The organism is Thiohalophilus thiocyanatoxydans, from assembly GCF_004366735.1.
GTDB lineage: Bacteria > Pseudomonadota > Gammaproteobacteria > UBA6429 > Thiohalophilaceae > Thiohalophilus > Thiohalophilus thiocyanatoxydans.
In genome coordinates, this window is record NZ_SOQX01000010.1 from 1 (window position 1) to 57671 (window position 57671).

The following is a 57671-nucleotide window of genomic DNA, read 5'->3' on the forward strand; positions in this document are numbered from 1 at the left end:
ATGGGTGTTCATCCGGGCCTCCTGGCGGTTGGTTTGGGTTTGCACCGCCAATTGTCCGGGTAGGTGCCGGATGAACAACCTACTGAGAGATCACAGCTAGCAACCAGGTGTAGGTCAGGTTGCGCGCAGCGCTACCTGACATTCTTCGTATCGGCAGGGATGTCACGCAGGCTAACACCAGCGAGACCTGCAGAATTCGTTATTTAGATTCCGACGAGAAAGGATTTGTTCAGAGCTTCCCGGGTTTCCGGAACGGGCAAATCAGGGCTTTCTGGGGGAAGAAGTCTCGAGGTCAGCGCGAGCGGACCTGCTCCAGTTGCCGGCACAGGGTCTCGGCCCCCTGCAGGATACGCACGGTGTGGCGTTGCAGATGATCGGGGTTGATCATAAAAAGATGATCGTGACGTACCGCCGGCATCTGTTGCCAGCGCCGCCAGCGCTCGAGCCATTCGGCATGTTGCTCGCCCATGCCACCGATAACAATGGCCTGTGGGGCTCTTGCGATCACCGCTTCTTCTGAAATTTGCGGCGTCAGGCTGGTCGTCTTGCCGAATACGTTACGCCCGCCGCACAGACGGATCACATCCCCGATCAAATGTTCGTTGTTGACCGTCATCAACGGCCGATCCCAGATCTGATAAAAAACATCGACCGGCTGTCGTTCGCTGAACCGCTCCAGCCGTTTCAGCTTTTCCTTGAAATCGGCGATCACCGTCTCGGCTTGCTGCTCCGTACCGGTCAACACCGCCAGACGACGCAAGGTCTCGGGAATATCCATCAGCCGGCGGGGCTCATTGATGAACAGCGGCAGATCGAAGCGCCGCAGTTTTTCCAGATCGGCCGGGTTGTTGCCGCTTTCCCAGCCGACCACCAGATCGGGCTTGAGGGTTACAATCCGCTCCAGATCCAGCGCGTTATATCCCCCGACCCGCGGAATCGATTCGGCCGCCTCGGGATAATCACTGTAATTGACCGCCCCCACCAGCCGCTCGCCGGCACCGATGCTGAACAGCAGTTCGGTCACATGCGGGGCCAGGCTGACGATGCGCTGCGCCGGCTGTTCCAGCCGGACCTGCTGGCCGGTGTAGTCGGTGACACTGCGTGTCCCGGCGCTCACGAACCCGACGAGCAAACAGAGCCCTATGATGGCGATCAGACGAGATTTCATGCATGTACCACCTGGTTGGGTTTCGATTGAGGCAGCTGCGCCAGCGCGCTTTCCAGTCGCTGCCATTCGCTCTCCGCACCCGGCAATCCCAGGCGCAGCCCGGGGCCGCCGGCGGCCGGGTCAAAATAGCGGCTCCAGATACCCTGATGGGCCAGCTGTTCATGCAACGTGTAAGCGTCCGACGTCGGCAACCAGACAAACAGCGGCGAACGATCGCCGACCGGCAGGCCGTATTCGGTGAGTAATTGCGCCAGCCGTTCGCTGGCCCGGGGCAATTGCTCACGCATCCGCTGTTGCCAGTTTCTGTCCTGCAGTGCCGTCTGCATGATAAAGCGCGCCGGGCCGGCGACGGCCCAGGGGCCCAGTCGCTCGTCCAGCGCCGCCAGCAGCCCGACCTCGGCCAGTACAAAACCGCCGCGCAGCCCCGGCAGGCCGAAGAACTTGCCGATGGAGCGCAGGACGATTAACCCGGGTAAATGACTATAAGCGGCCAGGCTCTGCTCGGGGGTACAGTCGATAAAGGCCTCGTCCACCACCAGCCAGCCGCCCCGGGCCTGCAGACGCCGGTGCCACTCAAGCAGTTGCGCCGGAGCAAAACGGTGGCCGGTCGGATTGTTGGGATTGACCACCACCAGCACATCCAGTGTGTCGATCTGGGTGTCGAGCCGGGACTCGATCGTATCGGGATGCAGAGCCACCCGTGTATGGCCGGCCTGTTCCCAGCGATAGCCGTGTTCATTGTAGCTCGGCGCGAGCACGCCGACGCGACCGGGCGCACGCAGGCCCGGCAACAGCTGTATGGCCTGCTGCGAGCCGGCCACCGGTAGGGCAACGGGCGCGCCGTAATACTCGAGCGCGGCGTCGATCAGCCCGTCGCTCTGCTGGGGCAACTGCTGCCAGACCCGGGGCGGCAGCGCCGGCACGGGATACGCCCCGGGGTTGATCCCGGTGGACAGATCCAGCCACTGCTCCGGCGCCCGCCCGTAACGGCGCGCCGCCTCCAGCAAATTACCCCCATGTTGTGGCAAACAGCCCTCCTCCGATCGCGATGATCACCAGCCATAAAATCAGCGTGTATTGTACGAGACGCACCGCCCGGGCGATATCACCCACCCGGGCAGAAGGGCCGGCGCCCAGCGGCGGCCGCTCGCGCAGCGCGCCATGATACTGCACCGCCCCGCCCAGGGTCCGGTTCAGTGCCCCGGCACCGCTGGCCATCACCACCCCGGGATTGATGCCCCCCCAGTGCCGCGCCTGTGCCCGCCAGCAGCGCAGGGCCTGGCGGGTGTGGCCCAGCAGGGCGTAACCGAGCGCGGTCAGCCGGGCCGGGATCCAGTTCAGGAGATCGTCCAGGCGCGCCGCCAGCGTGCCGAAGTCCCGGTAGCGGTCGTTGCGATAGCCCCACATCGCATCCAGGGTATTGGCCAGCCGAAACAGCACCACCCCCGGCGCGCCGAGCAGCAGGAACCAGAACAGGGTGGCGAACACGGCGTCGTTGCCGTTCTCCAGCACCGACTCCAGCGTGGCGGTGCTGATCTGGGAAGGCGTCAGGGAGTCGGTATCGCGACTGACCATCATCGCCACGGCGTGGCGCGCACCGTCCAGATCATTTTGTTCCAGCTTGCCAGCCACTCGAAGCGCGTGGTGTGCCAGCGAACGGGCCCCCAGGGCCAGATAGAGCAACAGCACCTCGATCGCCGCCGCGCCCCACGGCGGCAGGATCGCCACCAGCCAGGCCGTCAGCGCCACCGGCGGGGCCACCAGCAGCAGCCAGCCGAGCGCGCCGCGCCAGCGCCGTCGCCCGTCACGCAACGAGGGCGGCCCGTAAAGCCGGGGCTCCAGCCACAGGACCAGTCGGCCAAAACCGGCCAGCGGATGATAACGGCGGGGATCGCCCAGTAACTGGTCCAGCACCACCGCCGCCAGCATGATCGCCACGCTCAACATGCGCGGATTGGGGCCACGGCGCGGGGGCGTTCTGTATTAAAATGGCCAGTTCGTTTCACGGGATAATGGATGCTGTTTTGAAAACCTGTCGCGCCCTGATGATCCAGGGCACTACCTCCGATGCCGGCAAAAGCATCATGGTCACCGGCCTGTGCCGGCTGTTTGCCAATCGCGGGCAACGTGTCGCCCCCTTCAAGCCGCAGAACATGGCGCTCAACAGCGCGGTGTCGGCGGACGGCGGCGAGATCGGCCGGGCCCAGGCGGTCCAGGCCCGGGCCGCGCGGCTGGCCCCGCACACGGATATGAATCCGGTGCTGATCAAGCCCGCCAGCGACACCGGCGCGCAGATCATCATCCAGGGCCGAGCGTTGCAAAATATGGACGCGGTAGAATACCACCAATACAAACAGACCGCGAAAACCGCGGTGCTGAACTCCTGGCAACGGCTGACGGATCAATATGAACTGCTGCTGGTCGAAGGTGCCGGCAGCCCCGCCGAAATCAACCTGCGCGAACATGACATCGCCAACATGGGCTTCGCCGAGGCGGTGGACTGCCCGGTGCTCCTGGTGGCTGACATCGATCGCGGCGGCGTCTTCGCCCAGCTGGTCGGCACCGTGCAACTGCTCAGCCCCTCGGAACGCGAGCGGATCAAGGGCTTTATCATCAACCGCTTCCGCGGTGACGTCAGCCTGCTGCAACCAGGCCTCGACTGGCTGGAACGGGAAACCGGCATCCCGGTGCTGGGCGTGATTCCTTATCTGCCCCATCTGCAGATCGACGCCGAGGACAGCCTGAACCGGGAACAGCAGTGCGACACAGACCGTCCGTTTGATGTCATCGTCCCGTTGCTGCCGCGGATCAGCAACCACACCGACTTCAATCCCCTGCGCGTGGACCCGCGTATCAACTTTCGCTATATCGGCACCAGTGATCCGATTCCGCCGGCGGATCTGATCCTGCTGCCGGGCAGTAAAAACGTGCGCGCCGATCGCCAGTGGCTGAGCGATCACGGCTGGGACGCGGCCATCGCCCGCCATCTGCGTTACGGCGGCAAGCTGATCGGCATCTGCGGCGGTTTCCAGATGCTGGGCGAACAGCTGCACGATCCGCAGGGGCTGGAAGGCCCGCCCGGCTCCACGGCCGGCCTCGGCTATCTGCCAATGGAAACCACCCTGGAGCCGGCCAAACAACTGCACAACGTGAACGGCCGATTAACGATCGCCGATGCGCCGGTCAGCGGCTACGAGATCCATATGGGCCACACCCACGGCCCCGCCTGTGACTCCCCCGCCGTCATCCTCGACGATCGCCACGACGGGGCTATCTCAAACGATAACAACGTCATGGGCACCTATTTACACGGCCTGTTCGACGACCCGCAGGCCTGCCAGGCGCTGCTGGAATGGGCGGGACTTGCCCGGCAATCGGAACAGCCGGACTATCAACAACTTCAGGAAGTCGACATCGACCGGCTGGCCGCCACGCTGGAACAGCATCTGGACATGCCGAAGCTTTTGACCATCATCGAAAGGGGATGAGTGCTGAGTTCTGAGTTCTAAGTCCTAAGTCTTAAGTCCTGAATCCTGAGTATCAGTCCTGTAGGTCAGGTTGCGCGGCGCGCTACCTGACATCTCCGTTAGAGAGGCGTCACGCAGGCTATCGCCAGCGTGACCTACATGGCTTTTACTGCCAACTGCCAACTCATCTCAGAACTAAGAACTAAGAACTAAGAACTAAGTACTAAGTACTATCAGGCATAGCAACACCGCTTCGGTGATTTCGATCAGGGCGCCGGCGGTGTCGCCGGTGGTGCCGCCGAGACGTTGTTGCATGATCGCACGCAGTACGACAAATACCAGTCCCATCGCCACAATCAACATCCAGCCTGATTCGATCAGCGTGATAACGGCAACGGCGATCAACAGCAACCACGCCCAGGCCGTCTTGCGTGGCAGGTGTTCGGTGGCCGACGCGCCCATGCCGCCGGGGCGCACATAGGCGGTGGTCAGAAACAGCAACACCACCTGCAAGCGCGCCAGCACCGGAATTACCAGCAAGGCGGGCCAGAGCGTCCAGCTCAGCTCACTCAGCGCGGCGAACTTGAGCAGCAGGATCACCATGATTGCGGTCACGCCGGCCGGCCCGGCGTAAGAGTCTTTCATGATCGCCAGGGTGCGTTCCCGATCGCCGAAGCCGCCCAGCCAGGCATCGGCGCTGTCGGCCAGGCCGTCGAGATGCAGGGCACCGGTGACGATCACCCAGCCGGTGAGCAATAACCCGGCGTGCAAAAGCGACGCCTCGCTTTGCCACACCGGTTGCAACAGGCCGAGCAATAACACCAGCAAGGCACCGATCAGCACGCCCACCACGGGATAGAAGAGCACCGCATAACCGGCCACCTTCGCCTGGCGATCCGGATCATGGCCGGGGATCGACAGCGGAATACGGGTCAGCAACTGCAGTGCCGTGACAAAAGCCTGCAGAAGCATCATGCCGGTTGACCGCCGTGAAAGATGAGTCGCGGCAGTTGCTGGCCTTCATACACTTCGACTTCGATGCGGGTAAAGCCGGCCAGCTCCACTCGCAGGCGAAACATGTTCTCCAGCGGCATGGCCAGCACGTGGCGAACGATCATGCGGATCATCCCCGCATGGCCCACCACCAGCAGATGTTCACCGGCGTGTTGCTGTAACAGATCGTCCCAGGCAGCGATCACCCGCTGCTCGAACTCGTGCAGGGTTTCCGCACCCGGCGGCGTGTTGTTGAGCGGATCGGACCAGAAACGAAACAACCGTTGCTGATCCTCGGCCATCAGCTCTTCAGCGGTGCGTCCTTCCCACTCGCCAAAACCGATCTCCATCAATCGCGGTTCCGCCGCAACCGGCAGGCCGTGACGCTCGGCCAGTTCACGGGCGAAATCCTGGCAGCGACACAAACTGGACGTCACGATCCGATCCCAGGGACAGTGATCCGCCACCGCCTCGCGCATCTGCCGCCAGCCCAGCTCGCTCAACGGATCATCGATCTGGCCGCGGTACTTCTTGCCGCCCACCGGTTCACCGTGGCGCAGCAGGTCAATGGTTGTGGTTACATTCTGTTGAGCCATGGGTTTGTTCATCACTGTGACACGGATTCTACATCCTGACTATGAACGCGGAGTTCGCGGAGTCGCAGAGTCGCGGAGAAAAATAAACAACCATATTCTATAAATCCCGTGTCTCCGCGCCTTTGCGTCCTTCGCGTTGGTTTCCAGCAGACCAGACAAAAACGCAGGTTACGCTGGCGGCAGCCTGCGTGACACCCGGCTAATCGAAGGGTGTCAGGTAGCGCGCTGCGCAACCTGACCTACCGTACTGTCGAGTCATGGGCTTGTTCATTACCGTGACACATATTCTTCATTCCGATTATAAACGCAGAGGACGCCGAGGCGTTTATGCCCGTTGTTTGGGTGCAGAGACGCGGAGAAAACAACAATCTTATTTTAAAATCTCTGCGCCTCCGCGCCTTTGCGTCCTCCGCGTTAATTCCCAGAAGATTAAAGATGAGGCACGATAGTCACTCATCCCCCGCTCCTTTGTTTGAAACCGCCGCCTCTTCGAAGGTCGCCATGCCGTTATGCAGGGCGCAGGCATGACGTAACAGGGATAAGGCCACGGCCGCGCCACTGCCCTCGCCCAGACGCATGCCAAGATCGAGTAGCGGCTTCGCCTCCAGGGCCTCCAGGATCGCCCGATGACCCGGCTCGGCGGAGCGGTGACTGTAGATAAACCATTGTTTGCTGCCCGGCAGCAACCGCTCGGCGATCAGCGCGGCGACGCTGCAGATAAAGCCGTCCACCAGTACCGGCAGGCCGCACTGGGCGGCGTGGATAAACGCGCCGCTCAGGGCCGCGATCTCAAAGCCGCCGAAATGGCGCAATACCTCCAGCGGCTGATCGGCCGACACCGCATGGCGGGCGATGGCCGCGTCGATCACCGCCGCCTTGTGCCGGACGCCGCTATCATCCAGCCCGGTGCCCGGTCCGACCAGTTGCCGGGCCGGTTGCTGCAACAACACACAGCCCAGTGCGGCGGCCGAGGTGGTGTTGGCGATACCCATCTCGCCACCGATATATAACTGACTTCCCGCATCCTGTGCCCGTTGTACCGAATCGCGGCCCGCCGCCAGCGCCTGCTCGGCCTGTTCGGGCGTCATGGCCGGTTGCTGGCTGAAGTCGGCCGTGCCTTCACCGATGCGTTGCTCGACCACCCCCGGCAGTTCGCCGGGATCGTGCGCGGTGCCAACATTGACCACTTCCAGCCGGGCGTGCTGTTCTGCCGCCAGCACGCTGATGGCGGCACCGCCGCGGGCAAAGTTGCGCACCATCTCGGTGGTGACAATTTGCGGAAAGGCGGACACGCCCTGATGGGCAATGCCGTGATCCGCGGCGAACACTGCGATCCAGCATTGTTCGATAACGGGCGAAACATTCGCCTGCAGACCCGCCAGTTGAATAGCCAGCGATTCCAGCTGGCCCAGCGAACCGGGCGGCTTGGTCAATTGGCCCTGGCGCTGTTGCGCGGCCTGTTGCGCGTCGGCATCGATCGCTTTGACAGGCTGTTGCAGCCAGTACGGCGTCATGATTTATCCTTTGAGTGTTTGCGGCAGTCCCGCGGTGATCATCGTGACCCGATCACACGCCCGGGCGAGACGCTGATGCAGGCGGCCGGTTTCATCGGCGAAGCGGCGGGAAAGCGGATCGGCGGGAATGATGCCCTGCCCCACTTCGTTGCTGACCAACAACAGATCGGCCTGCAATAACGGCAGGCAGGCCAGCAGGTTGTCCTGTTCCTGTTCTAATCTATGCGAATCTTCCTCGAGCAACAGATTGGTCAGCCACAGGGTCAGACAATCGACCAGCACGATCGCCCCGGGATCATCACTCTGCTGCAGGGCTGCGCTCAGCGCCAGCGGCTCTTCAATCACCTGCCAGTGGGCGGGGCGCTCCTGTTGATGGCGACGAATGCGCTCAAGCATCTCTTCATCGCCGGCCGTGGCGGTGGCGATCAGGGTGACGGGCTTGTCGCTCTCCTGCGCCAGTTGCTGGGCATGGCGGCTTTTACCGGAGCGGACTCCGCCGAGGATCAATTGCTGCATGGTGGTTAAAGACGGGTATCAGAAAGTCAGGCCCATGAGAGTCAACAGGGCAAGCAGCACCACCCAGACCACCAGCGCCCGCTTGACCAGCGCCAGGGCGTTTTGAGCCGGGGCCGTATTGATCTCAGTTTCCTCGTCCGACTCGGTGTATTCCCCCTGAATCGCCCCGTTACCGCTGGCGATCAAAAAAGCGTCGCTCTCCTCTTCCCAGAGATCCCTGGGGCTCTGCCAGCGGCTGAGGGTATTGACGAAATTGCCGGCCAGGGCGTAGCACAACACGGTAAGCCGGGCGGGAATCCAGGCAAGAATACGATACAGATCGCGGGTGGCATTGCGATACTCGTCGGTCACCGACGCTTGCTGGCGTACCTGACAGCTCAATCGAAACAGGACCGCGCCGATCGGGCCCAGAATCAGGAACCAGAACAGCACGCCGAATATTCGCGTGTTCGCCTCGACCAGAATCCGATCGCGCACCTGTTGCACCAGCTCCGCTTTTGATTCGGCGGTGATTTCCGTCTCGTCACCCAGCTGGCGGGCATTGAGTAAGGCGGCTTCGGTGTCACCCCGTTCCAGGGCATCCAGCACCTGTTGCGCATCGTCATCCAGATGACGCGGACCAAGGGTAAATATCAGTACCGCCAGCCCGAACAAGAAGGCCAGCAGCCCGGTCAGGGCGCCCAGCGCCGCCAGCACGATCCAGACCGCGAGCGCGACCAGTCCGACCAGCAGAATGACCCCCACCGGTCCGTCGCGCAACGGCTGGCCATCCAGCTTGTGGTAGAGGGTTTCGTGGTAACGATCGAACCAGTCGAAACGGCGCAGGTCAGACACCGGCTTGTAGAAGAGCTCTACCGCCAGTGCCAGCAATATACTTATCAGATTCATGATGCCAAGTGTCTATATAAAAGGTGTAAATATCAAGTCTTGTCCCCACTTTCGGGCATGCTCAGAGCCCGGCCAGCAGCCGGTCCCACTCAAAAGCGGGACCCGGATCGCTCTTGCGCCCCGGCGCGATGTGACAATGGCCCGCAATCCGTTCACGGGTAATGGCCGGATAGGCCTGTTGTAACAGGCGGGTGACCTCTTGCAGACGTTGATACTGAATCGACGCATAAGGCAGATGGTCACTGCCTTCGAGCTCGATACCGATGGAAAAATCATTACAGTTGGCCCGTCCGCCGAATTCCGATTCACCGGCGTGCCAGGCCCGCTCGCCAAACGGCACATACTGTACTACCTCGCCGTCGCGGCGAATCAGCAAATGGGCCGAGACCTGCAAATCACAAATTTCCCGAAAATAGGGATGCCGCTCGGGATCCAGGCAATTGGTGAAAAAACGGTCGATATCATCCCCGCCGAACTGATCCGGCGGCAGACTGATATTGTGAATCACCAGCAGGGAAATATCCGCCGGATCAGGGCGCGCGTTGTAATTGGGCGAGGGACACTGACGGGCGCCCTGCAATAGCCCGGTCTGAAGCTCGATCTCCATCGGTTATTCCCTCACCCTGCCACCATCCTGCGATACGCCCGGTTGTCCGGTTGTGACAACCCTGAATTTTGTGTACGTCAGATTACACCATCCGCCACAGGCTGTTAATATCACTCACGGCTCCCCCGCCCTGTCCTGAACACAAAAACAACCATCACGGGAGAACAGCATGGACAACCTGTTGGCCGCATTGACCGAATGGACCGGCACGGTCTCGGATTATGCCTGGGGCATTCCCTCGATCGTTCTGCTGGTCGGCACCGGACTCTATCTGACCTTTCGCCTGCGGTTTGTACAGTTGCGCGGCTTCAAACACGCCTGGCAGATTATTCGCGGTAACTATGACAAGCCGCACGATCCCGGCGAGGTGAGTCACTTTCAGGCACTGTCCACGGCCCTGTCGGCGACGGTCGGGACCGGCAACATCGCCGGGGTGGCCACGGCCATCGCCTTCGGCGGGCCCGGCGCGGTGTTCTGGATGTGGATCACCGCGCTGGTCGGCATGGCGACCAAGTTCGCTTCCTGTTCGCTGGCGGTCAAGTTCCGCCGCTTTCACCCCGACGGCTCGGTCTCCGGCGGGCCGATGTACACCCTGCTGTACGGACTCAATTTCAAGACCCTGGCTATCCTGTTCGCCGCCTTCACCCTGATCGCCTCGTTCGGCATCGGTAACATGGTACAGGCCAACTCGGTGGTGGACGGACTGTCGTATGTCTTTCCCGGCGCCGAAACCTACCGGCTGGGGATCGGCGTCATCATCGCGATTCTGGTCGGCCTGGTGATCATCGGCGGCATCAAGCGCATCGCCAGGGTGACCTCCCGCATTGTCCCCTTCATGGCGGTCTTCTATTGCGCCGCGGCACTGGTGGTCCTGTTTTTACATATCGAACGGATCCCGGCCGCCTTTGCCACCATCTTCAATCTCGCCCTGAACCCCTGGGCCGCCGGCGGCGGGGCCATCGGCGCCGCCATCCAGTACGGCGTGGCGCGCGGGATCTTCTCCAACGAGGCGGGGCTCGGCTCCGCGCCCATGGCCCACGCCGCCGCGCGCACCGACGAACCGGTACGCGAGGGGCTGGTCGCGATGATGGGCCCGTTCATCGACACCATCGTCATCTGCACCATGACCGCGCTGGTGATCGTCATCATGGGCGCCTGGGGCGAGGCCCGACCCGAGGGCCTGGAAGGCGCCGCCCTCTCGGCCCACGCCTTCGAACAGGGGCTGGGCAGTATCGGCGGCTGGATCGTCGGCATCGGCCTGACCTTTTTCGCCTACTCGACCATGATCGCCTGGTCCTATTACGGCGATCGCAGCGCCGAGTTTCTGTTCGGCGAGCGGGCGGTGATGCCCTATCGGGTGATATTCACCGTCCTGGTGGTGGTCGGCGCCTATGTACCGCTGCAACTGGTGTGGAATTTCGCCGACATCGCCAATATCCTGATGGCCGCCCCCAATCTGATCAGCCTGATCCTGCTGGCCGGACTGGCGAAAACGCTGTCCGACGATTATTTCCGTCGCATGCCGGGCTGACTCGGCTAGAATGTGAGTATGCTGCCGGCACACACCCGGTGTTCTCGACAAGGAGATCGAACATGAACGTATTGCCCTCCCTCAAACAGGGTATCATCGTCACGCTTGCCCTGGGATTGATGGCCTGTGGCGGTGGCGGCCCGACCCGGGTGGAAAGCGACCTGGGTATCCGCGGCGCACCCGAATGGGTCAACGAAGGCACCCAGTATTTGAACGCCGGGGACGGACGACTCTTTCACGGCGTCGGCCATGCCCCGCCGATGGACGACAAGTCGCTGCAAATCTCCACCGCCGATAATCGTGCCCGCGCGGAAGTCGCCCGCATTCTCAGTTCGTACATGGATGTGGTCAGTAACGATTACAGCAGCCACGCTGCCAGTGCCGGCCGTTCTATCAACCAGCAAAGCGTCTCGCGACAGATTAACAATCTGACCAAAGTGAACCTGACCGGCGTCAGAATCATCGGCCACTGGGAAAATGAGCAGACCGGAAATATCTGGTCCATCGCGGAACTGGACATGGCCAATATGGCCGAGACGCTGGACAGGGTCGACAACATGAACGCCGATCTGAAACGGTATATCAGCGATCAGGGCGGCAACATTTTTGATAACCTGGCGCAGGAGAACTGAGCATGCCGTACCTGACTATCCGACGAAATCTTCCCTGGCTGGCCGGTACACTGGCGCTGATTCTGAGTCTTGGCGGCTGCGGCACCCAGGTCGAACGCCTGGAAGCGGATGAAGTCCGGGATCTCAGCGGCGCCTGGAACGACACCGACTCGCGCCTGGTCTCCGAAGAGATGATCGACGACATGCTGTCGCGCCCCTGGGTGGATGACTTCAGGCGCCGCACCGGCAAACAGCCGGCCGTCATCGTCGGCAGCGTGCGCAACCTGAGCCACGAACACATCAACACCAACACCTTCGTCAATGACATCCAGCGCGAGTTGACCAACTCCGGCCGGGTGACCTTTGTTGCCACCAGCCAGGAGCGTGAGGACATCCGTGATGAACGGCTGGATCAGGACATTCATGCGAGTGAGGAAACCCGCAAGGCGATGGGTCAGGAATACGGTGCCGATTTCATGCTCAGCGGACAAATCAACACCATTATCGACATGGAAGGCCGCACCCAGGTCCGCTACTACCAGGTGGATCTCACCCTGATCAGCCTGACGGATAATCGCAAGGCCTGGGTAGGTCAGAAGAAGATCAAAAAAGAGGTCGTCAATAGCAAGCTGCGGTTCTAGAGGGTGCGATTGGCTCTGCAATCGTACTGGAAAACAAGCGACGACCCCGTGCCCCCTCTCCGTCAAGAAGAGGATTAGGACGGGGTAGTCGATGATCACCCGCTAGCAACAGCAGACCGGCCTATGCCTTCCCGTCAAACGCAATTCTCCGCCTGCTATTACCTGGGCTGGCTGTTGGCCGGTATTCTGATTCTGTTGCAAACCGGCTGCGCCAGCTACAGCCGTGATTTTGAACGGGAGATCCAGACTCTCGCCAGCCAGGATCCCGCCGCCGCTCTCGAAGCCCTGGAAGAGCAACGCCATCCCGAGCGCAATCGCCTGCTGTTTCACCTGAACAAGGCCATGCTGCTGCACATGCTCGGCGACTACGCCGCCAGCAATGCCGAGTTTGAACAGGCCAAGAGAATCATCGAACAGTACCAGGCCGCCAGCATCTCCGAAGAGAGCGCCGCGTTTTTCATCAATGACGGCACCCGGACCTACACCGGCTCATCCCTCGAACAACTGATGCTGCATGTGTACGCCGCACTCAACTATTTATTGCAGGACAAGGTGGATGCGGCACGGGTCGAGGCCCTGCAAATCGATATACGCCTGCGTCAATTACAGGAAGCCAACCCCGACTCCATATTGAGCATCGATCCTTTCGTGCGTTATCTCACCGGCCTGATCTACGAACAACAGGGCGAGAACGACAATGCCATGATCGCCTATCGCAAGGCCTACAACGCTTACCGGGAACATCAACAAGCCTACGGTATCCAGGTTCCCCGGCAGCTCAAGCAGGACCTGTTACGCCTCAGCCGGCAACTGGGGCTAACCGAAGAGTACACCGGGTATGCTGCGCGTTTCGATGTCGAAACCCGACAGCTCGACCCGGAGCAGGCTGAACTGGTTGTTCTGTTTCACAAGGATCTGGCCCCGATCAAACGCTCGCAGCGCATCGGCCAGATGGATCCGCGCACCGGGTATCTGGTCCATTTTGCCGTGCCCGTTTATGAACCGCGCAACAGTCATCTCAGTCACGCCCGGGTGGTGGTTGATGAGCGGCGAGTCCGTACCGAACCCATGGAAGACATCAGCGGCATTGCCCTGCGTACCCTGCAAGACAACATGCCCGCGATCACGGCCCGCGCCCTGGCGCGGGCCGTGGTCAAATACAAAATGTCACGTCAGGCCGGTGAAAATGACGCGCTTGCCGGACTGTTGATGAATATCGCCGGGGTGGTTACTGAACAGGCCGACACCCGCAGCTGGCTGACCCTCCCCGGCGAAATCCAGATGGCGCGTGTCACGCTGCCGCCGGGCGACTATAATGTGACTCTGGAACTGATCGGACTGGACGGCCGGGTGACCAGGAGTCGGCAACTGGGCCGGGTTAACCTGACCCGCGGCAGCAAGCGTTATCTGTCCTATTTGTGGTTCCCCGCTTATCCAACACTGAGGCACTAGCATGAACAACCTTGCCGGTTTTTATCCTCCGCTTGTCATAACGATACTGATCACGCTATTAACCGGCTGTGCCGGTCCCGGCGCGGGCGATGACCGCCCCGACTGGATCAGCGGTAACAGCACGGCCTATCCGTCCGAACAGTATCTGATTGGCCGCGGTGAAGCCGAACATGCCGCCGTGGCCCGGGATCGGGCCCGTGCCGATCTGGCCAAGGTGTTTGAGGTCACCATTAACGAACAGAGCGAGGATGTCACCGAATACAGCCGCACAACCGGCAGCGGCGAGCAGGTCCGCTCCAGCCTGGAAACCGCCATCTCGCGCCGGATTGATACCCGCACCGATCAGACTCTCTCACACATCGAAATCGCCGAAATCTGGCAGGACCCCGACAGCGGCCGTGAGTATGCCCTCGCCGTACTGGATCGCCTCAAGGCCGGACAACAACTGCGGGACGCAATCCGGCAACTGGATAATCTGACCAGTACAGTGATCGGGGATGCCAGGCAACAAAGTGAACTGCTGCGCCAGCTCGAGCGGGCCAATCGCGCCGTCGAGCTCCAGCTGCAGCGCCGCGCCCTGCAACGTCAGTTACAGGTGATCGATCCCGCCGGCCAGGGCGAGCCAGGCCGTTACCCGCTCGAAAATCTGCTGCATGACCGTAACAATCTGGCCCAACGAGTCCGCATCCGCCCCCGTATCGAACAGGATGCGAGCGGACAATTACCGACCCTGATCAATGGTGCCCTGGCTGAAGCGGGTTTCCAGCAGGTCAACGAGGGGGCCAATTACCAGCTTGATGCCAGTCTGGATATGTCATCCACCGCTGAACAGAAATGGTACTGGGTCCACGGCAACCTGACTATTGTACTTCGCTCCCTGTCCAGCAACACCGTGCAGGGCAGTCATCGCTGGGAGATCAAGCAGGCCGCCAGCCAGCCCTTGCTCGCACGTCAGCGGGCACTGCAGAGTCTGGATGATCGCCTCAAAGGCGAGTTGCACGATGTCATTCTCGATTTTGCCAAAACCCAATAAGTACGGATCCTATGCTGTTTACTGTTCCCCCCGAGCTCATTCAACAACAGGTCAGCCTCGCGCTGGCCGAAGATGTTGGCAGCGGCGATGTCACCGCCGCCCTGTTACCGGAAACCCGCCAGGCCAACGCCCGGATCATTTGCCGCCAGTCCGCGGTGATCGCCGGCCATGCCTGGTTTGACGAGGTGTTTCGCCAGCTCGATCCGGCCACCCGGATCGACTGGCAGATCAGCGACGGCGATCGTGTTGAAGCCGACCAGTTACTGTGTGAGTTACGGGGCCCGGTTCGCTCACTGTTAACCGGCGAGCGTACCGCGCTCAATTTCCTGCAACTTCTCTCCGGCACCGCCACGTCGGTACGCCACTATGTCGATCAAGTCGCCGATACCGGCGCGCGCATCCTCGATACCCGCAAAACCCTCCCCGGCCTGCGTCTGGCGCAGAAATACGCAGTCAGTTGCGGCGGCGGCACCAATCACCGCATCGGCCTGTATGACATGGTCTTGATCAAGGAGAATCACATCGCCGCCGCCGGCTCGATTCTCAAAGCCGTCGACACGGCGCGAGGCTTGTCACCCCAACTCGAGGTTGAAGTGGAGGTCGAAACCCTGGAACAGCTGGAACAGGCCCTGGAAGCCGGCGTCGAACGGGTTCTGCTCGATAACATGTCGCTCAAAACACTGGGCCAGGCGGTCAGCCTGAACAGCGGCCGCGCGATACTGGAAGCCTCCGGCGGGATTACCCTGGAGAATATCCGCGAGGTGGCACAGACCGGCGTTGATTTCATCTCTGTCGGCGCGCTGACCAAGGATGTCCAGGCCGTGGATCTGTCGCTGCGAATCAAAGAAGATTAGTGCTGAGTGCTGAGTGCTGAGTGCTGAGTGCTGAGTATGAATCGCCCCGGACTTTCCTCATTCTCCCCCTTATTTGTGTGACGGCAATCAAACATTCTGCACCTGTCTCGGTCGGCACCCTGCAGGTTCAATGAATCCGTGCTGTAATTCTCGACAGACCTATTCGCTCATTTTTCCGGTGGATAATAATCAAAAGAGAACACTGCCATGTTTATACGGATTACAGCCAAATTACTGATTTTCGCAACCGCATGCCTTGGCATGGTTGCGCACGCCGGCGAGAAGACCATCAACGAGATCGAGATTAATCACCCGATCGGGACGGCTCAATCGCTCTCCATCCCCGGTGCCGCGCTTGTCCCGGCTGAGCTGGGTAACGGCGGTTCTGATGACCTCGACTACTTCAGCTTCCGGGCAACAGCGGGGGATGTTGTAACGATTGATATCAACAACGGATGGGGCGGGACGCAGAGCGTGGACACCGTGCTGGCCGTGTTTGATAGCGGCCCCGAGTACAAGATGCTGCGTTTCAATGATGACGCAACCTCACCCGATGACGGCAGCATAAGCCAGTACGATTCCCGAATCGACGACTTCGTGGCCCCGACAACCGGGCGCTATATCGTTGGTGTCAGCAACTTTCCCCGCTATTTCATCGATGGTGGCGACGTCCGCTACCCGGACTATGGAAAAGAGGGTGATTACAGTCTGGAAATTACGGGGGTAACGGCCCAGGTAAAACAGGTTGCGATCAGGGTCAAGCCGGGTAAAGGCAAGGTCAAGCCGATCAACCCGAAGAGTCGCGGGAGTATCCCGGTCACGATTCTGGGTGGACCCGACTTTAACCCGCTTAACATTGACACGGACACCCTGACCTTTGGCGCCACCGGCGAGGAGAACAGCCTGGTTAAATGCAACCGGAAAGGCGTGGACCTGAACCAGGACGGCCGCATTGACCGCCTCTGCCACTTCGACAACCGGAAGGCCGGTTTCAGAATGACCGACGCCGAAGGGACAGTTCGCGGCCAAACCAGAGACGGCACAGCGTTTGAGGGCACCGGCTACCTGAATGTCGTGCCGGCTGAAAAAGCCCGGCACTGAATAAAGGCGAAATCGAAATCAGGCAAAACGGGGGTATCCCGGTTTTGCCTGATTTCACCTGACCGCGGTCATCAGCCCGTACCCGCCTGCTCCAGCATTTCGATCTCTTCGTTAACACTCAGCCACTGCGCCTCAACGGCTTGCTGTTGTTGTTGCAGCTCTGCCTGTTGGGCGAGCAATTCCTGCAGCTCGGTCTTGTTCTGTTCCTCATACAGGCGGGTGTCAGCCAGTTGATCGTGCAGTTCGGCCTGCCGACTGGTCAGGGTCTCCATCTGCTGTTCCAGCTTTTTGACTTTATTACGCAACGGCTGTATCTGGCGGCGCTGTTCGGCGGCCTGCTGGCGTTGTTGCTTTTTGTTGAGTCCGGGCGTGGTTTTATTACCACGGGCATCCGCCGCGAAGGCTTTCTCCTGTTGCTGCACCCACTGGCGATAATCGTCCAGATCGCCGTCAAAGCGCGAGACGTTGCCATCGGCGACCAGCAACAGGCTATCGGCCACACTGCGCAGCAGATAGCGATCGTGGGAAACCACCACCATGGCGCCGTCGAATTCCTGCAATGCCAGGGTCAGCGCATGGCGCATTTCCAGATCCAGGTGGTTGGTGGGCTCATCGAGCAGCAACAGGTTCGGCTTTTGATAGACCAGCATGGCCAGCACCAGACGCGACTTTTCCCCGCCGGAGAACGGCGCCACCGGGGAGACGGCCATCTCGTTGCCGAAGCCGAAACCGCCCAGATAGTTACGCAGGGACTGTTCACTTGCTTTGGGATCGATCCGTTGTAAATGCAACAGGGGACTGGCCTGCGGATCCAGTTGCTCAAGTTGATGCTGGGCAAAGTAACCGACTTCCAGGCCTTTGGCCGGGGTGGTTTCACCCATCAGCGGCTTCAACTCACCGGCCAGTGATTTGATCAGGGTCGACTTGCCGGCGCCGTTATAGCCCAGCAGGCCAATGCGATCGCCCGGCGCAATGGTCAGTTTGACCGCGTTCAATACCGGTTCTTTCGCATAGCCGATCGCCACCTCATCCAGTTGCAGCAATGGATTGGGTAACTGGTTCGGCGTGCGAAAACTGAAATGAAAGGGTGAGTCCACATGCGCCTGGCTGATCACCTCCATGCGTTCCAGCGCCTTGATCCGGCTCTGTGCCTGGCGGGCCTTGTTGGCCTGCGCCCGGAAGCGATCGATGTATTTCTGGATATGAGCGATTTCGCGCTGCTGTTTTTCATACGCCGACTGCTGATTGGCCAGTTGCTGCGCGCGCAATACTTCGAAGGCGGAGTAGTTGCCCGTATACAACGTCATGCGACACTGCTCGATATGCGCGATATGGGTAGTCACCCGATCCAGAAAGTCGCGATCATGGGAGATCAGCAACAGGGTGCCGGGATAGGCGCGCAGCCACTCTTCCAGCCAGACCACCGCCTCCAGATCGAGATGGTTGGTCGGCTCATCCAGCAGCAACAGATCGGAACGACACATCAGCGCCTGGGCCAGATTCAGGCGCATGCGCCAGCCGCCGGAAAATTCGCGCACCGGGACCGACTCCTGTTCGGCGGAGAAACCCAGCCCGTGCAACAGCTTGCCGGCCCGGCTGGCGGCACTGTAGCCGTCGATATGTTCCAGTTCACTGTGCAGCCGGGCCAGTTGTTCGCCGCGATTCTGCTGTTCGGCGTCGCGGATCTGCTGTTCAATATCGCGCAGACGGGTATCGCCGTCGATGACATACTCCAGCGCGCTTTTGTCCGCCGCCGGCATTTCCTGAGCGACATGGGCGATCACCGTATTCGGCGGCAGGGAGAACTCGCCGGCGTCCGGTTGCAACTCATTTAATATCAATGCGAACAGGCTGGACTTGCCGACGCCGTTGGCCCCGGTGATACCCACCTTCTGACCTGCCTGCACGGTGCAGGTGACGTCGTGCAACAGCTCGTGCTTGCCGCGGCGCAGGGAAAGATGGGAGAAGTTCAGCATGGGCGCAGTGTAACAGAGCCGCCGGTTCGATTGTTCCAGCCCCTGCATCCCGTTAGTATCGGATGACGCACTCACCCATGAGCGGGGGAACCCCATGTCCGAACATCATCGCCTGATTATCCTCGGCGCCGGCACCGCCGGCCTGGTGGCCTACAAGGAAGCGGCGCGGCATAGCAAAGATATTCTGCTGATCGATCCCGGCCCGCTCGGCACCACCTGCGCCCGGGTCGGCTGCATGCCCTCCAAGGTCCTGTTGCAGGTGGCCAAGGAGTTTCATAGCGGGCGCCGCCTGACAGAGCGCAAGCTGACCCGGGATGCGTCGCCGGCCCCCGATGGCCCGGCCGTGATGCAACACGTGCGCACCCTGCGGGACGGGTTCGCCAGTGGCGCGATCAAGATGGTCGAGAAACTGGGCGACCGGTATCTCAAGGGCCGTCCCCGCTTTGTCAGTCCCGACACCCTGGAGATCGATGGCCGGCAGATCAGCGCCGACGCCATTATCGTCGCCACCGGTACCCGCCCGGTGGTGCCCGAACCCTGGCAGGCGCTGGGGGAACGACTCATCACCAGTGACACGATCTTCGATCTGGAGACCCTGCCCCAGCGCATGGCGGTGGTGGGACTGGGTGCCATCGGCGCCGAACTGGGCCAGGCGCTGGCGTGGCTCGGGGTCGAGGTCCAGGCCTTCGGGCGTAGCGAACGTCTGGCGGGACTGGACGATGATCCCGTCAACGAAGCGGCCCTTGAGGCAATCGGTCAATCGATGACCCTGCATACCGGCCACGATGTTGAAGTTGAAGCGGCGGACAACGGCGTGACCGTAAACTTCGGCGAACAGCGGTTTGAGTTCGACGCCCTGCTGGCTGCCGTCGGGCGCCGGCCCAATATCGAGGATCTGAACCTCGCCGCGCTGGGCCTGCCGCTGCAGGACAACGGCCTGCCGGAGATCGATCCGCAACGGCTGCGCGCCGGCGATACCCCGGTCTATTTCGCCGGCGACCTCAACGGCATCCGCCCGCTGATGCACGAAGCCGCCGACGAAGGCCGCATCGTCGCGCACCACGCCCTGCATCCTGACGCCGACTGCCTGCAACGGCGTACCGCGCTGGGCATCGTCTTCACCGAACCGCAGATCGCACAAGTGGGCATGCCGTTCAGCGAGTTGCCTGACGATGCGCTGATCGGAAAAGCCGATTTCAGCGATCAGGGCCGTGCCGTGATCCTCGATCAGAACCATGGCCTGTTACGCGTCTACTCCGATACAGAGGGTCGGCTGCTCGGCGCGCAAATGGCCATTCCCGGCGCCGAACATATCGCCCATGAACTGGCCTGGCTGATCCAGCAAAACCTGGATGTCGACACCGCCCTGCAACTGCCCTACTACCACCCGGTGCTGGAAGAGGGCCTGCGCTCTGCCCTGCAGGGCATCCGCCGTCAGCTCGAGGCCAGCCGACAACGTCCGGATTTGCCGTTATGCGGGGACGAAGACGATCCGCTCGCCGGCGCGCGCCTGACGGCAGGGCCGGGGGACGAGTAACGAGGGACGAGGAAAGTCGTAGGCCCGATATAGCGAAGCGGTATCGGGCACGCCCGGATTGCCGGACAACGCTTTGCTATGTCCGGCCTACCCCCGATAAAGGGTCGAGGGACGAGGGACGAGGAAAATCGTAGGCCCGATATAGCGAAGCGGTATCGGGCAACCCACCCCGATTGCCGGACACCGCTTCGCTATGTCCGACCTACCCCCGATAAAGGGCCGAGGGACGAGGAAACACATTGCCCCCTCGTCACTCGGCCCTGAGCCCGGGAGGACCTTGTGGTCCTCCGGGGCGAGTGGCAGAATGTCGCCAACATCGCCAATGACAATAACGGACAGCATGGACGACCCGGCCGACATACTCAGGACGATCTTCGGCTACGAACAGTTTCGCCCGCCGCAGGACGAGGTCATCGACACCCTCATTTCGGGGCGCGATGCGCTGGTACTGATGCCCACCGGCGGCGGCAAATCCCTCTGTTATCAGATCCCGGCCATCGCCCGCCCCGGCGTGGGGATTATCGTCTCCCCGCTCATCGCCCTGATGCAGGATCAGGTCGCGGCATTGACCCAGGCCGGCGTGCGCGCCGCGTACGTCAATTCCAGCCTCAGCGCGGAAGAGGCCGCCCGGGTTGAAGGACAGATGCAGCGCGGCGAACTGGATCTGGTGTATGTCGCCCCCGAACGGCTGCTGACCGAACGCTTTCTTAGCAAACTCGACCAGACCCCGCTGGCGCTGTTCGCCATCGATGAGGCGCACTGCGTCTCCCAGTGGGGCCATGACTTTCGCCCCGAATACATCCAGTTATCCTTACTGGCCGAGCGTTATCCGAATATCCCGCGTATCGCCCTGACCGCCACCGCCGACGAGCTGACCCGCGAGGAGATCGTCACCCGATTGCAACTGCAACAGGCGCGGCGTTTTATCAGCAGTTTCGATCGGCCCAACATTCGCTATCGCATCAATCAGCGCGGCAATGCCCGCGAGGAACTGTTGCGCTTTATCCAGGAACAGCACTCCAATGCGTCGGGCATTGTCTATTGCCTGAGTCGCAAGAAGGTCGAGGCCACCGCCGAGTGGCTCAGCAAGCAGGGCCTGACCGCCTTGCCCTATCACGCCGGGCTCAGCAGCGAATTGCGTCAGCATCACCAGCACCGCTTTCAGAACGAGGAGGCGGTGATCATCGTCGCCACCATCGCCTTTGGCATGGGCATCGACAAACCGGACGTGCGCTTTGTCGCCCACCTCAATCTGCCCAAGAGCATCGAAGCCTATTACCAGGAGACCGGCCGCGCCGGACGCGACGGCCTGCCCGCCGATGCCTGGATGGCCTACGGGCTGGAAGATGTGATCACCCTGCGCCAGATGGTCGAGCAATCCGAAGCCAACGAGGCGCGCAAGCGGATCGAGCGGCACAAACTCGAGGCGATGCTCGGCCTGTGCGAAACCACTGCCTGCCGACGCCAGGCGTTGCTGCGCTATTTCGACGAGCCCCGCGACGAGCCCTGCGGCAATTGCGACACCTGCCTCACCCCGCCGCAGACCCACGATGCCACCGAAACCGCGCGCAAGGCGCTCTCCTGTGTCTATCGCACCGGCCAGCGTTTTGGCGTGACCTATCAGGTTGATATCCTGCTGGGCAAAAGCGATCCGCGCATCGAACGCAACGGCCACGATCAGCTCCAGCTGTTCGGCGCCGGCAAGGAACTCAACGCCACCGAATGGCGCGGCATCTTCCGCCAGCTCATCGCCCTGGGTTATCTGCAGGTGGATGTCGGTGGCCACGGCAGCCTGCGCCTGGCCGAAAGCTGCCGGCCGCTGTTGCGCGGCGAGCAGAGCCTGCATCTGCGCGTTGAACAAAAACCGGCGCGCAAACGCCGCGCCGGACGCGCCGATACCGAACTGAATAACGATCCCGACAAACAGCTGTTCGAAGCCCTGCGCAGCCTGCGCCGGCAACTGGCCGAAACCCAGGACGTGCCGCCCTACGTCGTCTTCCACGATGCCACGCTCATGGAACTGGTCGAACGCCGCCCGCAAAGCCGGGAACAGCTGGCCGACATCGCCGGCCTAGGCGAGCGCAAGATCGCCGCCTACGGCCAGGCAGTGCTTGATGTATTGACACAGCATCGCAACGCACCGACCGAACGCTCCGATACCGTGAAAGAGACCCTGCGCCTGCTGCGCGAAGGCCACAACGCCGCCGACATCGCCCGCCAGCGCGGCCTGACCGAAAGCACCATCTACAACCACTTCGCCCGCGCCCTGGAACAGGGCGACGTGCAACTCGACGACGTCGTTAATCTCACCGACGATCAACTGAACACCATCCGCGCCGCCTTCGATCTGGCCGGCGCCAGCGGCCGACTCAAGGATGTCTACACAGCTCTCGACGGGGAATTTGACTATGGCATCTTGCGCTGCGTCGGCACCGAGAGCGGCAGGCTGACACCGTCCCGCGCATAGGCCCGAACCGGTCGCCAGGCCCCTTATCAGCTGGCTCGAATACCCCTCAGCGCCGCGTTTCCGACACCAAACACCCAATCCGATCACAGTTTTTTGCTGGACGTCCGGTTTGCATCCCCTATATTTGTAGTATGCTAATTACATGTATCGGGCCGGATCACGCATGGCTGCTGAGAATTCACACACAACGCGACTGATCGACTGTGACGCCGGCAGACGGCTGGGCTGCCAGTCTTTTTGCTGCCACTTGCTGGTGCGGCTCAAACCCCATGAAATGGAACAAACAGACGACGGGACACCGCCGAAAAGTTTCATCGACAAGGACGCGGAGGGCTACTGTACTCACTTCGATAAACAAACATCACTGTGCGGCATCTGGGCGCAGCGCCCGGAGGTTTGCCGGGAATACGAATGCAACACGGATGTCATGCTGCAGATTGCCCTCAGGGAAGAGTTTCGGAATATCGTCGAACTGGCCAGAAAAGCGGTAACAACCTACATTCCGGCAGAAACCTACACATTCATTCCCGAAATCGACAGCGATGAAAAGGAAAAGTGAAACACCGCTCATAAAGTACGCGGGATTACCCTCAAGGACAATATCGCCACGGCCGATTTAACCAGCGGACAATTCCGGGGACAGTATACCTATTTCTCTGCGTTCACCATCGGCTTTCGGCCAGGCTTTTTCCGAGCCAACGCTTTTCCAGTTAGCGATTCAAGTTCAGCAATAAATTGGTTATTACCCAGCGGTCTGCCTGTCCGTGTGTGTTGTTGAATGTGTTGTTGAATGTATTGGTGAGTGATCTGTGTTTCCTGTACGACTGACAGATAGGCTTCCCAGTCATCAATCCGCTCCAACATCGGTCTCACTGATACCAGGCTATCATCTATGCCCGCAATGTGGGCGGCTGCGCTTGACCAGGGCCAATCGATCGGGTGACGGCATAATCGTGCCGCAACCGGGTTACGCTCAACATAGCGAACGGTTGCCAATAGGTACTGTTCATCCATAACGAATGAATGAAACCGTTCTTGCCATAAATGTCCACGCCAGCCCTCACGGAAATTGATATGGCGCGTATAATGCCGATGCGCTTCCCCCAGCACGGCCCGTAGCCCATCCTCATCACCGGGAACCATAACCAGATGCACATGATTCGGCATTAGGCAATAAGCCCAGATTTCGGCGTCAGAGGTGGCGACGGCTTCGGACAGAAGCTGAATATAATAGCGATAGTCGTCGTCACAAAAAAAGGTCTTTTGGCGGCGATTTCCTCGTTGCGTAACATGATGAGGGTAACCGGGCACAACCACCCGTGGCATCCTGGCCATCTTTGCACCTCCTTGTGCATGAACTCGTTGTCAATAGTCTAACAATGGTAGAGAAATAGGTATACTGTCCCCGGAATTGGGGTAGAGAAATAGGTATACTGTCCCCGGAATTGGGGGGTAGAGAAATAGGTATACTGTCCCCGGAATTGGAAGTTCCGTCCGGGGTTGTCTCCTGATGCAGCCCACAAATGCGGGGCAAAAGGGCGCACCCGACAACAAACCGGCAGGTTCAGCAAAATAAGGCGAAGAAAAGGTGTTCAGGAAATGGTGCCGGCGATAGGAATTGAACCTACGACCCACGCATTACGAATGCGTTGCTCTACCGACTGAGCTACACCGGCGGCAACGGTTACCCGCGGCTGCGGACCCGGATGATGATATCCACCCCGTCGGCTTCGGTCCCCTCGGGCAGGGTCGGCAGCTGATCCAGTTTGAGCGCCTGTGAGTCGATGTCCATCAACTCGCCGGAATCGACGTTGTAAAAGTGGTGGTGGTCGCTGACGTTGGAGTCGTAGAACACCTTGCTCGGATCCACAATCACCTCGCGCACCAGCCCCTTGCGGGCGAAGAGGTTGAGGGTGTTATAGATGGTCGCCTTGGAAACCAGCTGGGTCTCCTGGTTGACGATGGACAGCACCTGATCGGCCGACAGATGCTGCGGCCGCGCGAACAGGATCCGGGCAATATCGACCCGCTGCTGGGTGGGCGTGACATCATGCGCCCGCAGATGGGCGCTGATTTCCGCATCACTCATCCAGGATGTTGGTTCTTTATCCATCATGGGCCGAGTATAGACCACGCTTTTAGACAAAGTCTAGTCGTTTACGCCGTTTTCACCTGAAAACAGTAGATAATTCAGGGATATAGACGACACAGTGACGAGGGCCGAGGAACGAGTAACGAGGCCAAAAGGAACCACGAAGGCGCGAAGACTCGAAGAGTCAACAATGACAACTTCGTGGCTTCGAGTCTTCGTGGTGAAATTTTTCGACGACATTGGCAGGGCGTAGAATCCGCGCATTTCCTCGTCCCTCGTTACTCGTCCCCCGGCCCTCCCGCTACCGCCTGGTAAGGCGCCGGCGGAACGATGGGCTCGCGCCCGAGCAGCAGATCGGCGAGCAGCCGGGCCGAGGCGAGGCCCAGGACCACGCCGTTGCGAAAATGGCCGGTGTTGAGATACAGCCCCGCCACCCCGGGCACCTCGCCTATATAAGGAATACCGTGGGGCGAGCCGGGGCGCAGGCCGGCCCATTGATGCTCGACGGGCCAGTCCCCCAGTGCCGGAACCAGCCACTCGCCCGCCTCGCGCAGGGTCGCCAGGGCCTCTTCGGTGGTCGATTTGTCGAAGCCCACCTCCTCGATAGTACTGCCCACCAGCACCCGTCCGTCGCGGCGCGGGATGACATAGCGGTCCTGGCTGAGCACGATGCGCCGGATCCGCCCCGGCTCGCCGCGATAGAGGATCATCTGTCCGCGCACCGGGCGCACCGCCAGTTCAATCCCCAGCGACTCAAGCAGCCCGGCGCTCCAGGCCCCGCCGGCGATGATCACCTGATCCGCCCGGAACGTCTCGCCCCGGCTTTTCACCCCGTGAACCCGGCCGTCTTCGATCAGCAGCGCGTCCACCGGCTGCTGCTCGTACACCGCGACCTCCAGCGCGTCGAGACTGCCCCGGACGGCGCGGCCCAGGCGCGGATTGCGTAACTGCCCGACCTCCGGCAACCAGAGCGCCTGCTCCGGTACCGGACCCAGCTGCGGCTCGAGTTGGCGGATGTCGGCCGCGCCCACCGCCTGTAGATCCACCTGCCAGCGCCGCGCCCAGGCCAGGGCCGCCTCGCGCTCGTCACTGTCGAGGATCAGCAGGCCGCTGGGTTCATATTCGGGATCGATGCCGCTCTCCTCCCGCAGTTGCCCGGCAAAGGCCGCGTAGCGCGGCTGGGCCCAGCGGGCCAGCGCGTTCACCGCATCGTCAAAGCGCCACGGATAGAGCGGCGAGAGGATCCCGCCGCCGGCCCAGGTCGACTCGCGCCCGGTCAGTCCCCGATCGAACAGCGCCACGCGCCGCCCGGCCCGCGCCAGCTCCCGGGCCGAGAGCATGCCCAGCAAGCCGCCGCCGATAACAATCACCTCGTACATTCCCTCTCCCGTGACGGCGCACAACCCCGTCACCTGCAAATTCGCTATTATGACACTAATCCGGATCCCCTTGCGGGCAAACCCGGGGCGGAACCTGATCACACAATCCGCTCCGCCATGACCGCTTGTCCGGGATTCCATCCCGCCCGTCGGGAGACAGCCGACAAGTCCCCTCTCCATCGGCTATATAGATGCCATGAAAACAAAAAAAACCAAGGGGCTGACACTCGTCGAGCTGATAGTGGCCATGGCCATATTCAGCATCCTGGCGGCCATCGCCGTGCCCAGCATGGACGCGTTTATGCGCAATAACCGTTTGAGCAGCACGACCAACGATCTGGCCACCACGCTGAATCTGGCACGCAGCGAAGCCGTCAAGCGCGGAACCCCCATCAAGACCTGCATCAGCAATGCCGCCCAGGATAATTGTGATACGACCACCACTAACTGGGAAAACGGCTGGATCACCTTCATTGACAGCGACAATGACAACAACATCGATGCGAATGAAACCGTCCTGCGTCTGAACGCCAGCCCCAAAGAGGGCATAACAGTTCGCAATGCGCAAGATAACAACACCATCACTTTCGACAGGGATGGCAGCGCCAGCGATACCGGTTCTTTCGTCATCTGCGGAGACAGTAATAACATGGTCGGCCGGGGTATCAATATCTCCCTGTCCGGCAGTATCTCCGCCGCCCGGGACACTGACGACGACAAAATCAGCAATATCTATACCGATGATGCCGGCAACTGGGGAAACCTGACATGTCCCTGAAAACAGACAAACTGAAAACCGGCAGGAAACCGCAGAGGGGGTTTACCCTGCTGGAAGTCATGGTCGCCCTCGTGATCTTCTCGATCGGCCTGCTGGGGCTGGCCGGACTGCAATCCCAGAGTCTGCGCTACAACCACAGCGCCTACCTGAAGACCCAGGCCTCCTACCTGGCCTACGACATTCTTGACCGAATGCGGGCCAACCGCCAAGCAGCCCTCGACAGCGGCTATAACGCCGAGGACACCACAACGGGGGCGGATAAGGACTGTGACACCAAGGGCGCAACCTGCAGTACCAATGATATGGCCCTGCACGATATCTATGAGTGGAAACAGCTATTATCTGACACCCTTCCCGAGGGAACCGGTTCGGTCGACCAGGCTACTCTGGGCGAGAACAATTTCACCGTCACCATCGTGTGGGAAGACCCCGGCACCCCCGAGGAAGAAAGTGAATATCAACTTCGGTCACAAATATGAAGCACAGGCATCCCCAGTACAAATTCGGTCACGGCTTTACGATCATCGAGCTGATGATCTCGATTGTCATCGCCTCCATACTGATGCTGGGCGTCATGCAGGTCTTTTATGCCAACAAACATGCCAGCGCCGTGGGCAGCGGCCTGGCACGCGTACAGGAGAATATCCGTTTCGCCCTGAAAGACATCAGCTATGCCGGGCGTCTGGCCGGTTATACAGGCTGTTCCGACAACCTCACCAATCATCTCGATCCGGATGATGACGGGTATGATGAGGAGCTGTTCAACTTTGAAAATGCCACCGGCGGCTGGGAATTCTCCGACGGCGGGGCCCCCAGCACCACCAGCCCCGACCAGAGCTATACCCTGACTACCGTCACCCCCGCAGCGGACGGCACCAAATGGGACAATATCAACGATGAAGGGCTGCCCGACTCCCTGGTTGACAAGGTTGTGCCAGGCAGTGATGTACTGGTACTGAAATGGGCCGACGAGAACACCGATATAGAGATCAAGAACATGACCACCAATGGGGCGATAACCGTTGGTGATAATGATATTGAGCAGGGTACCATCCTCATGGTGTCGGACTGTTCCGGGGCCGATGCCTTCCAGAGTTTCCCCTCCAAATCCGGCAAGGCGCTGACCCGGGCCAGTGGCGGTTCGGGCAAGTCCCCCGGGAACAAGAATCCGGGTAAAAACAACTGGTCAAAAGCCTACAGCGATGGCGCGGAAATCCTGTTTTTCGTCAGCCGGGCCTATTTTATCGGCCAGGGGGTCAGTGGCGAGCCCGCGCTCTATCGCATCAGCTATACCCAGGGCAGTACCGACGCGGTCATCGAAGAACTTGCCGAGGGCATCGAGAACATGCAGGTACTGTTTGGTTATGACGTCGACGGCGACGGTTACGCCGACCGCTTCGTGACAGCCCAGGACCTGCCGGATCATGCAGGCGTGGTGGCCCTGAAACTGGCGTTTCTCGCCCGCAGCGCCGAAGAGATCAGGGAAAACCCGGCGAGCAGGGATTACACCTTGCTTGGAACCACGATCACCTCTCCCTCGGACGGCCGCCTGCGCTACGCCTTCAGCACCACGATCAAACTGCGTAACAAGGGAATCAAGTAATGCCGCGATATTCAACTCCCATGCAAAGCCGGCCTGAACAACAACATGGCATGGTGTTGATTCTAGCGCTGGTTATTCTCATGGCCATGACGATTATTTCGGTTTCATCCATGAGCACCAGTACGTTGGAAGAACGCATGGCCGGTAACCTCAAGGATCGGGAGATCGCCTTTCAGGCCGCCGAAGCCGCCCTGCGCCACGGGGAGAGCCTGGTGGACAGCGGCATATCGACAGGTTCTTTCAACTCCGAATGCACCAATGGTTTTTGTGACTACGATCTGCAGGAAGCAAACGACTTCCCGGTTTACTGGAAGGACGAGACGCTCGATGTCTGGAATAACAGCAGCAGACATATCGCTTTCCCCGTCACCGGAAGCGCTGAAGACGCAAAAATCATCATCGAATATATGGGCGTACAGATACAGGATTTATCGGGCGAACCGCAGCCGACCGACCCGCCGATATACCGTGTTACGGCCCTGGGTTACGGACAGACAACCGATGCCCGGGTCATGCTGCAATCCAGTTACATGAAAGAGTGATGAGGCTCCACGCGGATCACACAAAGAGGCAAAAGAGATGAACGCCCTACATAGACTCAATACCGTATTCAATAAAAAGACAGCCATCTTTGTGGTCGCGGCGCTTTGTGCGATACAGCTGGCCGCGGCGGCGACAGTGAACGGGTCCGCCACGGACTTCAACGCCATCCCCATACAAAACACCGGTAACAATCAGAGCGACGAGCCGTTGGCCATGCTGGTCATGTCAAATGACGAGCAACTTTATAACAAGGCCTATGATGACTACTCGGACCTGAATGGCGACGGCAAGATCGAAACCACCTATAATGATGAAATCGATTATTACGGCTATTTTAACAGCAATGGCTGTTATACGCACGACGGGAACCGTTTCAACCCCGCAAGTACCGCCACCGGCGACAATGACCACACCTGCGCGAGCAGTGAATGGAGTGGCAACTTTCTTAACTGGGCCAGCATGACGCGCATGGACATAGTGCGAAAAGTTTTGTATGGCGGCTACCGCAGTACCGATGACACCTGGAGCACCACGGACGGCCACACCATCCTGGAGCGGGTTTATCTGCCCAATGACATCCATGCCTTTGCCAAGGTATTTGAAACCTCAACCACCTCGGAAATGCAGAAATTCACCCCCTATGCACAGAAACGGCTGTCCATGTGCAACCTGACGGGGACAACCAATACCGCCACCGAATCACAATTGATCAACACCGACAACAACCCGCCATTACTGCGGGTGGCCGCCGGCAGCTGGCATCGCTGGGCATCCCAGAATAAGGAACAATGTCTCTACAGCGGTGACACCTCCACCCCGGATGGCGCGGATGAGCTTGATGAACTCATCGTGCAGGTCAGCGTCTGCGAAGACGGCAAACTGGAATCGGGCTGCGCGGAGTATACCGATGGCGGCAACACCTATTACAAGCCCGCCGGGCTGCTGCAAAAATACAGCAAAAGCGCCGGCAGCAAAATGCATTTCGGCCTGATATCGGGGAGCTACGGTCAAAAAGACAAAGGCGGCGTGTTAAGGAAAAACATCTCCGTCATCGACGATGATGACGCCAACAACACCGACGGGGACGAGATCACCGATGACGGGCGCATAAAAGACGACGTTCAGGGTATTATTAACACGATCAACAGCTTTCGGGTTGTCAAGTACGACTCGGACGACAATAAGTATATCGATTGTGCCAGCCCCGGGATTACGGTGGACGAGTTCAAAACCAGCTCGGATACCGCGAAACAATGCACCAACTGGGGCAATCCGATCGGGGAGATGTATCTCGAGGCCCTGCGCTATTTTTCCGGCAACACCTCGCCCTCCGCTGTTTTTGATGCCGACGACTCCGGTCTGATAAACAGCAGCAACAACAGCTCTATTCCGACTACGCTGAATAAAGTCACCTGGGAAGATCCCATCATCCCCGACGGCCAGAGCGGCCAGAATTATTGCGCCAGCTGCAATATTATTCTGCTGTCCAGCGGGCTGAATAATTTCGATGGCGACGATCTGCTTTCAGCCAAGGATATCGAAGGCATCAATAACGAATCAAACAACCTTAGCGGCATAACCGATGAAGTCGGCCAACACGAAGGATACAGCGGTAACTTCTTTATCGGGAATAACGGTTCGACCAGCGATGGCGAGTGTACCGCCAAGGAATACACCACGCTCCACGACATGACCGGCATCTGTCCCGAACAGCCCACGCTGGAAGGCAGCTACCAGATTGCCGGCCTTGCCTTCCATGGTCGTACCACCGATCTGCGGCCGGACAATACCAGCTATCCGGATACCCAGAATGTCAACACCTACTCCATCGCCATGGCCCGGGGCGTGCCGCAATTTCGCATTCCCGCCTATAATGATAGCGGGGTTAAACAGGGCGAATTCAACTTTATGCCGGCCTGCGGCGCCAACAGTGATGGTACCGCCTCGCTCACGGACAGTGGCTGGCGTCAGTGCAGCCTGGTGGATATCCAGCTTGTCAACCCGATTTACAAAACCGTCACCGACAGTGACAGTGGCGAGACAGTCAACGTCCTCACCAATGCAACGGCGCGCATTACCTGGGAGGATTCCACCTGGGGTAACGACTATGACATGGACGGGGTGCAGGATCTGCGCTTCAGTTATGACCCCTCAACCCAAGAACTCACTGTCACGGTCGAGTCCAAACAGGCTGAAGCCGACCACGCGCTTCGCTGGGGATACGCCATAAGCGGCTCGGATAATGACGGCCTCACCTACCCCTTGTTGCGCCCGGGCAAAGATAATTACGATCATATCGGCACCGCGGATGTTCGCACCTGTGCCACTGCCAGCGACTGCCAGGCAACCTACAGCCCCGGCAACACCAGTACCCAACTGCTTGAGGATCCGCTGTGGTACGCGGCGAAATGGGGCGGCTTTAATGATCTCAATGACAACAACCGCCCCGACCTGACCAGTGAATGGGACCAGAAAAACAACCGTACCGGTGAACGCGATCCGGACGGTATCCCCGACAATTATTTCCTTGCCACCAATCCCAACGAGCTTGAGAAACGGCTGGATGGGGTCTTCAACGATCTATTGAAACGGCTGTCGGCCGGTTCCGCGGCCGCGGTAATTGCCGATACCGTCACCATGACCGGCGGCGTGGTCCAGGCACTCTATCAGCCCGAGCAGGCGATCGACGGCAAGATCCTGAGCTGGACGGGGCTGGTCCACAGCGTGTTCATCGACGAAAACGGCAACCTGCGCGAGGATACCAATGGCAATGCCCGCCTCGACGATTACAGCACCGACAAGTGGATTCAGATTCAATATGACGAGTCGGTCGAACGAACCCGCATATTCTATTGTAATCAAGGCGATGACTGCGCCTCCTATGACGATATAAAGGAGATCGAGGATCTTAACCCCATATGGAACGCCCGCGACCGCCTCGCCGAGGTCAGCAGCACTCGAATCACCGAACAACGTGCCTACGATACCTCCTTCGGCGATTCCAGCGCTGGCGGACGTCATATATTCACCTGGCTTGATAACGACACGGACAATGTGGTCGACAGCGGCGAAGTCGTCGACTTCGTCGACGACAACATTACCACCGGCAACTACGGCTATCTCAATGCGGTGGATGCGACCGAGGCGAAAAATATTGTTAATTTCATTCGCGGCGATGACAGTATCAGCGGCTATCGAAATCGCACGGCCGACTATGACGGGGAAGGCGAAAAAGTCTGGCGCCTGGGGGATATTGTCCATTCGACCCCGCTGATTGTGTCAAACCCGTCCGAGGGGTGGGATATTCGCTACGGCGATAATACCTATCGCGAATTCAGGGCTGAATACAGCGACCGCCGCAGCGTGGTCTATGTCGGCGCCAACGACGGGATGCTGCATGCCTTTAATGCCGGTTTCTTCGACGGCAACAACAGTCGATTCTGTCTCGATGCCGGATGCACCGCGCCATCCGACGCACACCCGCTGGGCGCGGAACTCTGGGCCTATGTCCCCAAGAACCTGCTGCCCCACCTGCGCTGGCTGACCGAGCCTGATTACCCGCACGTCTATTATATGGACGGCAAACCCCAGTCGTTCGATGTCAACATTTTCCCCGATGACCCCGATCACCCCGGTGGCTGGGGAACGATTCTTGTCGTCGGAATGCGCCTCGGCGGCGGCAAACTTGGCGTGGATTACGACAATGACGGGGGGGATCCGGATTACACGGCCCAATCCGCTTATGCCATTTTCGATATCACCAATCCTGAAAACCCGCCCGAATTACTGGCCGAGTTTACCGACGCCGATCTCGGGTTTACCACCAGCGCCCCGCAGATTGCCGTACGCCGCCAGGCGGATGAGACGAGTCTTGACTGGTCAGATCCCGTCATCAACGACTGGTATCTGGTTTTTGGTAACGGTCCCACCGATCTGGATTCGGTCACCAGTGCCAATAATGCACAGCTCTATGCGCTGAAACTGGAACTGCTGGCCAATGACAGCCTGAACGTGGACGCCAGTCAGGTCACCAAGATCGACACGGGTATCACCAGCAGTTTTGTCGGCGATCCGGCGGTTGTCGACTGGTCCAATGACTTTCTCTCCGATGCCATTTACTTTGGCACCGTCGGGGGCACCCCGGCCGTTCCGGACGGGCAGTTGATGCGCATCGCGCTGACCAGCGACAGCACCGCCGACTGGGCGAGCAGTTCCAACCGCGGGACCCTGATCGACCCGGGACAGCCTTTTGTCCATCGACCGGAGCTGCACTCGCTTGATGGGTCACCGCAAAATGAATGGTGGGTCTACGCCAGCACGGGACGGCTGTATACCTCCGCCGATAACGGCAGCGTTGAAACCCAGTCCATGTACGGTATCCGGGAGATACACGATCCGAACAATCTGCCGGTGCTTCCCGATGTGGATGTATCTGTCTCCCGTGACTCAACGGCGACCTATCCGCTGCAGGAAGTCACCGGTGTGAGCGTTTACACGGATGGAACGGTCGACGGCAACGGCGTGGTGACCGATCCCGATGGTACCGAGCCTTTCACTTTCAATGAGCTTGAAGGTATCGTCGACGGCAAGCAGGGCTGGTATTTTGACTTTGACTCTGACGGTACCAGCCCCGCCAGTCGAGGAATATCCCGCGCGACCTTCTGGCAGGATCTGGTTCTGTTCAACAGTTACAATCCGCCAACAGCAACCTCCTGTCTGGCGGAAGGGTTCAGCGATATCTGGGCGGTCTATCACTCGACCGGTACCGCCCACCCGCAGGAGATCGGTTTCAATATAACAGACGACAATTCAGTTAATGATGCCGGTTACCCCGAAAAAGTACCCAAGATCGAACTGGGCTACGGTATTGCGTCCGATATCACGCTCTATCGAACCAAGGACGGCACCAGCAAACCGATCGTGCAGCTGACCACGGGTGAAATTGTGGATACCGAAAAGGTAACAGGTGGGGCCGGTAAGTCGGGGCGCCAATCCTGGCGCGAGATTCCCCTGAACTGAACAGAAGGGTTTCCAGGCACCTTGACGTTAGCCGACGCCGCCGCCCCTCCAGGACACGCCGTGAACAGGTCCTTGGAGGCGCGCACGGCTGCCCTTATACCTGTACCGGGACTCTGAAGCATTGATTAGACTTAACGGAAGTGGATAAAACACTATGTATTTCAATCTGAAACAAAACAATCAAGGGTTCACGCTGATCGAGATCATGATCACCCTGATGGTGATCGCGGTACTCGCCTCCATCGCCGTCCCTGCCTATAACTCGATGAAGCAGCAGAGTAATCGCAGCGATGCCGTCAGCGCACTGACCCGGGTCGCGCAATTGCAGGAACGCTGGTATTCGAACAAGGGGACCTACGCCGATAACCTGACGACCATTGGCATGAGCTCTACCACCAGCAAAGAGGGCCACTACGACCTGTCACTGACCTTCGATGACACTGAACCGGATGAATTCGTCGTGACCGCCACCGCCACCGGTCCCCAAAAAGACGATGAAAACTGTCGTACCTTCAGCCTCGATCAGGCCGGACGCAAAACTTCCGAGGACAGTGATGGTAACGCGTCAACCGGTTGCTGGCAGAAATAGAACAGAAAGTTGGCAGTTGGCATAAGAGAAAGCTGGCAGTCATCAGATGGCAGCTTGCAGCGGCGAAATCGGAAGTGTGCCATTGACAAAAATAAACCTTGGTTCAAAATTTTCTGCCAACTGCCAACTGCCAACTGCCAACTTTATTACAAACTTTTTTCCCTGAGTTCAGCAGGCAGGGAGAAGAAGACATTCTCGGACTGGCCTTCACCCCCCTCGATCACGTCCACGCCCCACTGACGCAGTTTCTCGATCACCTGTTCGACCAGCACTTCCGGGGCGGAGGCGCCGGCGGTGAGGCCGATGGCGGAGACCCCTTTCAGCCATTCCGGCTCGATCCGGCTTTCATCGTCAATCAGGTAGGCGGTGGTGCCGCGGCGTTCGGCGACCTCTTTGAGGCGGGTGGAGTTTGAGCTGTTGGGCGAGCCGACCACCAGTAATAGATCCACCTGATCGGCGAGGGATTTGACCGCGTCCTGGCGATTCTGGGTGGCGTAGCAGATATCGTCCTTGCGCGGTCCCTGGATGGCGGGGAAGCGTTCCCGCAGGGCATCGATGATCGCGGCGGTATCATCCATCGACAGGGTGGTCTGGGTGACGAAGGCCAGATGGTCGGGATCCGTAACCTGCAGTCTGGCCACATCAGCGACGTTTTCGACCAGATACATCCTGCCTCCCTCGCAGGTATCGAACTGCCCCATGGTACCTTCCACTTCCGGATGGCCGGCATGACCGATGAGGATGCACTCCTGGCCGTTGCGACTGTAACGCGTCACCTCCAGATGGACCTTGGTCACCAGCGGACAGGTGGCATCGAACACCTCCAGTCCACGCCGCGCCGCTTCCTGACGCACGGCCTGGGAGACCCCGTGGGCACTGAAAATGACCGTCGCACCGTCGGGGACTTCATCCAGCTCCTCGACAAAGACCGCCCCCTTGGCACGCAGATCGTCGACCACGAAACGGTTATGAACCACTTCATGGCGGACATAGATGGGCGCGCCGAACAGCTCCAGTGCCCGCTCGACAATGTCGATGGCACGATCCACGCCGGCACAGAAGCCGCGCGGATTGGCGAGTATGACTTTCATGTTTCACTGTCCTGGGTGAATTCACCCGGTTGAATCGCCAGTATCTCCACATCGAAGATCACCGGCCGCCCGGCAAGGGGATGATTGAAATCAACCACTACTTCCTCGTCGTGGACTTCGTGAATGGTACCTGGTACCTCTTCGCCGGAAGGGGTGCTGAAGCCGAGAATGATCCCCTCCTCCAGCGGCAGTTCCGCGGCAAACTCGCTGCGCGCCAGGGTATGAATGTTCTCCTCCTCGGGAAAACCGAAGGTGTCGCGCGGTCCGATCTCCAGACACTGTTTGTCGCCCACCTTCAGACCGTACAGTACCATTTCCAGCCCCTCGACCAGGGTACCGTCGCCCATGGTAAAGGTCATCGGCTCCCCCTCTTCGGTGCTGTCCGCCACCGTGCCATCGGTGAGACTCAGGGTAAAGTGCATGGTGACCTGTGAACCCGGCCCGATGGTCAATGCTTCGATATCCGCCATAATAATCCGCCCGTATAATCAGTCTTTGTATTTTGCCGCCAGTTTCCGGTCGGCCCGGTGCTGGCGCAGGGTATCGATCAATATCAACACCACCCCGAGGGTAATTGCCGCATCGGCCACATTAAACGCCGGCCAGTGGCATTCGGCCTGGCCGCCTCGATTCCAGGTGTAAAACATAGGCAGGCAGCCTGTGCCGCGATAATAGACATCGAGAAAATCGATTACATAACCGTGCAGCAGGCGATCGACCAGATTGCCCAGCGCCCCGCCCAGAATCAGTGCCAGCGACGCCGCCTGCAGATGCTCGTGCCGCAGACGCTTGATCCATAAAAAGATCGCCACACTGATAACAATCGACAACAGGGCAAAAACCCAGCGCTGCCAGCCCCCCGCATCGCTGAGAAAGCTGAATGCCGCGCCGCTGTTATGCATCAGCGTCAGATTGAATACCGGCAACAGCTCGACCGGCTGGTGTAATACCAGATAAGCACTGGCGATCAGTTTACTTACCTGATCGAGCACCACCACCACCGCCGTCAACCATAACCATTTCAGCATGTAAAATCCTCGTTACAGTTTCTAGTTACTAGCCGCTAGCGACTAGAAACTGATTTTACGCGTGCAGCCGTTCCTCGCCCGCACCGTCAACATTCTCCACGCAACGTCCGCACAGCTCGGGATGATCGGCATGACTGCCCACCTCCTCGCGATGGTGCCAGCAACGTACGCATTTGGGATGGGCGGAAGCCGAGACCGAGATCCATATCTCATCGTTGCCCGGCAATGTGTAATGCTGGGCTTCGACCGGGGGTTCGCCGGCCAGATAGATTCTCGCCGCGGAGGTGATCAGCACAAACCGCAGCTCATCCTCGATCAGAGCCAGCGCATCATAAATTTCCCGTCCGCAATAGATGCCGACCTCGGCATCCAGATTGGCGCCGATGCCGCCGGCCACGCGCAGGTTTTCCAGCTCCTTGTTCACCGCGTCGCGCACCTGGATGATGCGTTGCCAGTAGGCCAGCTCGTCGGCGGCGCTCTGCTCATCGCTGAACATGCGCGGCAGTTCGTACCAGGTATTGAGCAGGACCGAGGCGTTGCGTTCGCCGGGAATGTTTTCCCAGATATCCTCGGCGGTAAAACTCAACACCGGCGCCATCCAGCGCACCAGCGCCTCGGCAATATAAAACGCCGCGGTCTGCGCCGAACGGCGGGCCACACTCTCACCGGGCATGGTGTACTGGCGATCCTTGATCACATCCAGATAGAAGCTGCTCAGATCCACCGCGCAGAAGTTGTGCATCAGCTGATAGATATTATGGAATTCGTAGTTGTCATAGGCGGTCACGACCTGCTGCTGGATCTCGCGGGTGCGTTCCACCGCCCATTTGTCCAGCGCCAGCATCTGATCGGCCGGCACGCTGTGTCGGGCCGGATCAAAGTCGCCCAGGTTGGCCAGCAGATAACGGGCGGTGTTGCGCATACGCCGATAGGCATCGGCAGTGCGTTTGAGAATTTCATCGGAGACGCGCATCTCGCCGCTGTAATCGGTAGCCGCCACCCAGAGGCGCAGGATGTCCGCGCCCAGGTTATTAATGACCTTTTGCGGCGCCACCACGTTGCCCTTCGACTTGGACATCTTCTGGCCTTTGGCATCGACCGTGAAGCCGTGGGTCAGCACCGCCTTGTAGGGGGCACTGTCCTGCATGGCCACGGCGGTCAGCAGCGAGGACTGGAACCAGCCGCGATGCTGATCGGAACCTTCCAGATAGAGATCGGCGGCAGGATAGGTCGTCAGACCGAGACGCCGGTTCAATACCGCAAAATGGGTGACGCCCGAGTCAAACCAGACATCCAGAGTATCGCGGACCTGTTCGTAGTCATCGGCCTTGTCGCCCAGCAGCGTGTTGACGTCCAGCTCGAACCAGGCATCGATGCCCTGCTGCTCGATCTGTTGCGCCACCTGCTCAATAAGCTCACCGGTTTTTGGATGCAGCTTGCCGCTTTGCTTGTGTACGAACAGGGTGATCGGCACCCCCCAGGTACGCTGGCGCGAGATACACCAGTCGGGCCGGTTCTCCACCATACCGATGATGCGCGCCTCGCCCCATTGCGGCATCCAGCGGGTTTTGCCGATGGCTTCAAGCGCATTTTTACGCAGGTCGGCCTGTTCCATCGAAATGAACCATTGCGGCGTGGCGCGAAAGATGATCGGGCTCTTGTGCCGCCAGCAATGAGGATAACTATGACGAAACGCCTCATCATGGACCAGCTTGTTATGGGCTTTGAGGGTGTCGATCACACTGTCGTTGGCCTTGAACACATGCTGGCCTTCGAACAGTGGCGTGCCCTCGACAAACTTGCCGTCACCGCCCACCGGGTTGTCGACCTTGAGGTGATAATGCTGGCCGACCACATAGTCTTCCTGACCGTGGCCGGGCGCGGTATGCACGGCACCGGTCCCCGCATCAAGACTGACGTGATCGCCGCAGATGACCGGCACTTCACGATCATAAAAGGGATGCTGCAATTTGAGACCTTCGAGATCGACGCCCTTGCAGTAGGCCACCACGCGGTAGTCTTCCACGTCCCAGCGCGCCATGATGTCGCCCAGCAGGGCCTCGGCGACGATCAACCGCTCGGGCACATGATCGCCCACGCCGTCGCACTGGACCACAGCGTAATCGAGTTCGGGATTGACCGCCACCGCCTGGTTGGCCGGCAGGGTCCAGGGCGTCGTGGTCCAGATCACCACCGACACCGCTCCCTTCCCACCATGACCCTCAACATGCTGGCAACGGCTCAGCAACGCCTCTTCGTTCAGCAGCTCGAAGCGCACATCGATGGCCGGCGAGGTCTTGTCCTCGTATTCCACTTCCGCCTCGGCCAGGGCCGAGCCGCAATCGACACACCAGTGCACCGGTTTGAAGCCCTTGTGCAGATGCCCCTGATCGATGATCCGGCCCAGCGCCCGCACGATGTCAGCCTCGAACTGGAAGTCCATGGTCAGGTAGGGCCGGTCCCAGTCGCCCAGCACCCCCAGCCGCTTGAAGTCCGCGCGCTGGCCGTCCACCTGTTCGGCCGCGTAATCGCGGCAAGCGGCACGGAACTTGTCGTGGGCCACGGCGCTGCCCGCCTTACCGATCTTTTTCTCCACCTGCAGCTCGATCGGCAGGCCGTGGCAGTCCCAGCCGGGGATATAGGGGGCATCGTAACCGGCCAGCGTCTTGGACTTGATAATGATGTCCTTGAGTATCTTGTTGACGGCATGACCGATGTGAATCTCGCCGTTGGCGTAGGGCGGACCGTCGTGCAGCAGAAACAGCGGCCGGTTTTCGGCTCTGGCCTGCTCGCGCAACTGCTGATAGAGATCCATCTCATACCAACGCTTAAGAAAGTCCGGCTCGCGTTTGGCCAGGTTGCCGCGCATGGGGAAATCGGTCCGCGGAAGATTCAGGGTGTGTTTGTAATCAGTCACGTTGTTATCCGTTTTGGCGTTCAGTGTGTTCTTTGTGATGCGCGGCAAAATAGGCTCGCGTCTGTTGAACATCCGTGTCGATCTGCTGTTTCAATCGTTCCAGCGAATCATACTTCTCTTCGTCGCGCAGCTTGTGTCGAAAACTGACCTGCAGATGCCGGCCATAGATATCCTGATTGAAATCGAGAATGAACACTTCCAGCAGGGCGCGTGCGTCGTCATCCACGGTGGGCCGGTTACCAAGACTGGCGGCACCCTGCAGTGGTTCGCGCTCCAGCCCGAACACCTCCACGGCAAAGATCCCCTGCAACGGCGTCACCTGCCGGTGCAGATGGATGTTGGCAGTGGGAAAACCGAGCTGGCGCCCCAGCCGGTTGCCGTGCGCCACCCGTCCGCTCATGCGATAGTCGCGCCCCAGCAGCCGTTCGGCCGCGCTCATGTCACCGGCTTCCAGGGCCCGGCGCACGCGGGTACTGCTGACCCGTTCCCCGTCGATCTCGAAGGTGTGCATGTTGACCACCGTAAAACCATGTTCGCGCCCGGCCGCGCACAGGTGGTCGATCGTGCCGGCCCGGTCGCGGCCGAACCGAAAATCGTCGCCGACCACCAGGTATTTGACACCGAGGCCGTCGACCAGCACCTGTTGAATAAACGCTTCCGGGCTCAATTGCGACAGCTTGCGGTTGAACGGCAGACACAACACCCGATCGACGGCGTAACGGCGCAGGGCCTGCAGCTTCTCCCGAAAGCGGGTCAGGCGCGAGGGCGCCGCCTCGGGTTTGAAATACTCCAGCGGCTGCGGTTCGAAGGTGATCACCACCGTCGGCAGACAGAGTTCGTCGGCCTTCTCCGCCAGCTGGCCGATCACCGCCTGATGGCCCAGATGCACCCCGTCGAAATTGCCAATGGTAGCCACGCAACCGTGGTGACGGGGGCGCAGATTATGCAGACCGCGGATCAGCTCCATGATTGATTGACACCACCGGAAAAAGGCCAAAAGTATAACAAAAACAAGGGGCTGTTAGCGAAAAATCCCAAGACTTTAGCTAAATGAAATAAAACGCTCGCCAAGACGTTTATGCCCGTTGTTTGGGTGCAGAGCCGCCAAGAAAAGATTACTGTTCTTCTTTGCGAGCTTAGCGTCTTTGCGAGAGATCATTCTCTGCCCGACGACAGGTTAACCTGACACCGGCCGGCGGAACTGGCCGAAGCGCAGACCACTGAGGGCCAGTACGGCGAAGTAGCTGACCACCCCGACGGGGATCAGCCAGCCCAGATGAATCAACCGCTCGCGCAGCGAATAGTCAACCCACTGGGCCCAGTCGCCGGCCAGGTACCAGAGGCCCGCGCCCATCAACCCGGCGGCCAGCCCGACACGTAACAGGTAGATGATCCAGCCGCTTTCGGGCCGGAACACCCCGTCGCGCAACAGGCCGCGCAACAGCAGCATGGCGTTCATGAACGACGAGAGCGTGGTCGCCAGCGCCAGCCCGGCGTGGGGCGCGGAATAGCCCACCTGCACCAGCGTCACCACCAGGATCACGTTGAAAATCATGTTGGCGACCATGGCAATCAGCGCCACCTTCATCGGGGTTTTCGTGTCCTGGCGGGCGAAATAACCCGGCACCAGCACCTTGACCAGCATGAAACCGAGCAGACCGAAGCTGTAGGCGATCAGTGCCAGCGCCATCATGGTCAGATCATGGCCGCCCTTGCCGCCGTATAAAAACAGGGTTGCCAGGATCGGCCCGGCCAGCACGCCAAGGGCGACCGCCGCCGGCACCCCGATCAACAGCACCCAGCGCAGCGCCCAGTCCAGGGTGCGGGAGAAGGCCAGGCTGTCCTGGCGGGCGAACTTCTCCGACAGATAGGGCAGGATCACCGTGGCCAGACCGATGCCGAACAGCCCCAGCGGAAATTCCATCATCCGATCGGCAAAATAGAGCCAGGTGATGCTGCCGAAGGCGAGAAACGAGGCGACCATCACATCAAACAGCAGGTTAATCTGCATGGCCGAGGAGCCGATAATCCCCGGCAGCATCAGCTTCATGATCCGCCGCACCCCCGAATCGCGCCAGCCCCAGCGCGGCCAGCGCAGCAGCTTGAGGCGCAGCAAAAACGGCAACTGCAACAGCAGTTGCGCCACCCCGGCGATCAACACCCCCCAGGCCAGAGCCATGGCCGGCACGTCAAAATAGTCCGACAGCCACAGGGCCGCGCCGATCAGACTCAGGTTGAGCAGTACCGGGGTGAAGGCCGGCAGGGCGAAACGGCCGTAGGTGTTGAGCACCCCGCCGGACAGCGCGGTCAGGGAGATAAAAAAGATATAGGGAAAGGTGATGCGCAGCATCTCGGCGGTCAGATCCACCTGCCCCGGATCGCCGATATAGCCCAGCGCGATCAGCATCACGAACAGCGGGGTGATCAGTACCACCAGCGCGGTCAGGATCAGCAGTATTGCGCCCAGGGTCCCGGCCGTGGCGGCCACCAGATCCCGCACCGCCTCGCTGTCGCGCTGGACCTTGTATTCGGCCAGCACCGGCACGAAGGCCTGGGCAAAGGCCCCCTCGGCGAACAAACGACGCAGGAAATTGGGGATCTTGAAGGCGATTAAAAAGGCGTCGGTGGCCTTGCCGAACTCAAATACCGCCGCGAACACCACGTCCCGCACCAGGCCGGTGATGCGAGAGATGAGGGTCATGCTGCTGAATACCGCCGTGGACCGTAACAGTCCCATCAATTCGTCTCTATCTTATTGTTATTTATCAATATTTATAAGTTTGTGGTGACTTACCAACCCGCCCCGGCCGCTGTCCGGCCCGGCCTGCCCCGCATCTTACCCCAGGCGCCGGTGCGCTGAATACGCAGCAGGGGAAATTTCGCCCGGGCGTTGACATTCGGGGCCAAAACCACCATGATACGCGGCCTTCAAACCCCCGAATTGCTTGAGTCAGGAGAGACGTTTTGGCTAACACTGCACAATCCCGCAAGCGTGCGCGCCAGGCGGAAAACAATCGCCAGCACAATGCCGCTTACCGTTCCAAGTTCCGCACCTTCGTCAAAAAAGTGCTGGGCGCAGTGAAGGCGGGTGACAAGGCCCAGGCCGAGCAGGCCTACAAGCAGGCCGTGTCCATCATCGACAAGACCGCCAACAAGGGCCTGATTCCCAAGAACAAGGCCGCCCGGCAGAAAAGCCGGCTGAACGCCCGCATCCGCGCGATGTAACAGGCGCCAGCGCCGAACCCCAAAAAGCCGGATTTTTATCCGGCTTTTTTTATGGACGGACACCCCGCCGCGCGAGTTCCTGAACGACCCGGGCTCGCGTTCAATCAAGGTTTCCCGTCTAGACCAGCACCATATTATCCCGGTGGATCAATTCCGGCTCGTCGATATAGCCCAGAATCGACTCGATCGCCTCGCTGGGCTGGCCCATGATGCGGCGCACCTCGTCGGCGTTGTAGTTGACCAGACCGCGGGCGATCTCCCGCCCTTCGGCGTCCACGCAGGCCACCATCTCGCCACGGGCAAAATCGCCCGACACGCCCCGTACCCCGACCGCCAGCAGGCTGCGGCCCGAGTGGCACAGCACCCGGACCGCCCCCTCGTCCAGCTCCAGGCGGCCGCGCATCTGCAGATGGCCGGCCAGCCACTGCTTGCGCGCCGCCAGCGGGGCCTGTTCGGCATACAGCAGGCTGCCCAGCGCCTCCTCGCCGGCCCGCAGGCGGGTCAGGATCCGGGCCTCGCGGCCCGAGGCGATCACCGTGGAAGTGCCGGAACGGGCCGCCAGACGCGCCGCCCGCAGCTTGGTCTTCATGCCGCCACGGCCCAGCGCCCCGGCACTGTCGGTGGCCATGGCATCCAGCGAGGCCTCGTGGACCAGCACCTCGTCGATCAGCTTCGCGTCGGGGTGATGACGCGGATCGCAATCGTACAGCCCCTGCTGATCGGTGAGGATAATCAGGCTATCGGCCTCGACCAGATTGGCCACCAGCGCGGCCAGGGTGTCGTTATCGCCGAAGCGGATCTCGTCGGTGACCACGGTATCGTTTTCGTTGATCACCGGGATCACCCCCAGCTGCAGCAGGCTGCGCACGGCGCTGCGGGCATTGAGATAGCGCTTGCGGCTGGTGAGATCGTCGTGGGTCAGCAGGATCTGGGCGGTATGCAGGTTGGCGCGGGCAAAACGGGATTCATAGGCCTGGATCAACCCCATTTGACCGACCGCCGCGGCGGCCTGCAGATGGTGCAGTTCGCTGGGCCGCCGGCTCCAGCCGAGACGGCACATCCCCTCGGCCACAGCGCCGGAGGAGACCAGCACCACCTCCACGCCCTGTTCCACCAGCGCGGTCATCTGCGCCACCCAGTCATCCAGCCCCGGCTGATTGAGGCCGGTGCCGTCCCCGGTGAGCAGCGCGCTGCCGATCTTGATCACCCAGCGCCGGGAGGTTGTCAGTTGTTGCCGTCTGGACATAGCCGTCTTTTTCCGCTGTTGCGTTACTCTTCTTCTGTCGCCACCGGCGGGGCCTGTTCACGCTGGCGCTCGATGTGGTTCATGATGTCATAACAGAGCTGCCGGGTGCCGATCTGGCCGATGGCCGAAATCGTGTAAACCGGCCCCTCCCAGCCCAGCTCCTCGACAATCGCCTGGCAGCGGGCTTCGCGCGCGTCCTCGGGCAGCAGGTCGATTTTATTCAATACCAGCCAGCGCGCATACTCGGCCAGTTCCGGATCGAAGCGTTGCATCTCCTGTTCGATGGTGCGCACATCCGAGACCGGATCACCGGCCGTGTCCAGCGGGGCGACATCCACCAGATGCAGCAGCAGGCGGGTGCGCGAGACATGCTTGAGAAACTGGATGCCCAGCCCGGCGCCCTCCGCCGCCCCCTCGATAATGCCCGGAATATCGGCTACCACAAAGCTGCGATGCGCCTCGACGCTGACCACGCCCAGATTGGGATAGATGGTGGTAAACGGGTAATCGGCCACCTTGGGCCGGGCGGCAGAGACGGCGCGGATAAAGGTGGACTTGCCGGCATTGGGCAGGCCCAGCAGGCCCACGTCGGCCAGCACCTTCATCTCCAGGCGCAGCTGGCGGGTTTCGCCGGGGGTGCCGGGGGTGGACTGGCGCGGCGCCCGGTTGGTGCTGCTTTTAAAACGGGTGTTGCCGATCCCGTGATGGCCCCCTTTGGCCACCAGCAGGATCTGGCCGTGCTCCAGCACGTCACCGAGCAGCTCCTGGGTCTCCTCGTCGAACACCTGGGTGCCCAGGGGCACGGGAATGATCAGATCCTCGCCGCCCTTGCCGGTCATGTTGCGGCCCTTGCCGGGCTGACCGTGCTCGGCACGGAACGAGCGGGTATAACGAAAATCGGCCAGGGTATTCAGATTGCGCTCACCGACCAGGTACACATCGCCCCCGTCACCGCCATCGCCGCCGTCGGGGCCGCCGAATTCGATGAATTTTTCCCGGCGAAAGCTGACACAGCCGTTACCGCCCTTGCCGGCCTCGACCCGAATCGCTGCTTCGTCGACGAATTTCATCTTTCAGTTCCGTATAGTTACGAGAGCCAAGACGGCCCGGGAAAATTGGTCTTACCTGCTCCAAATCATATTTGATTTGCAGACATATTTGGTCCGACAACACTGTTGTTTAGCGGTCGAACCACAAACCCTCAAAAGCAACAGTTCCGGACACACATATCAAACGCAATCGCTCACTGCCTGAATGCCCTGTTCCCATTCTCCGCGCCTTTGCACCCACACAACGGGCATAAACGCCTCCGCGTCCTTTGCGTTATTTCCAGTAGCCTGGAGAAAAGACACGTATTCGCTGATTGCATACCCGTCCAGCAAACAAAAACCCCGTCACGAGGGACGGGGCTTTGGCGGTTCGGCTTGTACCCTGGCGTCTTCAGGCCGGAATAATGCTGACCTGCTTGCGCTGCCGGGGCCCCTTGGTCTCGAATACCACGGTGCCGTCAGCCTTGGCAAACAGGGTATCGTCACCACCCTTGCCGACGTTCACGCCCGGGTGAACCTTGGTGCCGCGCTGGCGAACCAGGATATTACCGGCCTTGACCACCTGACCGCCGTAGCGCTTGACGCCAAGGCGCTTCGACTGGGAATCGCGACCGTTGCGGGTACTCCCGCCTGCTTTCTTATGAGCCATGCTTTACGTCCTCTTGCTTAACCGCTGATACCGGTGATTTCCAGTTCCGTGTAGTCCTGACGGTGCCCCTGGGTCTTGCGGCTGTGTTTACGGCGACGGAATTTGATAATGGTAATCTTCTTGCCGCGACCCTGGCTGGCGACGGTGGCCGTCACCTTGCCGCCTTCGACGTAGGGCTTGCCGACCTTGAAGTCCTCGCCATCGGCGATCATCAGGACCTTGTCGATATCCACACTGGCGCCGGCCTCCGCGTCGAGTTTCTCGACCTTGATTTTCTGGCCCTGTTCTACCCGGTATTGCTTGCCACCGGTTTCGATAACCGCGTACATAATCTGTGCTCCAAATATCCCCGCCGTTTGGGCGGACTCGACTGTGGAAAGGGGCGCAATTTTAGCGTCTGGGGCCGCCCCGGTCAAAGAATTTTCCTGATTTTCTGCCAATTTAAGTGCCCCAAGTCGCCCGTCCAGCTTGACAGGCACCGGGGGGCTCCCTAGCATTTTGCGCTTTGCTCACAGGCTTGTCGCATTGAAGACACTCGAGGACATTCAGGCGTTGATCGGCCCCGACATGGGCGAGGTCGATCACTGCATCAGCGGACGACTGCGCTCCGAGGTGGTGCTGATCAACCAGATCGGCGCCTACATAATAAAGAGTGGCGGCAAGCGGCTGCGTCCTGTTATCCATCTGCTGTGCGCCCGGGCGCTCGGTTATGAGGGCCGCTATCATATTGAACTGGCGGCCATTATCGAGTTCATCCACACCGCCACCCTGCTCCACGACGACGTGGTCGACAGCTCCGAACTGCGCCGCGGCCAGGAGACGGCCAACAATTTGTGGGGGAATGCGGCCAGCGTGCTGGTGGGCGATTTTCTCTATTCCCGGGCCTTCCAGATGATGGTCGATATCGGCCAAATGGATATCATGCGGATTCTGGCCAATTGCACCAACACCATCGCCGAGGGCGAGGTCCAGCAACTGCTCAATATTCACGACGCGGACACCACCGAGGCCCGCTACATGGAGGTCATCCACAACAAGACCGCCAAACTGTTCGAATCGGCCAGTGAACTGGCGGCGGTGATCACCGACCAGCCCGAGAGCATCCAGCAGGCGATGGCCCGCTACGGGATGCACCTGGGCAGCGCCTTTCAGCTGGTCGACGACGTGCTCGACTACCGCTCCGACAGCGAGGAGACCGGCAAGAACATCGGCGACGACCTGGCCGAGGGCAAGCCTACCCTGCCGCTGATCTACGCCATCGCGCAGGGCAGCCCGGAGCAGGCCGCGGTCATCCGTGACGCCATCGAAACCGGCGGCCTGACCCAGATCGACGCCGTGCGCGCCGCGATTGAATCCACCGGCGCTATCGACTACACTGCGCGCTGCGCGCGAGCGGAGGCCGATCAGGCCATTGAGGCGCTGAGCGGAATCCCGACGTCCGAGTATAAAGACGCACTCAGCTTTCTCGCCGAATTCGCCGTCAACCGCAGTTATTAATCCGCGTTACAACCGTTTAATACGGTTCGAGTCGAAGCCGCTTTATTAAGGTTTTATTAGGCCGTATAAGCGGATGATGACAAGGCAAAGCGAGCGAGAAAAGCGGAGTTATGCACAGGATGTGCGGTATGTCGCGGGAGGCAGGACGCCGGTAGCGACGAACATCGGAAAGCTTATTTTCGAGCCGACGCTTTAACGCAGTCAGGGCCGCTTATACGGCCTAATAATTCGGGGTGTAGCTCAGCCTGGTAGAGCACCGCCTTCGGGAGGCGGGGGTCGTAGGTTCAAATCCTGTCACCCCGACCAATTCTTAATTCTTTACGCCGGACCTTGCCGGCGGTTTGATGTGGGTGACCGGGGTCGCTCCAGACTCCCTGTCCTCTCGCGACAGAGCCCACCCCGCAAGCAAGGCGAGTGTTTTGGGTGTTCTTCCCTGTACGTCATTTCCGGGCGTTTGCGACATCTCCTCATCACGACTACGACCGGGCTTTTCCCTGTCCCGCGCCGATTCCGTTAAACTGGGCGCTCCAATTCATCGTAATCTCCAGAGTCGGCTCTTCATGCAAACAGATGTTGTGATTATCGGCGCGGGTGCCGCGGGTCTGATGTGTGCCATCGAGGCCGGCAAACGCGGGCGCAAGGTGATCGTGCTGGAGCATGCCAACAAGCCCGGCAAGAAGATCCTGATGTCCGGCGGCGGGCGCTGCAACTTCACCAATTACGATATCCGTGCCGACCATTATCTGTCCCGCAATCCCCATTTTTGCAAATCGGCCCTGAGCCGTTATACCCAATGGGATTTTATTGCCCTGCTCGACCGCCACCACATTCCCTGGCACGAGAAAGCTCACGGCCAGCTGTTTTGTGATCACAGCGCCAGGGATGTACTGAATATGCTGCTGGACGAATGCCGCCGGGCCGGCGTCGAGATCCGCCTCAACTGCAGCGTCGAACGGATTGAGCAACCCGACGCCTCCTCCTCTTCCGCTGACAACAGGTTCACGCTTTACACCACCCGGGAGAAGATTGAAACCGGGTCACTCGTGATTGCCAGCGGCGGGCTGTCCATCCCGAAAATGTGCGCCACACCTTTCGGTTACCGGATCGCCGAACAGTTCGGTCATACGATTCAGCCGACCCGGGCCGCCCTGGTACCGTTTACCTTGCAGCCACAGGACAGGACACGCTTTAGTGAATTAACCGGTGTTTCCGTCGACAGTATCGTCAGTCATGCACGTATCAGCTTTCGGGAAAACATCCTTTTCACCCACCGGGGCTTGAGTGGTCCGGCGATATTGCAAATTTCGTCTTACTGGCAACCGGGCGAGACGATTAGCGTTAACCTGCTGCCGGATCAGGATGTGGTGACTTATCTAAAAACCCGACAAAACCACCAGCCGCGCAGCAAGCTCAAAACCGTGCTCGGCGAGATCCTGCCAAAGCGCCTGGTTGCCGTTATACTGGACAGCACATTAATTGAGACACCCCTGCAAGCTCTGTCACATACCCGGTTCGATGCCATCGCCCGGCAACTGCAACAATGGGAAATCACCCCCGGCGGCAGCGAAGGCTATCGCACCGCGGAAGTGACCCTGGGCGGGGTCGACTGCGATGAGCTCTCTTCCAAAACCATGGAATCGCGACGCGTCCCCGGCCTCTATTTTATCGGCGAGGTGGTGGATGTCACCGGCTGGCTCGGCGGCTATAATTTCCAATGGGCCTGGTCCTCGGGCTGGGTGGCCGGCCAGGTGGTTTAACTGAAAAGCCGTCGAATCACGTTACCGGGTAGTATGCAAAACGGAGTTATGCAATGAAGCCTGTTTTTCGCACTGTACGTAGACTGATCGCAACCGGCCTGTTACTGGTCGCCGCCTCGACTGCGCCGCTGGTCGGTGGCGCCTCGGCCGGGGAAAACGTCAATCCTGAGATCAATCGCCATTACCAGGATCCGGATTTTGCACGCTGGCAGAGTACTTTTGAGCGACCCGGGCGGGAAGTCTACGATCAACGGCATGCGATTATCGAGGCGCTCGATCTGAAAACCGGCATGCATATCGCCGACGTGGGAGCCGGTACCGGCCTGTTCACCCGGTTGTTTGCCCAACGGGTCGGCGCGACCGGCAAAGTCTATGCCGTGGATATTGCCCAAAACTTTGTCGATAACATTCTGCGCACGGCCCGCGAACAGGATCTGACGAATATCGAAGGGATAGTGAACGATCAACAATCTACTCGCCTGCCCGGGCAAAGCGTTGACCTGGTCTTCTTAAGCGACACCTATCACCACTTTGAATATCCCGAAGCCATGCTGGACTCGATACACCGGGCCCTGCGTCCCGGCGGCCAACTCGTGATCATCGATTTTCGCAAGGAGCCGGGAAAAAGTTCCGACTGGGTGATGTCCCATGTCAGGGCAAATCGTGATCAGGTCGTCGACGAAGTGACTGCTGCCGGTTTTGCCCTGCTCCGCGAGCCGCAGATGCTCGAGGAGAATTACTTTTTGATCTTCCGACGCCGCTGAGCTCCTAAATAACTGTTCCGAATACCAGTAGAGTTGCGGGGTGTGACGAGGTTATCCAGGACACGCAGTGAATACATCCCTGTATGCTCGACGGCCGCTTCCATGCGGCCAACGGTCCTTGATAACCTCGTCACACCCCGTTGAAACAAAGTGATCTGATATTCGGAACTCCTATTTAGCCTTCGAGAATCATCTCCAGGCGCAGCGTCAAAGATCGTTCAGCATCAAAATCATTTTCACGCTGGTATAACACTCTGGGGATCAACTCCATAAACAGATAGTCGGAATGAATATTCTGACGATAGCGGATTTGTGCCAGGTAATCGGTGGTATGCCAGCCCGGCTCGCTAATCCCGTATGCCCCGACTTGATAAGCCACCCCACGCCGGGAGCTCAGGCTGTGCAGCAGGGAAAAAATCTGGCTGGGCTCGTAGTAATCATTTTCATCAGTATAACGAACCAGACTGGAGGACCGGAACAGCACATCGTCGGTAATCCCGTAGTCCAGGGCAAATCGGGTGTCCGATCCGAAGCCTTTTTCCTTGAAGGTATAGAAGGTCTGGCTGGGACGAAACAGCCAGTCACCGGTTTTGTAGTTTCGATCTATGCGCAGGCGCAGAAAGATATCGATCGGCTTGTCAAACTTGACACCGATCGAAGGCTTGAAACGCCATTTTCTCTCGTCGCCCAGTGTCGCCTGAATCCCGCCATAATACTCTCTCTCCCGTGCGACCTCACCCGGGGAGTCTTCCAGTGTCCGGTCCAGGTCATCCCGCTGTTCATTCGGATCACTCTCAAAGGTCAGCTTGAGTTTTTCTTCCGTGTGCGGCAGGCGCAGCTTGACTTTGACATCCCCGGTATAACGGGTGTCACCGGCCTCTTCAAACACCATGTCCGTCGTTAACCGCACATAACTGCCGGTCTTGTCATAAAAGACCCGCTCCTCGGCAAAAAATTCGTCCATGGCGATAGCCATTTCGTTCAATCCATAGGAGAGGGTGTCCTGAGGCCAATCGAGAAAAGAAAAGAACGACTTGTCACCGGCACCATCGTCAGCCGACGGCTTCGGCCGGTTCGAACAGTCATCATCAAACGGTCCGCACTCTCTGGCTTTAGCTTCGGACGACGCGGCCAGTGGTGAGCCCGAAAACAGTAGGCTGGCAAGCAGGCATGTCAGTAAGCAAGGTTTCACGTTATGCAATTAAGACCAGGTGACGGCCCCGATTAAGGGTGAATAATCACTTTTTATTATAGTGATCTGGATTATAAATAGAACCTAACCGGAGAGCCCGGCACTGTCAATTACTGCCCTGCCCGCATAGTGGCGTCGTCCGCTCCAGGAGCTGGCGTACTCACGGTTCGATGATCACTGCAGTTCGTCCCGTATAGATAACTTCAGGTTACAATTTTTGAATCGTAGCCGACAATTCAGTCAAGACGTCTGGGTTCGGCTTTGCCGAGAATCCGCCCCAGTTGTACCCGGCTCGTACGCTGGATAGTTTGCGGGGAGAGTCGACGCTCCTGAAACAGCAATTGTTGCAACAGGGCATCCTGCTGATAGATGATCTGTTCCGCTTGCGGGTTGAAGGCCTGTTTGTGACTCAGGCGGGCGATGTGCCCCAGATTGATACCCCGTCCGTCGGAGAGGATCAGCATGTGTGGATAGAGCCGCCGGGCGGGATCCGGCGCGGGAAAGTCCACCACCTCCAGCAGGGTCACCGGTGTGCTCTCCAGTGTCACCGCCAGGTTGATATCGGTGGGTTTGAGTAAGACCAGGTAGATCGACTGGCCAATCATGTCGCGCACTGCGGCCAGCTGTCGATCGTAATCCGCCGAGGGCCAGAGATAGCCCTCGTGTTGCGGTTTTTGGGACCCTTCCAGTTCGGCCATACTTAGCTGACACAGTATTCAGTATTTCTCACCATAATATAAACGGCCAGCGGCTTACAATGCCCGGTTCGGTTAACTATTTTGCCGTCGTTGCACGGAATGATCGCCATTTCTATGCTTTACTGTAATTCAAATTTCACTAGGAGGTGACATTATGCAATTCAATCTTGCCAGACAAATTCCACTTCTACTCGCCCTCTCCCTGAGTGCGCCATGGGTACTGGCCCAGGAGGCGGATGAGCCGATTTACGGCCAGCAGCTGATGAGCGAGGAGGAACGGGCCGAACATCGCGAGCAGATGCGTAACATGGAGTCGGAAGAAGAACGCGAAGCCTTTCGTGAAGAACACCATGAACGAATGCAGCAACGGGCCGAGGAGCGGGGTGTTGAGCTACCCGATGAACCCGGCCAGCGCGGCGGGATGATGAACCGCGACGGTGAACGTGGTCAGGGAATGGAACAGGGCCAGAACCGTGGCCGGGGCATGGAAGAGGGCCAGAACCGTGGTCGGGGCATGGAAGAAGGCCAGAACCGCGGCCGGGGTATGGAAGAGGGCCAGAACCGCGGCCGGGGTATGGAAGAGGGCCAGAACCGCGGCCGGGGTATGGAAGAGGGCCAGAACCGCGGCCGGGGTATGGAGCACGGTCGAGGGATGGAACAAGGTCAGGGTCGTGGCCAGGGCATGGGCGGCGGCAGAGGCGCCGGTCAGGACAATAACCGCTGAGACCGACCCGTTCTCCCTGACGGCCATAAAACAAAACCCCGCTCAGTCGGGGTTTTGTTTTATCAGACAGGCTGCATCATTCAGAAAGGAATATCGTCGTCAAAATCCCCCATCGGGACCGGCTCGGGCTGGCCGCCACCGCTACCGGCACCACCACCGCTGCTGCTCTGACCACTGTCGTAGTTGTTGTCAAAATTAGCGGTACCGCCGCCGCGCGAGTCGAGCATCTGCATTTCGTTGGCCACGATCTCGGTGGTGTAGCGATCCTGGCCCTCTTTGTCCTGCCACTTGCGGGTCTGCAGTTTGCCTTCGATATAGACCTTGGAGCCCTTCTTCAGGTATTCACCGGCAATCTCGGCCAGGCGACGGAACATCACCACCCGGTGCCATTCGGTCTTCTCCACCTGTTCGCCGGTGTTCTTGTCTTTCCAGCTTTCGGAGGTGGCGATCGATACATTGGCAATCGCCGCGCCGTTGGCGGAATAACGCACTTCCGGATCGCGCCCCAGGTTACCCACCAGAATTACTTTATTAATGCCCCTTGCCATGTTCGTCCTCTCCCTTCGTGCAATGGTTACGCTGATATTCAGCCTTGTGCTGTTACCGAATAGGCAAACAGCGCGGTTTGATCCAGTTTCGGTTTGTCGACCTTGAGGTAGGCGACACCCTCCTCGGCAACAATTATAGCTTCGATGACCCCCGGTACCGCGCTCAACTTGCGGACCAGCTCCTCGGCCTGCTGCGCGTCCAGGTTGCCCACGTTCAGCAGCTGGCTGGTGTAATAAGACGGCTGACGCATACTGATCACCAGCAGCAGCCAGATCCCTGCCAGGACCGTATTAAACAGAAACAGGCTGGTCAGCGTATAGTGCTCCGCCAGCCAGCCGCCGGCCGCCCCGCCGACAAACACCCCCAGAAACTGCGCCGTGGTGTAGGCGCCCATGGCCGTGCCCTTGCGGGTTACCGGCGCCAGTTTGGCCACCAGCGATGGCAGGCTGGCCTCCAGCAGGTTGAACGCCACAAAAAACAACCATAGCACGAAGACCATGCCGGCCATAGAGTCGATGCCCGACGCCAGGGCGGCCTGGACCGCCAGCATCAGCCCGACGGCGAAGACAAGTATCTGTTTTACCATGCGTTTTTTTTCAGCCAGGAAAATAAACGGCATGATTACCAGCATCGACAGCAGCAACACCGGCAGATAGATCTGCCAGTGGCTGGCGCCCGGCAGGCCGAAACGCTGCTCCAGCAGGCCCGGTACCACCACGAAATTGGCCATCAGCAGCAGATGCAGGATGAAGATCCCGGCATCGACCCGCAGCAGCTGGCTATCGCGCAGCACCTGGCCCAGCGAGGCCGGCTCCACCTCGGTGTCGCGGTGAAAGCGCACACTGACCGGTCTGGGCACCGCGCGCAGCACCAGCGCGATGGCCAGCATGGCCAGGACCGCGGTAACCCAGAAAATCCCCGGCACCCCGAACCAGCCGTGCAGCAGCGGTCCGACCACCATGGCCAGCGCGAAGGAGAGCCCGATGCTGATGCCGATCAGGGCCATCACCTTGAGCCGGTGTTCCTCGCGGGTCAGGTCGGCCGCCAGCGCCAGCACCGCACTGGCAATGGCGCCCGCGCCCTGCAGGGCGCGACCCAGAATCATCCCCGCCATACTGTCAGCGAGGGCCGCGATGAGGCTGCCGACGGCGAACACCACCAGACCGGCGACGATCACCGGCTTGCGGCCGATGCGATCAGAGAGCATCCCCAGCGGGATCTGCAGCAGGGCCTGGGTCAACCCGTAGATACCGAGGGCCAGCCCCGCCAGGGTCAGGGTATAGCCGTGCAACTCGTGGGCGTAGAGGGTGAAGACCGGCAGGATCATGAACAGCCCCAGCATGCGGGAGGAAAATACCCCGGCCAGGACCAGCGCAATGCGCCGTTCGCCTTTGGTCATCGCGTTATCGTGCATTGATTGGGTTCAGGAGAAGTCCAGCATGAGAAAAGCGGGATAGTCCCAGTCAGACTACCAGTAAAAGGTCGATGTTAGCAGGAACCTCCCGCCCGGGAAACACTGAACCGGCGGGTCGCCAAATACCCATCTCGAATGCCCCTGCCGGTCTCCAGCCCGGCCGCCCGCGTCAGGCAACGTAATACCGGCAAGGGGAACCTGTTTCGTCGCGGCACAGAAACAGCGTATCGGCTTCCCCGTGATGGTGAAAACGTCGTATAGTAGCGTGTTTGGCTGTAGCAGGAAGAGTTCATGGACACGATCCACATCAAGGGTGCACGCACCCACAATCTCAAGAACATCGATCTGGATCTGCCGCGCGACAAACTGATCGTGATTACCGGCCTGTCCGGTTCCGGCAAATCGTCGCTCGCCTTCGACACCATCTATGCCGAGGGCCAGCGCCGCTACGTGGAATCGCTCTCCGCTTACGCCCGCCAGTTCCTGTCGGTGATGGAAAAGCCCGATGTGGATCACATCGAGGGGCTGTCGCCGGCCATCTCCATCGAGCAGAAGTCCACCTCGCACAATCCCCGCTCCACGGTCGGCACCATCACCGAAATCTACGACTATCTGCGTCTGCTGTTCGCCCGCGCCGGCGAGCCACGCTGCCCGGAACACGACACCGTCCTGGACGCGCAGACCGTCAGTCAGATGGTGGACCACATTCTGGCCCAGCCCGAGGGTACCCGGCTGATGCTGCTGGCGCCGGTAATCGACGATCGCAAGGGCGAACACGAACAGGTGTTCGACACCCTGCGCGCCGAGGGCTATATCCGCGCCCGGGTCGACGGCGAGGTGGTGGAGCTGGACGATCTGCCCGCGCTGGACAAGCGGCGCAAGCACACCATCGAGGCGGTGGTGGATCGCTTCAAGGTGCGCGCCGATCTGCAAACCCGGCTGGCCGACTCCATCGAAACCGCGCTGAACCTGGGCGGCGGCGTGATCCGGGTTGCCTATATGGATGGGGACCAGCCGGATCTGGTCTTCTCCGCCAACTACGCCTGCCCGGTCTGCGGCTACTCGCTGAGCGAGCTGGAGCCGCGGCTGTTCTCCTTCAACAACCCGGCCGGCGCCTGTCCCAGTTGCGACGGCCTGGGCATGCGCCAGTATTTCGATCCCCAGCGGGTGGTCAGCCACCCGGAACTGAGTCTGAGCAGCGGCGCCATCCGTGGCTGGGATCGGCGCAATGTCTATTACTTCCAGATGCTGCTGTCGCTGTCGCGCCATTACGACTTCGACATGGACAGCGCTTTCGAGGATCTGCCCAAATCTCTGCAGCAGATCATTCTCCACGGCAGCGGCGAGGAGAAGATCGAGTTTGTCTATTTCAACGAGCGCGGCGGCGAGCACAAAAAGCGCCAGCCGTTCGAGGGGGTCATCCCCAACATGCAGCGCCGCTATCGCGAGACCGAGTCCAACGTGGTGCGCGAGGAACTGGCCAAGTACCTGAGCCATCAGTCCTGTCCCGACTGCCATGGCACCCGGCTGAACAGCCAGGCCCGGCATGTGTTTGTCACCGACAAGACCCTGCCCGATGTCACCGCCATGGCCATCGATACGGCGCATCACTTTTTCAGTACCCTCGAACTGCCCGGCCGACGCGGCAAGATTGCCGAAAAAATCCTCAAGGAGATTACCCTGCGGCTCAACTTTCTGGTCAACGTGGGACTGGAGTATCTGAGCCTGGATCGCAGCGCCGACACCCTCTCCGGCGGTGAGGCGCAGCGTATCCGTCTGGCCAGCCAGATCGGCGCCGGGCTGGTGGGGGTCATGTACGTGCTGGATGAGCCCTCCATCGGCCTGCATCAACGGGACAACAGTCGACTGCTCAATACCCTTTATCATTTAAGGGATTTGGGCAACACCGTGATCGTGGTGGAGCACGACGAGGAGGCGATTCTGAGCGCCGATCACGTGCTGGATATCGGCCCCGGGGCCGGCGCCCACGGCGGCCATATCGTGGCTCAGGGCACGCCACAGCAGATTATGGCGAGCCCCGACTCCCTCACCGGCCAGTACCTGGCCGGCCACAAAGCCATTGCCGTGCCGGCCACGCGCACCCCCACCGGCGATCGCTGGCTGTCGATCCACGGCGCCCGGGGCAACAATCTGCAGAATGTGACGATCGACATCCCGGTGGGGCTGATGACCGCGGTCACCGGCGTCTCCGGTTCGGGCAAATCGACCCTGATCAACGACACCCTCTATTTGCACGCCGCCGCCGAGATCAACCAGGCGGGCCAGGAGCCGGCGCCCTGCGACGAGATCGCCGGCCTGGGCCAGTTCGACAAGGTGGTGGACATCGACCAGAGCCCCATCGGCCGCACTCCCCGCTCCAATCCGGCCACCTATACCCAGCTGTTCACCCCCATCCGGGAGCTGTTTGCCGGCACCCAGGAGGCCCGCGCGCGGGGTTACAACCCCGGCCGCTTCAGCTTCAACGTCAAGGGCGGACGCTGCGAGGCGTGCCAGGGCGACGGCGTGATCAAGGTGGAGATGCACTTTCTGCCGGATATCTACGTGCCCTGCGATGTCTGCAAGGGCAAGCGCTATAACCGCGAGACCCTGGAGATCAAATACAAGGGCCGGAACATCTTTGAGGTGCTGGAGATGACCGTCGAGGATGCACTGGGCTTTTTCGACGCCGTGCCGGCGATCAAGCGTAAGCTGCAGACCCTGATGGACGTGGGCCTCACCTATATCAAGCTGGGCCAGAACGCCACCACCCTCTCCGGCGGCGAGGCGCAGCGGGTCAAACTGGCACGCGAGCTGTCCAAGCGCGACACCGGCAATACCCTGTATATCCTGGACGAGCCGACCACCGGCCTGCACTTTTACGACATCGAACAGCTGCTGGCCGTCCTGCACCGCCTG

Annotated in this window: 50 protein-coding genes and 2 tRNA genes (1 of these 52 running past the window's edge); 24 read left to right on the forward strand and 28 right to left on the reverse strand. The window is 59.9% G+C overall.

The features are described 5' to 3' along the window. Positions 1 to 292: 292 nt before the first annotated feature. Genes EDC23_RS13265 through cbiB form a run of 3 tightly spaced genes read right to left on the reverse strand, consistent with a single transcriptional unit; the run spans position 293 to position 3115 of the window. Positions 293 to 1168: a cobalamin-binding protein gene (locus EDC23_RS13265; protein ID WP_134085256.1), complete on the reverse strand. Its 876-nt coding sequence runs from the start codon at positions 1166 to 1168 to the stop codon at positions 293 to 295. Beyond that, entirely contained in the window at positions 1165 to 2196 is a 1032-nt protein-coding gene (gene cobD / locus EDC23_RS13270) for a threonine-phosphate decarboxylase CobD (protein ID WP_134085258.1), read from the reverse strand. The genes EDC23_RS13265 and cobD overlap by 4 nt, the downstream gene beginning before the upstream one ends. Beyond that, the gene (gene cbiB / locus EDC23_RS13275) at positions 2177 to 3115 is read right to left on the reverse strand and encodes an adenosylcobinamide-phosphate synthase CbiB (protein WP_134085259.1); all 939 of its coding nucleotides are present in this window, start codon (positions 3113 to 3115) and stop codon (positions 2177 to 2179) included. The genes cobD and cbiB overlap by 20 nt, the downstream gene beginning before the upstream one ends. A 98-nt stretch (positions 3116 to 3213) precedes the next feature. Here cbiB and EDC23_RS13280 point away from each other — a divergent pair, with 98 nt between their 5' ends. Next, positions 3214 to 4656 (forward strand): cobyric acid synthase, encoded by a 1443-nt coding sequence (locus tag EDC23_RS13280; RefSeq protein ID WP_317622988.1) that lies wholly within the window; start codon positions 3214 to 3216, stop codon positions 4654 to 4656. A gap of 195 nt (positions 4657 to 4851) precedes the next feature. Here EDC23_RS13280 and EDC23_RS13285 read toward each other — a convergent pair whose 3' ends face one another. The 6 genes from EDC23_RS13285 to ampD all read right to left on the reverse strand — a co-directional run bounded on the left by EDC23_RS13285 (position 4852) and on the right by ampD (position 9749). Then, entirely contained in the window at positions 4852 to 5601 is a 750-nt protein-coding gene (locus EDC23_RS13285) for an adenosylcobinamide-GDP ribazoletransferase (protein ID WP_208321395.1), read from the reverse strand. A 5-nt stretch (positions 5602 to 5606) separates the two neighbouring features. Beyond that, on the reverse strand, positions 5607 to 6224 hold the full coding sequence (locus EDC23_RS13290) for a histidine phosphatase family protein (protein WP_134085261.1): 618 nt from the start codon (positions 6222 to 6224) through the stop codon (positions 5607 to 5609). 449 nt (positions 6225 to 6673) lie between these two features. Further along, on the reverse strand, positions 6674 to 7738 hold the full coding sequence (gene cobT, locus EDC23_RS13295) for a nicotinate-nucleotide--dimethylbenzimidazole phosphoribosyltransferase (RefSeq protein WP_134085262.1): 1065 nt from the start codon (positions 7736 to 7738) through the stop codon (positions 6674 to 6676). Positions 7739 to 7741: 3 nt separating this feature from the next. Further along, complete coding sequence (gene cobU / locus EDC23_RS13300; RefSeq protein ID WP_134085264.1) at positions 7742 to 8254, reverse strand: bifunctional adenosylcobinamide kinase/adenosylcobinamide-phosphate guanylyltransferase; 513 nt, start codon at positions 8252 to 8254, stop codon at positions 7742 to 7744. Between the two features lie 18 nt (positions 8255 to 8272). Beyond that, complete coding sequence (gene ampE / locus EDC23_RS13305; protein ID WP_134085265.1) at positions 8273 to 9142, reverse strand: regulatory signaling modulator protein AmpE; 870 nt, start codon at positions 9140 to 9142, stop codon at positions 8273 to 8275. Positions 9143 to 9203: 61 nt separating this feature from the next. Then, positions 9204 to 9749, reverse strand: a complete 546-nt coding sequence (ampD, locus tag EDC23_RS13310; protein WP_134085266.1) for a 1,6-anhydro-N-acetylmuramyl-L-alanine amidase AmpD — start codon at positions 9747 to 9749, stop codon at positions 9204 to 9206. Positions 9750 to 9927: 178 nt separating this feature from the next. Here ampD and EDC23_RS13315 point away from each other — a divergent pair, with 178 nt between their 5' ends. The 7 genes from EDC23_RS13315 to EDC23_RS13345 all read left to right on the forward strand — a co-directional run bounded on the left by EDC23_RS13315 (position 9928) and on the right by EDC23_RS13345 (position 16972). Continuing rightward, complete coding sequence (locus EDC23_RS13315) at positions 9928 to 11280, forward strand: alanine/glycine:cation symporter family protein (protein WP_399359516.1); 1353 nt, start codon at positions 9928 to 9930, stop codon at positions 11278 to 11280. 62 nt (positions 11281 to 11342) lie between these two features. Then, a complete protein-coding gene (locus EDC23_RS13320; RefSeq protein WP_134085268.1) occupies positions 11343 to 11912 on the forward strand; it encodes a hypothetical protein in 570 nt (189 codons plus the stop codon). Positions 11913 to 11914: 2 nt separating this feature from the next. Then, positions 11915 to 12532, forward strand: coding sequence for a penicillin-binding protein activator LpoB (locus EDC23_RS13325; protein ID WP_134085270.1), 618 nt, complete (start codon positions 11915 to 11917; stop codon positions 12530 to 12532). 123 nt (positions 12533 to 12655) lie between these two features. Next, positions 12656 to 13984 (forward strand): COG3014 family protein, encoded by a 1329-nt coding sequence (locus EDC23_RS13330; protein WP_134085271.1) that lies wholly within the window; start codon positions 12656 to 12658, stop codon positions 13982 to 13984. Between the two features lies 1 nt (position 13985). Further along, complete coding sequence (locus EDC23_RS13335) at positions 13986 to 15017, forward strand: LPP20 family lipoprotein (protein ID WP_134085272.1); 1032 nt, start codon at positions 13986 to 13988, stop codon at positions 15015 to 15017. 11 nt (positions 15018 to 15028) lie between these two features. After that, positions 15029 to 15871 (forward strand): carboxylating nicotinate-nucleotide diphosphorylase, encoded by an 843-nt coding sequence (gene nadC / locus EDC23_RS13340; RefSeq protein WP_134085273.1) that lies wholly within the window; start codon positions 15029 to 15031, stop codon positions 15869 to 15871. A gap of 261 nt (positions 15872 to 16132) precedes the next feature. After that, complete coding sequence (locus EDC23_RS13345; RefSeq protein WP_166668878.1) at positions 16133 to 16972, forward strand: PPC domain-containing protein; 840 nt, start codon at positions 16133 to 16135, stop codon at positions 16970 to 16972. A 71-nt stretch (positions 16973 to 17043) separates the two neighbouring features. Here the strand turns inward: EDC23_RS13345 and EDC23_RS13350 are convergent, their stop codons facing one another. Then, on the reverse strand, positions 17044 to 18948 hold the full coding sequence (locus EDC23_RS13350) for an ATP-binding cassette domain-containing protein (protein WP_134085343.1): 1905 nt from the start codon (positions 18946 to 18948) through the stop codon (positions 17044 to 17046). Positions 18949 to 19042: 94 nt separating this feature from the next. On the opposite strand from EDC23_RS13350, the gene EDC23_RS13355 reads away from it, so the two are divergent. From EDC23_RS13355 to EDC23_RS13365, 3 genes are all read left to right on the forward strand, one after another. Beyond that, positions 19043 to 20485 (forward strand): dihydrolipoyl dehydrogenase, encoded by a 1443-nt coding sequence (locus EDC23_RS13355; protein ID WP_134085276.1) that lies wholly within the window; start codon positions 19043 to 19045, stop codon positions 20483 to 20485. Between the two features lie 322 nt (positions 20486 to 20807). After that, positions 20808 to 22952 carry a DNA helicase RecQ gene (gene recQ / locus EDC23_RS13360; RefSeq protein ID WP_243830796.1) on the forward strand — a complete coding sequence of 715 codons (2145 nt, stop codon included), beginning with the start codon at positions 20808 to 20810 and terminating at the stop codon, positions 22950 to 22952. 163 nt (positions 22953 to 23115) lie between these two features. After that, positions 23116 to 23511 carry a YkgJ family cysteine cluster protein gene (locus tag EDC23_RS13365; RefSeq protein ID WP_166668879.1) on the forward strand — a complete coding sequence of 132 codons (396 nt, stop codon included), beginning with the start codon at positions 23116 to 23118 and terminating at the stop codon, positions 23509 to 23511. A gap of 89 nt (positions 23512 to 23600) precedes the next feature. Here EDC23_RS13365 and EDC23_RS13370 read toward each other — a convergent pair whose 3' ends face one another. The 4 genes from EDC23_RS13370 to thiO form a co-directional block, all read right to left on the reverse strand. Then, the gene (locus EDC23_RS13370; protein WP_134085279.1) at positions 23601 to 24287 is read right to left on the reverse strand and encodes a transposase; all 687 of its coding nucleotides are present in this window, start codon (positions 24285 to 24287) and stop codon (positions 23601 to 23603) included. Between the two features lie 265 nt (positions 24288 to 24552). Beyond that, a tRNA-Thr gene (locus tag EDC23_RS13375) sits at positions 24553 to 24628 on the reverse strand. An 8-nt stretch (positions 24629 to 24636) separates the two neighbouring features. Further along, a complete protein-coding gene (locus EDC23_RS13380; protein WP_243830797.1) occupies positions 24637 to 25041 on the reverse strand; it encodes a Fur family transcriptional regulator in 405 nt (134 codons plus the stop codon). 281 nt (positions 25042 to 25322) lie between these two features. Next, a complete protein-coding gene (gene thiO / locus EDC23_RS13385; protein WP_134085282.1) occupies positions 25323 to 26423 on the reverse strand; it encodes a glycine oxidase ThiO in 1101 nt (366 codons plus the stop codon). 196 nt (positions 26424 to 26619) lie between these two features. On the opposite strand from thiO, the gene EDC23_RS13390 reads away from it, so the two are divergent. The 6 genes from EDC23_RS13390 to EDC23_RS13415 all read left to right on the forward strand — a co-directional run bounded on the left by EDC23_RS13390 (position 26620) and on the right by EDC23_RS13415 (position 34955). Next, positions 26620 to 27201: a GspH/FimT family pseudopilin gene (locus tag EDC23_RS13390; protein WP_134085344.1), complete on the forward strand. Its 582-nt coding sequence runs from the start codon at positions 26620 to 26622 to the stop codon at positions 27199 to 27201. Next, on the forward strand, positions 27192 to 27680 hold the full coding sequence (gene pilV / locus EDC23_RS13395; RefSeq protein WP_134085283.1) for a type IV pilus modification protein PilV: 489 nt from the start codon (positions 27192 to 27194) through the stop codon (positions 27678 to 27680). The genes EDC23_RS13390 and pilV overlap by 10 nt, the downstream gene beginning before the upstream one ends. Beyond that, a complete protein-coding gene (locus tag EDC23_RS13400) occupies positions 27677 to 28804 on the forward strand; it encodes a PilW family protein (RefSeq protein ID WP_134085346.1) in 1128 nt (375 codons plus the stop codon). Before pilV ends, EDC23_RS13400 begins: the two co-directional genes overlap by 4 nt. Further along, entirely contained in the window at positions 28804 to 29346 is a 543-nt protein-coding gene (locus EDC23_RS13405; RefSeq protein ID WP_134085284.1) for a pilus assembly PilX family protein, read from the forward strand. Before EDC23_RS13400 ends, EDC23_RS13405 begins: the two co-directional genes overlap by 1 nt. Positions 29347 to 29383: 37 nt before the next feature. Continuing rightward, positions 29384 to 34366, forward strand: a complete 4983-nt coding sequence (locus tag EDC23_RS13410) for a pilus assembly protein (RefSeq protein WP_134085285.1) — start codon at positions 29384 to 29386, stop codon at positions 34364 to 34366. 154 nt (positions 34367 to 34520) lie between these two features. Beyond that, complete coding sequence (locus EDC23_RS13415; RefSeq protein WP_134085347.1) at positions 34521 to 34955, forward strand: type IV pilin protein; 435 nt, start codon at positions 34521 to 34523, stop codon at positions 34953 to 34955. Positions 34956 to 35101: 146 nt separating this feature from the next. Here the strand turns inward: EDC23_RS13415 and ispH are convergent, their stop codons facing one another. The 6 genes from ispH to murJ all read right to left on the reverse strand — a co-directional run bounded on the left by ispH (position 35102) and on the right by murJ (position 42728). Beyond that, positions 35102 to 36046, reverse strand: coding sequence for a 4-hydroxy-3-methylbut-2-enyl diphosphate reductase (gene ispH / locus EDC23_RS13420; protein ID WP_134085287.1), 945 nt, complete (start codon positions 36044 to 36046; stop codon positions 35102 to 35104). Continuing rightward, complete coding sequence (gene fkpB / locus EDC23_RS13425) at positions 36043 to 36516, reverse strand: FKBP-type peptidyl-prolyl cis-trans isomerase (protein WP_134085288.1); 474 nt, start codon at positions 36514 to 36516, stop codon at positions 36043 to 36045. The genes ispH and fkpB overlap by 4 nt, the downstream gene beginning before the upstream one ends. A gap of 18 nt (positions 36517 to 36534) precedes the next feature. Continuing rightward, a complete protein-coding gene (gene lspA / locus EDC23_RS13430) occupies positions 36535 to 37074 on the reverse strand; it encodes a signal peptidase II (RefSeq protein ID WP_134085289.1) in 540 nt (179 codons plus the stop codon). Between the two features lie 55 nt (positions 37075 to 37129). Continuing rightward, positions 37130 to 39991 carry an isoleucine--tRNA ligase gene (gene ileS, locus EDC23_RS13435; RefSeq protein WP_134085290.1) on the reverse strand — a complete coding sequence of 954 codons (2862 nt, stop codon included), beginning with the start codon at positions 39989 to 39991 and terminating at the stop codon, positions 37130 to 37132. Between the two features lie 4 nt (positions 39992 to 39995). Continuing rightward, on the reverse strand, positions 39996 to 40958 hold the full coding sequence (gene ribF, locus EDC23_RS13440; RefSeq protein ID WP_134085291.1) for a bifunctional riboflavin kinase/FAD synthetase: 963 nt from the start codon (positions 40956 to 40958) through the stop codon (positions 39996 to 39998). 210 nt (positions 40959 to 41168) lie between these two features. Further along, positions 41169 to 42728: a murein biosynthesis integral membrane protein MurJ gene (gene murJ, locus EDC23_RS13445; protein ID WP_134085292.1), complete on the reverse strand. Its 1560-nt coding sequence runs from the start codon at positions 42726 to 42728 to the stop codon at positions 41169 to 41171. Between the two features lie 227 nt (positions 42729 to 42955). On the opposite strand from murJ, the gene rpsT reads away from it, so the two are divergent. After that, positions 42956 to 43216 (forward strand): 30S ribosomal protein S20, encoded by a 261-nt coding sequence (rpsT, locus tag EDC23_RS13450; protein ID WP_134085294.1) that lies wholly within the window; start codon positions 42956 to 42958, stop codon positions 43214 to 43216. 118 nt (positions 43217 to 43334) lie between these two features. Here the strand turns inward: rpsT and proB are convergent, their stop codons facing one another. The 4 genes from proB to rplU form a co-directional block, all read right to left on the reverse strand. Next, positions 43335 to 44462 (reverse strand): glutamate 5-kinase, encoded by a 1128-nt coding sequence (proB, locus tag EDC23_RS13455; protein ID WP_134085295.1) that lies wholly within the window; start codon positions 44460 to 44462, stop codon positions 43335 to 43337. A gap of 23 nt (positions 44463 to 44485) precedes the next feature. Then, positions 44486 to 45532, reverse strand: a complete 1047-nt coding sequence (cgtA, locus tag EDC23_RS13460; RefSeq protein WP_134085296.1) for an Obg family GTPase CgtA — start codon at positions 45530 to 45532, stop codon at positions 44486 to 44488. 370 nt (positions 45533 to 45902) lie between these two features. After that, a complete protein-coding gene (rpmA, locus tag EDC23_RS13465) occupies positions 45903 to 46160 on the reverse strand; it encodes a 50S ribosomal protein L27 (RefSeq protein WP_134085297.1) in 258 nt (85 codons plus the stop codon). A 17-nt stretch (positions 46161 to 46177) separates the two neighbouring features. Further along, entirely contained in the window at positions 46178 to 46489 is a 312-nt protein-coding gene (rplU, locus tag EDC23_RS13470; protein WP_134085298.1) for a 50S ribosomal protein L21, read from the reverse strand. Positions 46490 to 46727: 238 nt separating this feature from the next. On the opposite strand from rplU, the gene EDC23_RS13475 reads away from it, so the two are divergent. From EDC23_RS13475 to EDC23_RS13490, 4 genes are all read left to right on the forward strand, one after another. Further along, on the forward strand, positions 46728 to 47657 hold the full coding sequence (locus EDC23_RS13475; protein ID WP_134085348.1) for a polyprenyl synthetase family protein: 930 nt from the start codon (positions 46728 to 46730) through the stop codon (positions 47655 to 47657). Between the two features lie 229 nt (positions 47658 to 47886). Continuing rightward, positions 47887 to 47963 (forward strand) — tRNA-Pro (locus tag EDC23_RS13480). Positions 47964 to 48217: 254 nt separating this feature from the next. Then, the gene (locus EDC23_RS13485) at positions 48218 to 49414 is read left to right on the forward strand and encodes a BaiN/RdsA family NAD(P)/FAD-dependent oxidoreductase (protein WP_134085300.1); all 1197 of its coding nucleotides are present in this window, start codon (positions 48218 to 48220) and stop codon (positions 49412 to 49414) included. Between the two features lie 53 nt (positions 49415 to 49467). Continuing rightward, positions 49468 to 50178 (forward strand): class I SAM-dependent methyltransferase, encoded by a 711-nt coding sequence (locus tag EDC23_RS13490; protein ID WP_134085301.1) that lies wholly within the window; start codon positions 49468 to 49470, stop codon positions 50176 to 50178. A 175-nt stretch (positions 50179 to 50353) separates the two neighbouring features. On the opposite strand, the gene EDC23_RS13495 is transcribed toward EDC23_RS13490, so the two are convergent. Then, positions 50354 to 51154 carry a hypothetical protein gene (locus EDC23_RS13495; protein WP_134085302.1) on the reverse strand — a complete coding sequence of 267 codons (801 nt, stop codon included), beginning with the start codon at positions 51152 to 51154 and terminating at the stop codon, positions 50354 to 50356. Positions 51155 to 51606: 452 nt separating this feature from the next. After that, complete coding sequence (locus EDC23_RS13500) at positions 51607 to 52068, reverse strand: hypothetical protein (protein WP_134085303.1); 462 nt, start codon at positions 52066 to 52068, stop codon at positions 51607 to 51609. A 154-nt stretch (positions 52069 to 52222) separates the two neighbouring features. Here EDC23_RS13500 and EDC23_RS13505 point away from each other — a divergent pair, with 154 nt between their 5' ends. Next, the gene (locus EDC23_RS13505; protein ID WP_134085304.1) at positions 52223 to 52792 is read left to right on the forward strand and encodes a hypothetical protein; all 570 of its coding nucleotides are present in this window, start codon (positions 52223 to 52225) and stop codon (positions 52790 to 52792) included. Between the two features lie 80 nt (positions 52793 to 52872). On the opposite strand, the gene ssb is transcribed toward EDC23_RS13505, so the two are convergent. Together ssb and EDC23_RS13515 are read right to left on the reverse strand one after the other, a co-directional pair. Continuing rightward, positions 52873 to 53340: a single-stranded DNA-binding protein gene (gene ssb / locus EDC23_RS13510; protein WP_134085306.1), complete on the reverse strand. Its 468-nt coding sequence runs from the start codon at positions 53338 to 53340 to the stop codon at positions 52873 to 52875. A gap of 38 nt (positions 53341 to 53378) precedes the next feature. Continuing rightward, positions 53379 to 54755 carry an MFS transporter gene (locus EDC23_RS13515; RefSeq protein ID WP_208321393.1) on the reverse strand — a complete coding sequence of 459 codons (1377 nt, stop codon included), beginning with the start codon at positions 54753 to 54755 and terminating at the stop codon, positions 53379 to 53381. 291 nt (positions 54756 to 55046) lie between these two features. On the opposite strand from EDC23_RS13515, the gene uvrA reads away from it, so the two are divergent. Beyond that, positions 55047 to 57671 carry the 5' portion of an excinuclease ABC subunit UvrA gene (gene uvrA, locus EDC23_RS13520; RefSeq protein WP_134085307.1) on the forward strand. 222 nt of this gene lie beyond the right edge of the window, so the window shows 2625 of its 2847 coding nt (coding positions 1-2625); its start codon is at positions 55047 to 55049; its stop codon lies off the right edge, out of view.

Excerpts from the sequence above, each read along its gene's own strand:
- EDC23_RS13265 (WP_134085256.1), bottom strand. The coding sequence starts at position 1,168 with ATGAAATCTCGTCTGATCGCCATCATAGGGCTCTGTTTGCTCGTCGGG.
- cbiB (WP_134085259.1), bottom strand. The coding sequence starts at position 3,115 with ATGTTGAGCGTGGCGATCATGCTGGCGGCGGTGGTGCTGGACCAGTTA.
- EDC23_RS13280 (WP_317622988.1), top strand. The coding sequence starts at position 3,214 with ATGATCCAGGGCACTACCTCCGATGCCGGCAAAAGCATCATGGTCACC.
- EDC23_RS13290 (WP_134085261.1), bottom strand. The coding sequence starts at position 6,224 with ATGGCTCAACAGAATGTAACCACAACCATTGACCTGCTGCGCCACGGT.
- cobT (WP_134085262.1), bottom strand. The coding sequence starts at position 7,738 with ATGACGCCGTACTGGCTGCAACAGCCTGTCAAAGCGATCGATGCCGAC.
- cobU (WP_134085264.1), bottom strand. The coding sequence starts at position 8,254 with ATGCAGCAATTGATCCTCGGCGGAGTCCGCTCCGGTAAAAGCCGCCAT.
- ampE (WP_134085265.1), bottom strand. The coding sequence starts at position 9,142 with ATGAATCTGATAAGTATATTGCTGGCACTGGCGGTAGAGCTCTTCTAC.
- ampD (WP_134085266.1), bottom strand. The coding sequence starts at position 9,749 with ATGGAGATCGAGCTTCAGACCGGGCTATTGCAGGGCGCCCGTCAGTGT.
- EDC23_RS13320 (WP_134085268.1), top strand. The coding sequence starts at position 11,343 with ATGAACGTATTGCCCTCCCTCAAACAGGGTATCATCGTCACGCTTGCC.
- EDC23_RS13325 (WP_134085270.1), top strand. The coding sequence starts at position 11,915 with ATGCCGTACCTGACTATCCGACGAAATCTTCCCTGGCTGGCCGGTACA.
- EDC23_RS13330 (WP_134085271.1), top strand. The coding sequence starts at position 12,656 with ATGCCTTCCCGTCAAACGCAATTCTCCGCCTGCTATTACCTGGGCTGG.
- EDC23_RS13335 (WP_134085272.1), top strand. The coding sequence starts at position 13,986 with ATGAACAACCTTGCCGGTTTTTATCCTCCGCTTGTCATAACGATACTG.
- nadC (WP_134085273.1), top strand. The coding sequence starts at position 15,029 with ATGCTGTTTACTGTTCCCCCCGAGCTCATTCAACAACAGGTCAGCCTC.
- EDC23_RS13345 (WP_166668878.1), top strand. The coding sequence starts at position 16,133 with ATGGTTGCGCACGCCGGCGAGAAGACCATCAACGAGATCGAGATTAAT.
- EDC23_RS13350 (WP_134085343.1), bottom strand. The coding sequence starts at position 18,948 with ATGCTGAACTTCTCCCATCTTTCCCTGCGCCGCGGCAAGCACGAGCTG.
- EDC23_RS13355 (WP_134085276.1), top strand. The coding sequence starts at position 19,043 with ATGTCCGAACATCATCGCCTGATTATCCTCGGCGCCGGCACCGCCGGC.
- recQ (WP_243830796.1), top strand. The coding sequence starts at position 20,808 with ATGACAATAACGGACAGCATGGACGACCCGGCCGACATACTCAGGACG.
- EDC23_RS13365 (WP_166668879.1), top strand. The coding sequence starts at position 23,116 with ATGGCTGCTGAGAATTCACACACAACGCGACTGATCGACTGTGACGCC.
- EDC23_RS13370 (WP_134085279.1), bottom strand. The coding sequence starts at position 24,287 with ATGGCCAGGATGCCACGGGTGGTTGTGCCCGGTTACCCTCATCATGTT.
- EDC23_RS13380 (WP_243830797.1), bottom strand. The coding sequence starts at position 25,041 with ATGAGTGATGCGGAAATCAGCGCCCATCTGCGGGCGCATGATGTCACG.
- thiO (WP_134085282.1), bottom strand. The coding sequence starts at position 26,423 with ATGTACGAGGTGATTGTTATCGGCGGCGGCTTGCTGGGCATGCTCTCG.
- EDC23_RS13390 (WP_134085344.1), top strand. The coding sequence starts at position 26,620 with ATGAAAACAAAAAAAACCAAGGGGCTGACACTCGTCGAGCTGATAGTG.
- pilV (WP_134085283.1), top strand. The coding sequence starts at position 27,192 with ATGTCCCTGAAAACAGACAAACTGAAAACCGGCAGGAAACCGCAGAGG.
- EDC23_RS13400 (WP_134085346.1), top strand. The coding sequence starts at position 27,677 with ATGAAGCACAGGCATCCCCAGTACAAATTCGGTCACGGCTTTACGATC.
- EDC23_RS13405 (WP_134085284.1), top strand. The coding sequence starts at position 28,804 with ATGCCGCGATATTCAACTCCCATGCAAAGCCGGCCTGAACAACAACAT.
- EDC23_RS13410 (WP_134085285.1), top strand. The coding sequence starts at position 29,384 with ATGAACGCCCTACATAGACTCAATACCGTATTCAATAAAAAGACAGCC.
- EDC23_RS13415 (WP_134085347.1), top strand. The coding sequence starts at position 34,521 with ATGTATTTCAATCTGAAACAAAACAATCAAGGGTTCACGCTGATCGAG.
- ispH (WP_134085287.1), bottom strand. The coding sequence starts at position 36,046 with ATGAAAGTCATACTCGCCAATCCGCGCGGCTTCTGTGCCGGCGTGGAT.
- fkpB (WP_134085288.1), bottom strand. The coding sequence starts at position 36,516 with ATGGCGGATATCGAAGCATTGACCATCGGGCCGGGTTCACAGGTCACC.
- lspA (WP_134085289.1), bottom strand. The coding sequence starts at position 37,074 with ATGCTGAAATGGTTATGGTTGACGGCGGTGGTGGTGGTGCTCGATCAG.
- ribF (WP_134085291.1), bottom strand. The coding sequence starts at position 40,958 with ATGGAGCTGATCCGCGGTCTGCATAATCTGCGCCCCCGTCACCACGGT.
- murJ (WP_134085292.1), bottom strand. The coding sequence starts at position 42,728 with ATGGGACTGTTACGGTCCACGGCGGTATTCAGCAGCATGACCCTCATC.
- proB (WP_134085295.1), bottom strand. The coding sequence starts at position 44,462 with ATGTCCAGACGGCAACAACTGACAACCTCCCGGCGCTGGGTGATCAAG.
- cgtA (WP_134085296.1), bottom strand. The coding sequence starts at position 45,532 with ATGAAATTCGTCGACGAAGCAGCGATTCGGGTCGAGGCCGGCAAGGGC.
- rpmA (WP_134085297.1), bottom strand. The coding sequence starts at position 46,160 with ATGGCTCATAAGAAAGCAGGCGGGAGTACCCGCAACGGTCGCGATTCC.
- rplU (WP_134085298.1), bottom strand. The coding sequence starts at position 46,489 with ATGTACGCGGTTATCGAAACCGGTGGCAAGCAATACCGGGTAGAACAG.
- EDC23_RS13475 (WP_134085348.1), top strand. The coding sequence starts at position 46,728 with ATGGGCGAGGTCGATCACTGCATCAGCGGACGACTGCGCTCCGAGGTG.
- EDC23_RS13485 (WP_134085300.1), top strand. The coding sequence starts at position 48,218 with ATGCAAACAGATGTTGTGATTATCGGCGCGGGTGCCGCGGGTCTGATG.
- EDC23_RS13490 (WP_134085301.1), top strand. The coding sequence starts at position 49,468 with ATGAAGCCTGTTTTTCGCACTGTACGTAGACTGATCGCAACCGGCCTG.
- EDC23_RS13495 (WP_134085302.1), bottom strand. The coding sequence starts at position 51,154 with ATGGCTATCGCCATGGACGAATTTTTTGCCGAGGAGCGGGTCTTTTAT.
- EDC23_RS13500 (WP_134085303.1), bottom strand. The coding sequence starts at position 52,068 with ATGGCCGAACTGGAAGGGTCCCAAAAACCGCAACACGAGGGCTATCTC.
- EDC23_RS13505 (WP_134085304.1), top strand. The coding sequence starts at position 52,223 with ATGCAATTCAATCTTGCCAGACAAATTCCACTTCTACTCGCCCTCTCC.
- ssb (WP_134085306.1), bottom strand. The coding sequence starts at position 53,340 with ATGGCAAGGGGCATTAATAAAGTAATTCTGGTGGGTAACCTGGGGCGC.
- EDC23_RS13515 (WP_208321393.1), bottom strand. The coding sequence starts at position 54,755 with ATGCACGATAACGCGATGACCAAAGGCGAACGGCGCATTGCGCTGGTC.